The following is a 57671-nucleotide window of genomic DNA, read 5'->3' on the forward strand; positions in this document are numbered from 1 at the left end:
CCACGCGTGCCTCGGATCGTCGGAGAAGGCCATGGACCGCTTGTCCGCCGGGCCAGCGAGGACGTTCAGGTAGTAGAGGTCGTAGCCGGGCGCGGCCATCGACGGGCCGTGGTAGCCGTGCGGGACGAGCACCACGTCGCCCGCCGACACCTCGGCCAGCGTCTCGTGGGTGCCGTACACCCGCTGGTAGCCGGGGCCGCCCTCGAAGTAGTAGATCTCCTCCAGCACCGCCTCGTGCTCCGACGGCGTGTCGTGTTTGTGCGGCGGATAGGACGACCAGTTGCCGCCCGGTGTGATCACCTCGACCGCCATCAGCTTGTCGCAGTCGAACGCCTCGGGGGAGCAGAAGTTGTCGACCCGCCGGGTCGCCTGCCCCGCGCCCCTGATCTCCACCGGCACGGCGTCGGCCGGGCCGTATCTGATGGGGAAGCGGCGGGTGGCCCGGGCGGCAGGGAGCGCGATCCTGCCCCTGCCGGTGATCGTGACCCGGGCGTCGATCGGCAGGTACGCGAAGTCGGTCGGCCCGGAGAACACCGAGGGGCGTCCGGTGAGCGACAGCCGCAGGCCGTCGGCGACGACGTCGCACGCGCCCGCCAGCGGCAGGACGAGCATCTCCTCCTCGCCGGTGGACAGCTCTACCGGCCGGTCCGTCAGGTCCACGACCCGCAGCCCGGCGTACGTCCAGCCCGCGGCCTCGGGAGTGATCACGACGTCCCAGGGGCCGGAGGCGGCCGTGCCGTGGGGAATGTAGGTCATGTGGTCTCCAGCAGGTTGACCGCGGCGTCCACGGCCGCCACGACGTCGTCGTCCGGTGGATAGAGCAGCGCCCGACCGGCGACCAGGCCGCGCACGCCCGGCAGGCGCAGGGCCTTGCTCCAGGAGTCCCAGATCTCGTCGGAACCGGGCTCGCCGCCGAGCAGCAGCACGGGCAGCGTCGTGGCATCCAGGACGCGTTCCATGTCCTCGGTCACCGGGAGCTTGAGCCAGGTGTGGGCGGAGGTCGCCCCCAGCCCCTGGCCGACGCTGATGGCGCGGATCATCGCCTCAGGCGACAGGTCGTGCCGCACCACGCCCCCGACGCGCCGGGACCAGAACGGCTCGATCATCGCCATCAGGCCGTGCCGCGCGAGCTGGGTGACGGCCTGCCCGCAGCTCGCCAGCGTGGCGGCGGTGGCGTGGTCCTCCACCCCGATACGGCAGAGCATCTTGCCGCCGTCGAAGCCCATCGCCGCGAGCGAGTCGGCGTCGTAGGCGGTGAAGCGGTCGTCGAACTCGAACGCCGCGCCCTGGACGCCGCCCCGGTTCATCGAACCGATCACGATCTTGTCGTCGAGGGCGCCGAGCAGCAGCAGGTCCTCCACGATGTCGGGGGTGGCGAGCAGCCCGTCCACGCCGGGCCGGGCCAGGGCGGTCGTCAGCCGGTCGAGCAGGCTGATCCTGCTCTCCATCGCCATCGGGCGTCCGGCCACGCCGAGCGCGCCCCGGGCCGGGTGGTCGGCCGCGATGATCAGCAGTCGGCCGCGCCCGCTCAGCAACGGCCTGCGCCTGCGGACCGCGGCCGCCTGGACCACCCGCTCCGGGTGCCAGGCCCGGTCGTCCAGCAGGCGGTGGTAGTCCTCCTCACGCATGCCTGGCGTCCCCCCTTCCTGCTCGCCCATGAGGGACGTCCTCCTGGATGAGGTTCCCCGGGTCGGGGGAAAGCCCCCGCGCGGAACCCCGTGTCACGACGGTCTCGATCTCGCGGAGGGTCGGCATCGCCGGAGCGCAGGCCAGCCGGCCGGCGACGATCGCGCCCGCGGCGTTGGCGAACCGCAGCGTCCGCTCCAGGGGCCAGCCCGCGAGCAGCGCGTGGCACAGCGCTCCGCCGAAGGCGTCCCCGGCGCCCAGCCCGTTGACGACCTCGACGTCGACGGGCGGCACCACCGCCGTCTCGCCGGCCGTCATGCCCAGCACCCCGGCCGATCCCTGCTTGACGATCGCGAGTTCGGCCCCGGCGTCGAGCAGGGCCCGGCCGGCTGCCTCGGGATCGCGCAGGCCGGTGGCCACCTCGGCCTCGTCGAGGTTGCCGACCGCGACCGTCACGTGTTCGAGCGCCTCGCGCACATGCCGCCGGGCCGTACGCGGGTCGGGCCAGAACATCGGCCGGTAGTCGAGGTCGAGCACGGTGTGCGGGGCGCGTCCCCGGGCCTTCAGCGCCGTCAGGTGCGCGCCGCGCGACGGCTCGTCCGAGAGGCCGGTGACGGTCGTCCACAGCAGCGCGGCGCCGGTGATGGCGGCCAGGTCGAGCTCGGCGGGGAGGATCTCCAGGTCGGGCGCCTTGGGCCAGCGGTAGAAGAACAGGGGGAAGTCCTCCGGCGGCCGGATCTCGCAGAACGTCACGGGGGTCGGCAGGCCGGGCACCGCGGTGACGTAGCGGTCGTCCACGCCGTACTCGCGCAGCGCGTCGTGCACGAACCACCCGAACGGGTCCGCGCCGGTGCGGGTGATCACGGCGCTGCGGCGGCCCAGGCGGGCGGCGGCCACGGCCACGTTGGTCGGGCTGCCGCCCAGGTATTTGCCGAAGGTCGTGACCTGCCGCAGGGAGACCCCGACCTCCAGCGGGTAGAGGTCGACCCCGACCCGCCCCATGGTCAGCACCTCAGGCGCCGCCGCATCGGTGCCGGTCACGCGTCCTCCGGGGAGGCCAGGCCCGTGAGGTAGGCCAGGCTCGCGCGCACGTCCTCCACGGGATCGGCGTCGGCCGACGTGAGGATCACGTCCTGCTCCATGACATACCAGCCGCTGTACCCCGCGGCCGTCAGGCCGGAGACGATGCCCGCCACGTCCACGTCGCCGCGGCCGAGCGGACGGTACATCCCGGCCCGCACCGCCTCGGTGTAGGTGAGCTCGCCCGCCCTGACCCGCCGGGCGAGGGCCGCATCGACGTCTTTGAGATGCGCGTGGGCGATGCGCTCGGGGGCCTTCCTGACGACGTCCAGCGGGTCGGCGCCGCCCGCCAGCAGGTGCCCGGTGTCCAGGCAGAGCGAGACGGCCGCGCCCTCGAGGACCCGCTCCACCTCCTCCCCGGTCTCGACCATGGTGCCCACGTGGGGGTGCAGGGTGACCAGGTGGGAGATCTCCCGGTCGATCCGGTCGAGGTTGGACAGCAGCGTCCGCCAGCCCTCGTCGTCCAGGGCGGGGCGTCCGTCGTAGCCGTCCACCCCGGTCGCGGCGGCCAGCACGACCACCGCGTCCGCCTCCAAGGCGGCCACCGTGTCCCGCAGGGCGGGCAGCGGGTCGTGCGCCGGGTCGTGCAGGACGACCGGGACGAAACCGCCGACGGCGCGCAGGCCGTAGCCGTCGAGCAGGGCGGCGCGGCGGTCCGGCTCCGGCGGCAGGAACCCGTCCGGGCCCAGCTCGGTCGCGGTCAGCCCGAGCGCGGCCATCTCGGCCAGCACGCGCTCAGGGGCGAGCTGGTGGCCCCAGCCGGGCACCTCGCAGACACCCCAGGAGATGGGGGCGGCGGCGATCCTCACTTGGTCACCTCCACGACGCGGACGGGACGGTCGGTCCGGCGGGACAGGTCCGCGGCCTCGGCCACGTACAGCGCGGCCAGGGCGTCGCGGACCGAGCAGGGGCTCTCCCGCTCGCCCCGCGCCGCCTCCAGGAAGGCGGTCATCTCCGTGACGTACGCCTGCTCGAACCTGGCCTGGAAGTCCGGCCAGGGGTCGCCGTCCGGCGTGAAGCCCTCGGCCGAGCGCAGCGGGGTGCGCCCGCCGAGCCCCGCGGCCCAGGCGCCGCGGGTGCCGGCGAGTTCCATCCGCACGTCGTAGCCCGCGCCGTTGTAACGCGAGCCCTGCAGCGTGGCCAGCGTGCCGTCGTCCATCGTCAGAATCGCGGCGCTGGTGTCCACGTCGCCCGCCTCGGCGAAGAAATCCTCGCCGCGGTTGGCGCCGGCCGCGTAGACGGTGTCCACCTCGCGCCCCGTGACCCAGCGCAGGATGTCGAAGTCGTGGATGTGACAGTCGCGGAAGATGCCGCCGGACAAGGGGATGTAGCCGGCGGGGGGAGGCGCGGGATCGGCGGTGACCAGGTGGACGCGGTGCAGCACGCCCAGGTCTCCGGAGCGCAGCGCGTCGCGGGCGGCCAGGTACCCCGCGTCGAAGCGGCGCTGGAAGCCGATGTGCACGACGGCGCCGGTGCGCTCGACGGTCTCGGCGACCCGCAGTGTCTCCTCCACCGTGGGCGCGGCCGGCTTCTCACAGAACACCGGGACGCCCAGCTCGCAGGCGTTTTCGATGGCCTGCGCGTGGGTGGACGTCGGGGTCGCGATCACCACCGCGTCCGTGTCGAAGGGATCGCCGACCGTCGCGGAAAGCCGGGCCGCCACCTCCTCCGTCCGGCTCCGGTCCACGTCGGAGACCACCAGCTCGTCCACGAGACCGGCAAGGGTGGCGGCATGGAAGACGCCTATACGGCCAAGGCCCAGTAAACCCACACGCATGTGTCAGCTCCTCGTCCAGGGGCCTCCAGTTCTAGATGAGCGGAAGGTAAATTTCAAGACTTTGTCCTGACATACGGATGAACTATCATCCCGAGCAAGGAAAGTGTGACTCAGCGCTCCACGAGGGTGACCTCGAGGGAGTAATGCGAAGCGCGGTACACGTGTGACCCGTGCTCGACCGCCCGGCCCTGGTCGTCGTAGGTCGTGCGGACCATCGTGAGCAGCGGGCAGCCGCGCCGCTCCTCCAGTAGCCGGGCCTCCGCCGGGGTGGCGGCGCGGGCGCCGATCCGCTGGTGGGCCACCCGCATCCGGATGCCGGTCTGGCGCAGCATCTCGTACAGGCCGCGCTCCTGCAGGGACTCGGCGGTGAGCGGGGCCAGCCCGACCGGCAGCCAGTTGTGCAACAGGGCGAGCGGCTCTCCCATGGCGAACCTGATCCGCTCCAGCCGCAGCACCTCCGTTCCCGGTTCGAGCCCCAGAGTCGCGGCGACCTCCTCGTCGGCCGGTACGGTGTCCAGGGACAGTACCCGGGTCTCCGGCTCCTGCCCGGCCCTGCGGAGGTCGTCGTACAGGCTGGTGAGTTCGACCGCGCGCTTCACCTGGCCGTGCACGACCTGGGTGCCGACGCCGCGTTTGCGGACGACCAGGCCCTTGTCCACGAGGAACTGGATCGCCTGGCGGATGGTGGGGCGGGAGAGGCCGAGTTGCTCGGCGAGCTGGATCTCGTTGTCCAGCCGGGAGCCGGGGGGCAGCTTGCCGGCCTGGATGGCCTCCGTGATCCGCTCGGCCACCTGGAAGTAGAGGGGCACGGGGCTCGACCTGTCGAGGTCGATGTCCAATTTGGTGACTGTCACGACTCGACGGTAGCTGACATCAGAATGTCTTGACCAATGCCGCCGCGGCCCGATCGACGGAAGATGTCCAGTTCGCAACGGAGGTCATTATGTCTTGACAAACTATTCACGTGACGTTCATCGTGGAGCACACCGCGGCGCCGGATCGGGGCTCTGGGCGGCGCCCGACGACCCCCGAGAGGCAAGAGGAGTGACGCCACCTTGAGGCGTACCCGGAAGATCGTTCCCCTGGCACTGCTCGCGCTCGCCGTCGCCGCCTGCGCGCCCTCCACCGGCCCGGACGCGCCGTCCTCCGCGACGCGCGCCGAGCAGCCGCTGCCCGGCCCCTCGATCGACGCGTCCCTCGACCTGGACGCGCTGGTCGCCGCCGCGAAGAAGGAGGGCGGCCTGCTCGTCTACGACTCCAGCGGCGACATCGAAGAGGTGGCCAAGGCCTTCACCGCCAAGTACGGCATCCCCATGGAGGGGGTGAAGTCCGACACTCCGCAGACCGCCGAGAAGATGACGCGGGAGCACGCGGCCGGCAACGTCACCATCGACGCGGCCATGTACGAGGACGGCGGGGTGCTGGTCGGCCAGCTCATCCCGCAGGGCGTCGCCCAGACGTGGGTGCCCGCCGACCTGAAGGACCAGATCCCGGCCGAGAACCAGAACCCGCTGCTCGCGCTGTCGAAGGCCACGGTCTTCGCGTACAACACCAAGCTCTCGCCCGGCGGATGCCCGATCAAGAACGTGTGGGACCTGACCGAGCCGCAGTGGGCGGGCAAGCTCGTCATGCAGGACCCGCTCGGCAAGCCTACGGTGCTGTCGTTCTTCACCCAGCTCGACGCGCACGGCAACCAGGCGCTGGAGCAGGCCTACCAGGCGAAGTACGGCAAGCCGCTGCAGACCGAGGAGAAGAGCGCCGCCTACGAGTGGGTCAAGCGCATCTCGGCCAACAAGCCCGTGCTGACCGGCTCCGACGAGGACATCTCGGCCGCGGTGGGCGCGCCGAACGCCACCGACAAGAAGATCGGCTTCATGTCGATCTCGAAGTTCCGCAACAACGAGGACAAGGGATACGCGCAGGCGACCTGCGAGGGGATGACGCCGTTCGTCGGCTTCAGCTACCCCAAGTACGTCGCGATCGCCGCCAAGAGCAAGCACCCCAACGCGGCCAAGCTGTACGTCCACTTCATCATGACCGAGGAGGGCGTGAAGCACGAGATCGGCGAGGGCGGCGTCTCCGGCAACAGCACGGTGAAGCCGCTGGTCACCCCGGAGGGCCTGAGCGACTGGAAGGGACAGCTCTTCCACACCGACCCCGCCGGGCTGCTGGGCGACCTGCGCAACCGGCAGACGGTCTCGGACTTCTGGCGCGTCAACCACGGTTGACCCGGTGAACGGAAAGGCCCCCGGGAACACCCGGGGGCCTTCTGATGTGCCCGCGTCAGTCGCGCGGGTCCCAGCCGTCGGTGTCCACGTCGAGGTCGAGCTTGTCCGCGATGTCGTCCCACTTCGTGAACTTGAAGTTCGTGATCTCCCGGTCGGGCTCGGCGGGGGTGTTCTCCCCGTCGTGCGCGACGAACAGGCCTTCGTCGAAGTCGCCGAGCGGGACGTTCAGCACAGTCGAGCCGTCGCTGTGCTCGACGCCGTCGCGGCCGTTCTTCTCGCTCACGCGGAATTGGCCGAGGTAGGAGTTGGACCCCTCCCTGCGGTAGACGGCGAAGGTGCTGTCGCCCTGGCTGGAGGCCAGCAGGTAGCCCTTGCCGTCCTCGCGGTAGTAGATCGTCAGGCCCTCGGCGTCCGCCGCCAGATGTCTGCCGCCGTAGCCGGGGTCGGCGCCGGGCGTGCACTCGTCGGTCGCGGCGTCGTACGTGCCGGGCACGCCGAACTCCTTGGTCTTGTCCACCAGCACCGGCGTGCCGGTGAGGTCGGCCCGGATCCGCCAGATGCCGACGTCCTCCTGGGCGGCGTAGAGGACGTCCTTCTCCTGGTCCACGACCATGCCCTCGACCTGCGGCTGCACTCCGGGCTCGTCGCACGGGGCCCAGGTCTGGCCGTTGGGCAGGGCGAACGACGCGGGCAGGTCGAGCGTCCTGACCAACTGGTAGCCGATCTTCCCGCCCGGCTTGGGCAGCAGCCTCACCAGCCCGACCGAGGTCCGGTGCCGCCGGCTGACCAGCGCGTACGTCCCGGTGGAGTCCGTCCACGTGGCCAGGCCGTACGCCGTCTCCTTGTCGTTGACCTGCTCCTGGGTGGAGTTGAAGACGAACGGCGCGGCCGGGTCGGTCACGTCGGTGAGCCGCCCGTGGGAGATGGCGTAGATCCTGAGCTGGTCGCGGCCCCGGTCGGAGACCACAGCGAGGTCCCGGCCGCCGAAACCGTAGGCCACGTCGACGTTGTTGAACCTGCCGACCTCGTCGTCGGGGCCCGGCGCCGCGGGCGCGGGCAGGTGCTGGACCTGCCGTCCGTCGAGATCGTAGACGAAGAGCCCGGCCTCTTTGGCGGTGCCGATGACCACGCTGTCGTCCGAGTCGTGGGGGTCCACCCAGATGGCGGGGTCGTCGCCGTTGGCGTTGCCGCCGGCCTCGTCGTCGTACAGGGCGGGGGTCTCCACCTGCGGGTACACGGTGGCGACGCCCTGGCTCGACGCGGGGACCGCCGCCCCGCCTATCAGGGAGATCGTCAGGGTGGCAAGGAACAGCCCGGACAGGGGACGCATCGCGCCTCCTCGGTTGGGGGATGATGTCGCCTTGACCGTAATGACGAATTAACGCTTATGCAATAGGTCATTCTTATGTCAGGACATAAGCACAGATGGGAGATCGGTTGCGTGTTCCCGGACTCGGTGGCACAGTCGCACGCCGGAGGGGAAGGAGCCGCGCGTGGGACCTGCGCAGGGACTGTTCACCGAGGCCATGGGCCAGGTGGCCGCCGGCGTGGCGGTGCTGACGGTCAAGGACGACCGGGACGACCTCGGCACGACGGTCACGACCCTGATGTCGGTGTCGCTCGACCCGCCGCTCGTGCTGGTCAGCCTCGACTCGGCCGGATACCTCGCCGAGGTGCTGCTGCGCCGGGACCGCTGGGCCGCGAGCGTGCTGGCGGACGGCCAGCAGGCGGTCGCCTCCCGGTTCGCCGCCGCCGGGCGGCCCAGCGCCCGGCTCCTGCTGGCCGGGGTCGCCCACCATCGCGGCGCGCACAGTGAGGCGCTGGTCGTGGAGCGCGGGGTGGCGGCGATCGAGGCCGAGACGACGCAGGTCGTCCCGGCCGGTGATCACACGCTGTTCGTCGGGGAGGTCCTCGGCGTCGGCTACGTCGACGCCTCCAAGTCCCCGCTCGTACGGCTCCGCTCGCGCTACCGCGCGATCACCTGATCGTCCAGTGGCCCGGCAGCACCAGGGGGCCGTACGCCGGAAGGCCGAGCTGCCCGGCCATCCGCGCCAGCGGTCCCCACGCCTCGAGACGCACCCGGGCGAGCGCGGCCGACCTGTCCTCGCTGGACTCCGGCGGGCGCAGCCGCTCCAGGGGGTGCATGCGCGGATAGGTCCGTACGGGGGCGTCGTCGGCGAGCCCGGCCCTGCGGCGGGCCAGGGCGAGGGCGTCCTCGAGGCCGCCGAGCTCGTCGGCGAGGCCGGCCGCCTTGGCGTCGGCGCCGGTCCACACGCGGCCCCTGGCCAGCTCGTGGGCACGCTCCCTGGTGAGGCCGCGGCCCTGTGCCACCTTCCCCACGAAGTCGTCGTAGATGCGGTCGAGCCAGGCGTTCACCCGCTCCCACTGGGTCTCGGAGAACGCGGTGGACGGCGAGAACATCCCGGCGTTGGCGCCCTCGGCGACCGTTTCGGTCACCACGCCGAGCTTGCCGAGCAGTTCGCCCACGACGGGCTTGCCGCCGAACACGCCGATCGAACCGGTCAGCGTGCCCGGCTGGGCCACGATCACGTCGGCGGCCATCGACACGAAGTAGCCGCCGGAGGCCGCCAGGTCGCCCATCGACACGATGACCGGCTTGCCCGCCTCGCGCGCCAGCACGACCTCGCGCCAGATCGCGTCGGAGGCGACGTACGACCCGCCGGGGCTGTCCACGCGGAACACGATGGCCTTGACCTTCTCGTCCCGCCGGGCCGAGCGCAGGGCGGCGCAGATGGTGTCGGAGCCCATGGCGCCCCCGCCGCCGAGGGGCGAGCGGCCGCTGCGGCCGAGGCGGATCATGCCGTTGCCGTGGACCAGGGCGACCGTGTCGGCCCCCGGGTGGGGGAGCTTGCCGGACAGCGTGCTCTTGGCGTACCGCGACACGTAGAGCAGGTGCGCGCCGTCCTCGACGGTCTCGCCGTAGACCTCGTCGCGATACTTCAGCCCGTCCACCAGCCCGGCCTCGACGGCCTCCGCCCCGATGAACGGGCCCTGGTCGATCAGCTCGCGCACACGCTTCGGATCGAGGCCGCGCGCGTCGGCGATGCCGGCGACCACCTGCTCGGTGATCGACTCGGCGATGCGCCCGGCCGACTCGCGGTGGGCGTCGGTCATGTGGTTCTGGGTGAACGTGTTGGCCGCGGTCTTGTACTCGTGCCGCTGGCCGATCTGATACTCCACCCCGGCCTTGGCGAGCGCGTCGCGCAGGAACCGCTGCTCCAGCGCCACCCCGGTCAGGCCGACGTCGCCGGAGGGCTGGAGGTAGACCCGCTCGAAGGCGCTGGCCAGGTAGTAGGGGACGGTGCCCGCGCCGAACTCGCCGAACGTCTCGGCGAACGCGACGGTCCGCTTGCCCGCGGCGCGCAGCTTGACCACGGCGGTGCGCAGCTCCTGCACCATGCCGAGACCGAGGGGATAGCCGCCGATCTTGACGATCAGCGCGGTGACACGGGGGTCCTTGCGGGCGCGGCGCAGGCCCGACAGCACGTCGGTGAGGCGCGCCTTGCGCATGGACAGCAGGGCGGAGACAGGGTCGGCGGGCGGGCCTTCCGACAGTCCCTCGGTCAGGTCCAGCTCCAACACGAGCGGCGCGGTACGCCGCTGCCGCAGCTTGCCCACCGTCTCAACGATCGTCCTCGTCGCGTCCATAAATGCCACCATAAGCGACGGTTTCGCCGGGATGGCCGGATGATATTGCCCATGCGACGGCCCCCGCGCGGTGTGCGCGGGGGCCGCCGGACCAGCCGGACTACTTGAGGCCGTTGGACATCGAGGTGATCAGCTCGCCGTTGGCGGTGTCACCGCTGAACTCCCAGAAGAAGGCCCCGCCGAGACCCTGGTTCTTGGCGTAGGTCATCTTTCCGCCGATGGTGGCGGGGGTGTCGTAGCTCCACCAGTTCGAGCCGCACTTGGCGTAGGCCGTGCCGGCGACGGTGCCGGTGGCCGGGCAGCTGTTCTTGAGGACCTTGTAGTCCTCGATGCCCGCCTCGTACGTGCCGGGCGCCGCACCGGTGGCGGTGCCGCCGGGAGCGGCCTGGGTGACGCCGGTCCAGCCGCGGCCGTAGAAGCCGATGCCCAGCAGGAGCTTGCTCGCCGGCACGCCCTTGCTCTTGAGCTTCTGGATGGCCGCGTCGGAGTAGAACCCGGCGGTGGGGATGCCGGAGTAGGAGGTGAGCGCCGAGTGCGGGGCCGTCGGGCCCTGCGCGGCCCAGGCGCCGAAGTAGTCGTAGGTCATCACGTTGTACCAGTCGACGTACTGGGCGGCGCCGCCGTAGTCGGCGGCGTCGATCTTGCCGCCGTTCGTGCCGTCCGCGGTGATCGCGGCGGTGACGAGGTAGTTGGAGCCGAACTTGGCCCGCAGGGCCGCCATAAGGTTCTTGAACGCCGCCGCACCGCTGGAGTCACAGCTCAGGCCGCAGGCGTTCGGGTACTCCCAGTCGATGTCGATGCCGTCGAACACGTCGGCCCAGCGCGGGTCCTTCAGCAGGTTGTAGCAGGAGTTGGCGAAGGCGGCGGGGTTGGCGGCCGCCTGGCCGAACCCGCCGGACCAGGTCCAGCCGCCGAAGGAGTAGAGCACCTTGATGTGCGGATACTGCGCCTTCAGCTTCCGCAACTGGTTGAACGCGCCGCGCAGGGCGCCGTTGTCCCAGGTGTCGGCCTTGCCGTCCACGCTGTTGGCCGCCGTGTAGGCCATGTCGTAGTCGGCGTAGGAGTCGCCGATCGCGCACTGGCCGTTGGTCACGTTGCCGAAGGCGTAGTTGATGTGGGTGAGCTTGGCGGCCGAGCCGCTGGTCACGATGTTCTTCACGAAGTACTGGCGGCCGTACACGCCCCAGTCGGCGAAGTAGCCGAGCACCTTCTTGCCCCCGGGCGGCGGGGGCGTCGGGCTCGTGGTGGGCGACGCGGACGGGGACGCGGAAGGCGATGCCGAGGGCGATGCGGACGGTGATGCGGAGGGCGACGCGGAGGGCGACGTGCTCGGGCTGGCCGAGGGGGAACTGCCCGACAGGAGCCTCCACAACGCCGGGACGTTCGGCGGCTCCCAGCCGGTCAGGGACGTATGTGCCTGGATGGCCTCGTAGTCCTTGCCGGAGTACGTGACCCGGGCGCCCACGGCGTACCAGGTGTTGGGGGCCCAGGCCGTGTACGCCAGGACGGCGGACTGGCTCTGGGGGACGGCGGCGGGGGCCGCGGCGGAGGCGGTCCCGATCGCGAGCGGCGCGAGGAGCGCGGCACCGGCGATCACGGACCCGAGGAGGATCTTGCGCAACGGAGCTCCTGCTCTTGGGGGGTAAAGGACAGGAAAGTTTCCTATTAATTTGCGAGCGTAAGCATTCCGCGCCGGATGGTCAACGCCCTTCCGGCTTCCTAAACGTCGCTTAAGCCTTCGCTAAGGTCACCGGCCGTACGCCGGTCCCGGTGCGAAGGCGACACAGGAGTCTCCGTCCTGGCCGTTTCCCGCCGGCCCGGCTTCCGTACGATGAAGCCGTGCCCGGCCTCATCCGCTCCGTGTGGTGCGAGCCCCGTCCCCCCGATCCGCCCCGGCGCGTATGGCGCGACTGGGTGCTCGCCGGGGTGCTCGCGCCCCTCGCGGTGCTCGAAGGGGTGCTGCGGCCGGACCTCCCGATGCGGCCGTTCGCGGTGGTCGTCACCGTCGGGCTGGTGCCGACCCTGCTGTGGCGGCGGACCCGGCCCCTGGCGATGTTCACGCTCTGCTTCGTCGCCACGAGTGTGATCCCGATCCTCGTCGGCGGCACGACGCTCGACATGTACACGCTGGGATACATGCTGATCCTGCCGTACGCGGTGTTCCGGTGGGGATCGGGCAGGGAGATCGTGATCGCCCTGGGGATCATGCTCCCCGCCGCCGGTCTGTCCGTGCTCGTCGACCACGCCGGTCTCCCCGACGTGGTCGGGCCGTTCGCCGTCATGCTCGCGACCACCAGCCTGGGCGGCGCGTTCCGGTACCGCGCCGGGGTGCGGATGCGCGAGCTGGACCAGGTCAAGCTGCTGATGCGCGAGCAGCTCGCCCGCGACCTGCACGACACGGTCGCGCACCACGTCTCCGCGATGGCCATCCGCGCGCAGGCGGGGCTCGCCACGTCGGCGACGCGCCCGGACGCCGCGGCCGAGGCCCTCCGCGTGATCGAGGCCGAGGCGGCGCGGGCCCTGGACGAGATGCGTGCCATCGTCCGCGTCCTGCGCCGGGATCAGCCGGCGGAGCTGACACCCGGCCGGCGCATCACCGACATCCAACTCCTCGCGAGCCGGGGCGGCTCCCATCATCCGGCGGTCGAGGTGGAGATCTCCGGTGACCTGGACGGCCTGCCCCCGTCGGTCGAGTCCGCGGTCTACCGCATCGCCCAGGAGTCGGTGACCAACGCCCTGCGGCACGCGCGGCACGCCACCCGGGTCGAGGTGCGCGTCGCCGCCGACGACGCGGCGGTCCGCCTGCGCGTACGCGACGACGGCGACGGCGGCCCCGCGCGTACGGAGGAGCCGGGATACGGGATCGTCGGCATGAGCGAGCGCGCGAACCTGCTGGGCGGCACGTGCGTGGCCGGCCCGGACCGCGATCGGGGGTGGACCGTGACCGCGGTGCTCCCCCGGGACGGGGCCGCCACATGAGCATCCGCGTGCTGGTCGCCGACGACCAGGAGATCGTGCGCACCGGCCTCGCGATGATCCTCGACGCTCAATCGGACATCGAGGTGGTCGCCACGGCCGCCGACGGGCGGCGGGCCGTCGAGCTCGCCCGGCGCCTGCGTCCCGACGTGTGCCTGTTCGACATCCGCATGCCCGGCGTCGACGGGATCGAGGCGACCAGGTCCCTCGCCGGGCCGGACGTCGCCGATCCCCTCGCCGTCGTCGTCATCACCACGTTCGACCTCGACGAGTACGTCTACGCCGCCCTGAAGGCCGGTGCCCGGGGCTTCCTGCTCAAGAACGCCGGCGCCGAGATGCTCTCCCAGGCCGTCCACGCCGCCGCCGAAGGCGACGCGCTCATCGCCCCGAGCGTCACCGCCCGGCTGCTCGGGACCTTCGCCCGCACCGGTCCCGCCTCGTCCCTCCCGCAGCCCGTCGAGGCGCTCACCTACCGGGAGGAGGAGATTCTCGCCGCCGTGGCACGCGGCCGGACCAACGGCGAGATCTCCGCCGAGCTGCACATCTCGCTCAGCACGGTCAAGACCCACATCGCCAGCCTGATGGCCAAGCTCGGCGCCCGCAACCGCGTGGAGATCGCCATCTGGGCCCACCAGACCGGCCGCGTCAGGAGCTGACCGGGGTTCCGGCGGCGCTCAGCGCCGGACCGCCCAGCCCGGCGCCCAGGTTCCGGCCGCGTCGAGGCCGGTCGCCGCGGCGGCGAGGTGGGCGCGGAGGGTGGCCAGCGCGGGGTGGGGGTTGTCGCGGTGCCACAGGAGCGAGTGCGGGTAGACGGGCGTGGGAGCGGTCACCGGGATGCGCCGCAGGCCGTGGCCCGCGGGCCAGACGAGGCGGGTGTTCCCGCCCATGAAGGTGGCCAGGGCCGGGGTGTCGGCGACGGTGTCGAGGAGCGCGTCGGAGCCGAAGTTGGGGCCGGTCGCCTCGATGGTGAGGCCGAACTCGGCGACGAGGTCGTCGTAGTAGGCCGCCCACTCGCTGCCGGGGACGATGCCGGGCATCCAGACCCGGTGCCCGGCCAGCTGGGCGATGGTCACCGACCGGGCGCCCGCCAGCGCGTGGGCGGGACCGGTGAGGAGCTGGAGCGGCTCGTCGAGCACCCGGACGGACGCGATGTCCTCGGGAAGCGGACGGCCGGGCATGGCGACGGCGCGGAAGGACGCGTCGATCGCGCCGGATCGGATGGCGGCGACGGCCCGCTCGATGTCGAGCAGCATCACCACGTCGAGCTCGATCTCGGGGTGCACGCGATGGAAGCCGCGCATCAGGCCCGACCCCGCGCCACGCGAGCTGAGCACGTCGACGCGCAGCGGACGACTGCCCGCGCGCACGGACGCCACGGCCCGGTCGGCGGCGCGCAGCAGCTCCCGGGCGTGGGGCAGGAACGCCTGCCCGTCGATGGTGAGTTCGGCGCCGCGCGGCGTGCGGAGGAACAGCCGTACGCCGAGGTCGCGCTCCAGCGCGGCGATGCGTTTGGAGACGGCCTGCTGTGTGACCGCCAGCTCGGCGGCGGCCTCCTGGAACTGCCCCGCGTCGGCGGCGGCGACGAACGTCCGGACGGTGTCGAGGTCCATGCGGACACCCTATGGATACAACCGTTCGTTGTGGCTGAGTGGCCTTCTGGTTGTTTGATCTCCGGTCATGGTGCTCGATTTGATGTCTCCGATCGCGGATCGGTTGTGCAGGTGAGTGGCGAGGGGCGTCGGACATGCGGAACGGGCACCGGTTGGGGCGGCGGTTCGGGTGGCTCTGGGCGGCGTACGGAACCAGCGCGCTCGGCACCTGGCTCGCCTTCGGCGCGTTCCCGCTGATCGCGGTCCGGGTGTTGCACGCCGGGCCGGCGGAGGTCGCGGCGCTGTCCTCGGTGGGGGCCGCGGTGGGCGCGGCCGTGGTGGTGCCGCTCGGCCCGTGGGTGGAGTTCCGCCGCAAGCGGCCGGTGCTGATCGGGATGGATTCGGTGCGGTGCGCGGCGCTGCTGACGATCCCCGCCGCGTTCGCGCTCGGCGTGCTCTCCTTCGTGCAGCTCCTGCTGGTCTCCGTGGTCGTCGCGGCGGCCGACATCGGCTTCCGCGCCGCCTCCGGCGCGTACCTGAAGACGCTGGTGCCGGCCGAGCACCTGCTCGTCGCCAACGCCCGGTTCGAGTCCACGTCCTGGACGACCACGATCATCGGGCCGCCGCTGGGCGGCGCCGCGATCGGGCTCCTCGGCCCGGTGGCGACGGTTGTGGCCGACGCGGTCAGCTACCTGCTCTCGGCCCTGGGCATCCGCGCGACGGGCGGCCCGGAGCCGCGCCCCGAGCGCCGGGAGGCCGCGCGCATGCGGGCCGGGGACCTGCTGGACGGCTGGCGGTACATCCTCGCCGACGCGACGCTGCGCCCGCTGTTCCTCAACACCGCCGTGTTCAACGGCCTGGTGATGGCCGCCGACGCGCTGCTGGCCGTCCTGATGCTCGGCCGGCTCGGGTTCGAGCCGTGGCAGTACGGCCTCGCCTTCGCCGCGCCCTCCGTCGGCGGGCTGCTCGGTTCGCGGCTGGCCCGGCCGCTCGTCACCCGGTTCGGGCAGCACCGGGTCCTGGTCGTGTCCGGGGCGCTGCGCGCGCTCTGGCTCGTCGGCCTGGCCTTCGTGGGGCCGGGCACCGGAGGGCTCCTGCTGGTGATGGGCGTCGAGCTCGGGCTCATCTTCTGCTGCGGGGTCTTCAACCCCGTCTGCGCCACCTACCGCCTCGAGCGCACCGCGACCGACCGGATCGCCCGCACGTTGTCCGCCTGGACGGTGACGACCAAGGCCTCGACCGCGCTGCTGACGGCCGTCTGGGGTGTGCTGGGCGGCCTGCTCGGCCCGCGTACGGCCATCGGCCTGGCCGGTGTGCTCCTGCTGGCGACCCCGCTGCTGCTCCCCCGGCGTGCCGTGCCCCTCGCCGAGCCCCTCGCCGAGACGGAGCCCGCACCAGGCCGCGCCTGACGGGCCGCCACGGCCGTCACTGACCCCGATCCTCATCACCCAAGGAGAGAAGATGACCGTCACGACTCCGGCGCTGGACCCCCGGATGACCGCGCTGCTCGTCATGGACTACCAGCAGGCGATCCTGGCCTCGCTCCCCGAGTCGGAGTCATTGCTGTCACGGGTGGCCGGTGCCATCGCCGGCATGCGCGCGCACGGCGCCACCGTCGCCCACGTGCGAGTCGGCTTCACCGAGGCCGATTGGGCGGCGATCCCACCGGCCAACAAGGCCTTCTCCTTCGTCGGCCGGCAGCGCCTCATGCACCACGCGGATCCCGCCACAGCCGTCGACCCTCGACTCGCTCCCGAGCCGGGTGACATCACCGTCCGCAAGACCCGCTACGGCGCGTTCTCCACGACGGACCTGGACCGGCGACTGCGCGATCGCGGGATCAGCACACTGGTCGTCGCCGGCATCACCACCAGCGGCGTCGTGCTGTCCACCGTCACCGACGCCGCCGATCGCGACTACCGGCTCTACGTCCTGTCGGACGGCGTCGCCGACCCGGACCCGCACGTCCATCAGGCCCTGATGACCGGTGTCTTCCCGAGACTGGCCCACGTCATCGACACCGCCCGGCTGCGCTCGCTCCTGCACGACGGCCACCGCGCCGAGAGCGAGCCCGCGGGCTGAGACCTCACTCACGGCTGCTTCACTCTCCGGGACGGGGCCGGGACTTTGGGGCCCTGCGGATGGCCCATTCGGCGACGGCGAGGTTGATCACCCACCCGGCGCCCATCAGCAGCGCCCGGGGGAGCGGGCCGGGTTCGCCGGCCAGCGCCATCCACGGCCCGACCGTCAGCAACTGCGTGCCCGCGCCCATGCCGATCGCGTAGCCCCGGGTCATCCAGGCCCGGTGACCGGTGACGTCCCGCCGCCGGATGGCCGCGAAGCCGAGGACGAGGGAAACGATCATCAAGGTGCCGAACGCGAGCCGCAGGCCCACGAGGAGGGCGCTGTCGTTCTGCAGTGGGGGATAGAACAGCGTCATCCACAGACCCGAGAACGCGCTGACGAGCCCGGCCGGAACCACGAGCCGTCCGGCGGCGCGGTGCCAGGCGGGCCTGCGGCGGCGCAACCCGTGGGCGAACTGGAGGGCCCCCAGGAGGCTGAAGAGGGTGACGGCCACGATGTGCGCGACGACGGGCGCGGGCGTCGCGAAATACCGGGCGCTGTCCTGCGTGACCGGCCCGCCGCCGGTCAGCTGCCCCAGCCGGGTGGCGCCGGCGATCACGGGCACGGTGCTGAGCGCGATCAGCGCGGCGGGCACGAGCCATCCCGTCCTGCGGTTCCTGCCCGACGAGCCGCTCCGCGCGGGTGTGGGCCGTTCCGTCGATATTCCTTCGGTCATGACTCCGATGGTGATCCGCGGGGCCGGTGCGGCTCATCGGCGAATCGGCCGGATTCGCGCCGCCCGATCGGCTGCCGATCGGGCGTACTTTCGGCTGATACGCCCTGCGCGCGGCGCTTCCTACGCTGAAGCTCCCCACCGCCGAAGCGACGAGGAGAAAGCGATGAAGGCCTTCGTCTTACGCTCGTACGGCCCGCCCGACGTCCTGGAGCTCACCGACGTCGCCACACCCGTGCCCGGTCCCGGCGAGGTGCTGGTCCGGGTGCGCGCCACCTCCGTCCAGCCGTACGACTGGCACCACATGAGAGGCGAGCCGTACGTCGCGCGCCTGATGGGCGGCACGCTCGGCCCGTGCCGGCCGCGGATCGGCATCCTGGGCGCCGACGTGGCCGGACAGGTCGAGGCGGCCGGCGCGGGCGTCACCGGGTTCCGTCCCGGCGACGAGGTGTTCGCGCTGCTCACGCAGGGCGGCTTCGCCGAGTACGTGTGCGTGCCGGAGAGCGCGCTGGCCCGCAAACCGGAGAACCTGTCGTTCGAGCAGGCGGCCGCCGTGCCGATGGCGGCCGTCACCGCGCTGATCGCGCTCGATCAGGGACGGGTCCGGGCGGGGAGCGCCGTCCTCGTGAACGGGGCCTCGGGCGGCGTGGGAACCTTCGCCGTGCAGCTCGCCAAGGCGTTCGGCGCCGAGGTCACCGGCGTGTGCAGCGGCCGGAACGCGGATCTGGTGCGGTCGCTCGGCGCGGACGAGGTCGTCGACTACACGAAGGAGGACTTCACCCGGCGCGGGCGGCGCCACGACGTGCTGCTCGACATCGCGGGCACCCGCGGGCCGCGGGCCTGCGCGCGAGCGCTGAAGCCCCGGGGGACGCACCTCGTCGTCGGCGGGCCCGCCGGACGGTGGCTGCAGCCGGTCGGCCACATCGCCGCGACGCTCGCGGCGTCGCCGTTCGTGTCCCAGCGCGTGGTCGTGACCCAGGTGGCCTACGGCGAGAAGGTCAGGGGCGACCTGATGCGGCTGACCGACCTCATCGAGGACGGCGAGGTCACCCCGGTGATCGACCGCGTCTATCCGTTCGACGAGATCCCGGCGGCCGTCGAGTACGTGGAACAGGGGCACGCCCGCGGAAAGGTCGTCATCGCACTCTGACCGGCCGCACTCCGACCGGCCGCACTCTGACCGGCCGCACTCCGATCAGCGGCACCGTGACCCGCCCCGTCCGCATCGCCGAAGGGCCGCGGGAAAGCGGGGACAGGGCGTCGGCGGTGGCCAGGCTTCGGCCGTCACGCGCAGCCGGTCGGCCAGGTCGCGCAGGACCATCGGCCAGGTCGCGCAGGACCGGGATCGCACACCGGCACCGCGGGTTCGGACCGAGTTCGCCCGGGGCGGTCACTTCCCCGCCCCGGAGGCGCCCGACCGGGGCCCGCGCCGCGGACCCCCGGTCGTAAGAGCTCAGGATTCGGCGATCGGGCCCTCGGGCTCGGCCTCCGCCGGTTCCTCCGCCTCGGCGCGCTCGTCCATCTCCGGGCTCACGGCCGTGGGGCTCTCCACCGGCCGCAGCCACACGACGCCGAGCGGCGGCACGCGCAGCCGGGCCGAGCAGGGCAGCCCGTGCCGCGGCACCTCGACCGACTCGACCGCGCCCATGTTGCCGACACCGCTGCCGGCGTACTCGTACGCGTCGGTGTTGAGGACCTCCTCCCACCGGCCGGGGGTCGGCAGGCCGAGGTGGTAGTCCTCGTGCGGGGCGCCGGAGAAGTTGGCGACGCAGGCGATCACCGAGCCGTCCGCGCCGTACCGCAGGAACGACAGCACGTTGCCCGAGGCGTCGTCGGCGTCGATCCAGCGGAAGCCCTCATGGGTGGTGTCGCGGGAGTACAACGCCGGCGACTCGCGGTAGACGCGGTTGAGGTCCCGCACCAGGCGGCGTACGCCCTGGTGGAAGTCGAAGTCGAGCACCCACCAGTCGAGGCCGCCCGCCTCCGACCACTCGGCCCCCTGACCGAACTCGCCGCCCATGAACAGCAGTTGCTTGCCGGGGTGGGCCCACATGAAGCCGTACAACGCCCGCAGGTTGGCGAAGCGCTGCCACTCGTCGCCGGGCATCTTGCCCAGCAGCGACCCCTTGAGGTGGACGACCTCGTCGTGCGAGAGCGGCAGCACGAAGTTCTCCGAGAAGGCGTACATCAGGGAGAACGTCATCTGGTGGTGGTGATACTGCCGGTAGACCGGCTCGCGGGACATGTAGCTGAGCGTGTCGTGCATCCAGCCCATGTTCCACTTGAAGCCGAAGCCGAGCCCGCCGAGGTACGCCGGTCGCGACACGCCGGGCCACGCGGTCGACTCCTCCGCGATCGTCACGATTCCCGGCTCCTCGCGGTAGACGACCGCGTTCATCTCCTTGAGGAACTCGATCGCGTCGAGGTTCTCCCTGCCGCCGTACTCGTTGGGCGTCCACTCGCCCTCGCGGCGGGAGTAGTCGAGGTAGAGCATCGAGGCCACCGCGTCCACCCGCAGGCCGTCGACGTGGAACTCCTTGAGCCAGTAGAGCGCGTTGGCGACCAGGAAGTTGCGCACCTCGTTGCGGCCGAAGTCGAAGACGTACGTGCCCCAGTCGGGGTGGGTGCCGCGGGCGGGGTCGGCGTGCTCGTAGAGCGGCGTGCCGTCGAAGCGGGCCAGCGCCCACTCGTCCATCGGGAAGTGCGCGGGAACCCAGTCCACGATCACGCCGATGCCGGCCCGGTGGAGCTCGTCCACGAGGTGGCGGAAGTCGTCGGGGGAGCCGAACCGCGACGTCGGGGCGTAGTAGGACGTCACCTGGTAGCCCCACGAGCCGCCGAACGGATGCTCGGCGACCGGCAGGAACTCCACGTGCGTGAACCCCATGTCCTTGACGTACTCGACCAGCTCGCGGGCGAGGTCGCGGTAGGACAGGCCGGGCCGCCACGAGCCGAGGTGCACCTCGTAGGTGCTCATCGGCTCGGCGAGGGCGTCACGTGCCGCCCGGGCGGTCATCCACTCCTGATCGCGCCACTCGTACGCGGACCTCTCCACGATGCTGGCGGTCGCCGGCGGGATCTCGGTGCGGCGGGCCATCGGGTCGGCCTTCTCCCGCCAGATGCCGTCGAGGCCGAGGATCTGGAACTTGTACCGCGTGCCCTCGCCGATCTCCGGGAGGAACAGCTCCCACACCCCCGTCCGGCCGAGGGAGCGCATCGGGTGGGCGGCGCCGTTCCAGTGGTTGAAGTCGCCGATCACCCGCACGCCCTGCGCGTTCGGCGCCCACACCGAGAAGGCCGTGCCGTCCACGTCCTCGTGGCGCATCACCCGCGCCCCGAGCACCTCCCACAGCCGTTCGTGCCGTCCCTCACCGATCAGGTGCAGGTCGAGCTCGCCCAGCGTCGGCCAGTGCCGGTACGGATCGTCCGTCTCGTACGGCGGGGCGTCGGGGTAGGTGATGCGCAGGCGGTAGTCCGGGATCTTGTCGACGCCGGGCAGCGTCACCTCGAAGACCCCGAAGGCGACGTGGCCCATCTCGTGCGCCGAGCCGTCGGCCAGCACCTCGACCTTCTCCGCGAACGGGCGCAGGGCCCTGATCGTGACGCCGTCGGGCCCGGGATGGGCCCCCAATATGGAGTGGGGGTCGTGGTGCGCGCCCCCCGCCAGCCGGTCCAAATCCATGTCGCCAACCTGCCCTAGATGTTTCCCTCCGAACACCCTGATCTTGTCAGCGGAACGCCGCGATTGGGATGGGCAGCCACGAGGGGCGGTTACGCGACTCGTAGACGACCTCGTACACCGCCTTGCTCAGCTCCAGGGCGCGCAGCAGCACCGCGTCGTCGCCGCGGATGCGGCCGCCGCCCTCGGAGTAGCCGGCCAGGAACGCGGCGCGGTTGCGCTCCGACCACTCCCGGGCCCGGCTCTCCAGCCCGTCGGCGTTCGGGTGCCCGGCCAGCAGGTGCCGTGCGGCGTAGTCGAACGAGCGCAGCATGCCCGCCACGTCCCGCAGCGGCGAGTCGAGCGCCCGCCGCTCGGCCAGCGGCTGGCCCGGCTCGCCCTCGAAGTCGAGCACCACCCAGTCGGTCATGGTGCGCATGACCTGCCCGAGGTGGTAGTCGCCGTGCACGCGCTGCACCGGGATCTCGTGGCCGAGGTCGGCCAGCCGGTCGAACGCCTCGGCGGCCACCGCGGCGTGCTCGCCGAGGCTCGGCACCTCGGCGACCGCCTTCTCCAGGCGGCGGCGGAACCGTTCGGTCATCCGCTTGATCTCCGGCGGCTCGATCGTCCCCGTGGGGAAGGCCCGCGCGAGTTCGCGGTGCACCTGCGCGGTGGCCAGCCCGAGACGCTGCGCCTCACCGGCGAAGTCGCCTCCGGCGTCCTCCGCCGGCATGCCCTCCGGGCACGCGTAGAGGTCGCGCACGCTGGTCAGAGCCATCGACCAGCCCTCGTTGGCGTTCTGCAGGTACTCCTGCATGATCGCCAGGGTGGTCGGCTCGCCCTGGAGCTCGGTCTCGATCCAGCCGTACGGCCTGGCCACGTGGGCCGAGCCCGCCTCGGCGAGTGCCGTGATGATCTCCAGCTCGGGGTTGACCCCCGGGTTGAGCTGGCGGAACAGCTTGAATATGTACTTGTCGCCGTACACCAGTGAGGTGTTCGACTGCTCGGCGGTCAGCACGAGGCTGCGCAGCGAAGTGTCGATCTCCGCCCCATGGGTGCGGTGGAAGCCGAGGCCGTCGAACCGGCGGTCCCCGGCCATCCCCTCCAGCAGGTGGCCCGTCAGGGCGGAGTCGTGCAGCGCGTCGTAGACGCCGACCTCGCGGCCGTCGCGGCGGCAGGTGCCGATCCGCACGTGGTCGAGCCGGTCGGGCAGGTGCTCGCGCAGCCCGACCGGGATCTGGTAGCGCGTGCGGCGCTCCCCCTGCCGCACGCACACGATCAGATGCAGCAGCGCCGGATCACCGGCGGCGACCTCGATCTCGGATTCGATGGACAGGTCGTCGATGGTGCGCCCCTTGCCGGCGAACCACCGTTGTCCGGTGATCCAGCCGGCCAGGAGTCCCTGAAGTGAAGTCGTCACTCCTCCTTCGTGCCGGCCGTCCTGTGCGTGACGGGCAGTGTGAACCAATAGAACCCATGCCCAGGGAGCGTCAAAAGATACGGAAGCTCGCCGATCGGGGGAAAAGGAACTCCGCCCATGCACTCGACCGGCGTGGATCCCTCGAACCTGCGCAGGTCGAGCTCGACCGGCTGGGGGAAGCGCGACAGGTTGTTGACGCACAGCACACGGTCGTCGCCCAGCTCGCGTACGAACGCGAGCACGCTCGGGTTGGACGAGTTCAGCTCGGTGAACTCGCCGAGGCCGAACACCGGGTGACGCTTGCGGATCTCGATCATCCGCTTGGTGAAGTGGAGCAGTGAGCTGGCGCTCTTCTGCTGCGCCTCGACGTTGATCGCCTGGTACCCGTAGATCGGGTCCATGATCACCGGCAGGTAGAGCCGGCCGGGGTCGCAGTTCGAGAAGCCCGCGTTGCGGTCGGGCGTCCACTGCATCGGCGTGCGGACGCCGTCCCGGTCGCCGAGCCAGATGTTGTCGCCCATGCCGATCTCGTCGCCGTAGTAGAGCACGGGCGAGCCGGGCAGGCTGAGCAGCAGCGCGGTGAACAGCTCGATCTGGTTGCGGTCGTTGTCCAGCAGCGGCGCCAGCCGGCGGCGGATGCCGACGTTCGCCCGCATCCGGGGGTCCTTGGCGTACTCGGAGTACATGTAGTCGCGCTCTTCGTCGGTGACCATCTCGAGCGTGAGCTCGTCGTGGTTGCGCAGGAAGATGCCCCACTGGCAGTTCTCGGGGATCTTCGGCGTCTGGGCCATGATCTCCGAGATCGGGTAGCGCGACTCCCGCCGCACCGCCATGAAGATGCGCGGCATCAGCGGGAAGTGGAAGGCCATGTGGCACTCGTCGCCGCCGGTGACCGGGTCGCCGAAGTACTCCACCACGTCGGCCGGCCACTGGTTGGCCTCGGCCAGCAGCACCCGGTCGGGGTAGATGCGGTCCACCTCGGCCCGCACCCGCTTCAGGTACGCGTGGGTCGCCGGCAGGTTCTCGCAGTTGGTGTCCTCCTGCTCGAACAGGTACGGGATCGCGTCGAGCCGGAAGCCGTCGATGCCGAGGTCGAGCCAGAAGCGGATGACCTCCATCATCGCGTCCTGCACCGCCGGGTTCTCGAAGTTGAGGTCCGGCTGGTGGTGGAAGAACCGGTGCCAGTAGTACTGCCCCCGGACGGGGTCGAAGGTCCAGTTGGACGCCTCGGTGTCGATGAAGATGATCCGGGCGTCCTTGTACCTCTCGTCCGTGTCGCTCCAGACGTAGAAGTCGCCGTACGGGCCGTCGGGGTCGTGCCGGGACGCCTGGAACCACGGGTGCTGGTCGCTGGTGTGGTTCATGACCAGGTCGGCGATGACGCGGATGCCGCGCTTGTGCGCCTCGTCGACCAGCCGGATGAAGTCTCCCAGGTCACCGAAGTCCGGGAGGATCTTCATGTAGTCCGAGATGTCGTACCCGCCGTCCTTGAGAGGGGACTCGTACAGCGGGAGCAGCCAGAGGCAGTCGATGCCCAGCCACTGGAGGTAGTCCAGCTTCTCGATGAGGCCGCGGATGTCGCCGGTGCCGTCGCCGTTCGAGTCGGCGAAGCCCCGGATCAGCACCTCGTAGAAGACAGCCCGTTTGTACCAGCGCTGATCCCGCGGTTCCTCCTCGTTGAAGGTGTTCGGGATGGGCTGCGTGTGACTGGGCTGTGTGTGACTGGGCGGAGGTGTCGTCGAGCTCACCTGTTGACTCCCCGGATGTGCAGAGCTGCGCTCACGGACGGTGCGCTGACCCGTGGCGGAGCGTGAGGATGTGTGCGGGATGGACGTGCGGATCGAGGCGCACGTAGTTCGCCTGCCCCCAGCGGTACGACTCGCCCGACAGTTGGTCGTCCACGACGAACTCGGCATGCCAGTCGAGACCGAGGGCCGGCATGTCGAGCCGGACCGTCGCCTCGTGTGTGTTGTGTGGATCCAGATTGACGACGGCCAGCACGACATCGCCTAGTCCGTGCCGTCGTGTGGCCGTGTCGTAGGCGCCGGGCAGCCGCTTGGAGAAGCAGATCACGTCCGGCTGGTCGACGTTGTGAAACCGTAGGTTACGCAATTCCTGGAGTGCCGGGTGTGCTCTTCTCAACAAATTGAGCTGGGTAATGAACGGGGCAAGGCTGCGGCCCTCACGCTCCGCCTCCGCCCAGTCACGCGGCCTGTACTGGTACTTCTCGCTGTCGAGGTACTCCTCGCTGCCCGGCCGTACCGGGACGTTCTCGGCCAGCTCGTACCCCGAGTACACACCCCACGTAGGAGCCATCAACGCGGCCAGAACGGCCCGGATCTTGAACGCCGGGACGCCTCCGTGCTGGAGGTACTCGTGCAGGATGTCGGGCGTGTTGACGAACAGGTTCGGCCGCAGGTAGTGCGAGGTCTCGTGGGCCAGCTCCCGCAGGTAGTCCTCGACCTCCGGCTTGGAGTTGCGCCAGGTGAAGTAGGTGTACGACTGGTGGTAGCCGACCTTCGCCAGCGTGCGCAGCATCGGGGGCCGGGTGAACGCCTCGGCGAGGAACAGCACGTCGGGGTCGGTCGAGTTGATGTCCGACAGCAGCCGCTCCCAGAACCGGACCGGCTTGGTGTGCGGGTTGTCCACCCGGAAGATCCGCACGCCGTGGTCCATCCAGTGGCGGACCACCCGCTTGATCTCCGCGTAGATCCCCTCGGGGTCCTTGTCGAAGTTCAGGGGGTAGATGTCCTGGTACTTCTTCGGCGGGTTCTCGGCGTACGCGATCGAGCCGTCGGCCCGGATGTTGAACCACTCCGGGTGCTCCTTGACCCAGGGATGGTCGGGGGAGCACTGGAGCGCGAGGTCGAGGGCGACCTCCATGCCCAGCTCGCGGGCCTTCGCGACGAAGGCGTCGAAGTCCTCGATCGTGCCCAGGTCGGGGTGGATCGCGTCGTGTCCGCCCTCCTGGGCGCCGATGGCCCAGGGCGACCCGGGGTCGTACTGGTCGGGGGTCAGGGTGTTGTTGCGGCCCTTGCGGAACTGCGTGCCGATCGGGTGGATCGGCGGCAGGTAGACCACGTCGAAGCCCATCTGGGCGATCGCCGGGAGCCGCTTGGCCGCCGTCCTGAACGTCCCCGACTTGGGCGCGACGCCCTCCTGCCCGACCACGGCCCCCTCGGAGCGGGGGAAGAACTCGTACCACGAGCCGAACAGCGCCCGCCGCCGGTCCACCCTGATGCGGTTGCGGCCGGAGCGGGTGAGCAGGTCGCGCAGCGGATGCGCGGCGATCAACGCGGCCGTCTCGGGCAGCTGGGTCACCGCGAAGCGCGCCCTGGGATCCACCGCCTCGTCCCGCAGGCGGGCCGCGAGGGCCAGCAGCGCGGCGCGGTGCCCGCAGGTGCCGCCCGCCTCCGTCGCCGCGCAGTCCGCCGCCCGCACGCCCTTGGCCGCCCGCTCGAACAGCCGGGCGCCCTCCTCGCACATGAGGTCGGCGTCGAGGTTGCGGGGGATCTTGATCCCCGCGTCGTGCATCCAGGTGGCGATCGGGTCGCTCCAGGCCTCGACCCGGAACTGCCACAGGCCCTCGGCGGGGAGCGTCACCTCCACGCTCCACCGGTCGGTGCCCGGCGCGATCTCGCGCATGGGCGTCATCCGTCCCGGCGTGCCGCTCGGGTCGATCAGCACGACGCCGGCGGCGACCGCGTCGTGTCCCTCGCGGAACACGGTCGCGCTGATCTCGAAGGTCTCTCCCGCGGCGGCCTTGGCGGGCCACTGGCCGCAGTCGACGACGGGCTGGATGTCCTGGATGGGAATGCGTCCGATCATCGTCACTTCGTATCCGGGGGCGGCACACCGGGTGCCGCCGGGGCTTGCGGGGCAGGAACTGCTCGTGGTCGGGCGGGCAGCACGGAAGGCGGGGACCCGCTGGCCGCGGTCCCTTCCTCGTTCATACAGGGGTTGCCCTAATAGTCCACTCTTACCCCTGCCGAACGAAAGACCGCTCGCCGTGTTTGGGACGGTCTTCCCGGGAGATCGATCATTGCGTGCCGCGGGAGATCGTCCGGCGCGCACATCACCAGGTCAAAGGTACTTTGGTGAGGTTTGAACCGGTTTGATGGTGGTGAGAGCGTTCGAGAACTGGCATCGCAGTACGACAAGTTTGATTCGGTCGCGCGTCGTGGCGCTGAGTAACTAGGGTCTGGCCCCGTGAGAGCTATCCGCAGGTTCACTGTCCGAACCGTTCTTCCCTCACAGCTCGCACCTCTGGGCGAGTTGGTCCAAAATCTTCGATGGTCGTGGCACCCCGAGACCATGGACCTGTTCGCCGAGGTCGATCCCGAGGTCTGGGAGCGTGTCGATCACGACCCCGTCGCGCTGCTCGGCGCGGTGGAGGCCGGCAGGCTGCGCGAGCTCGCCCAGGACCGGCGTTTCCTGCGCCGGCTGGCCGATGCCGCCGACGACCTGCGCGAGTACATGACCGCCCCCCGGTGGTACCAGTCGCTGGAGGGCGCGCCGAAGGCGATCGGCTACTTCTCCCCCGAGTACGGCATCTCCGCCGCCCTGCCGCAGTACTCCGGCGGCCTCGGCATCCTCGCCGGCGACCACCTCAAGGCCGCCAGCGACCTCGGTGTTCCCATCCTCGGCGTCGGCCTGCTCTACCGGCACGGCTACTTCACCCAGTCGCTGTCCGCCGAGGGCTGGCAGCTGGAGCACTACCCGTCCCTCGACCCGGGCGGCCTGCCGCTCACGCTGCTCAAGGAGCAGGACGGCACGCCGGCCCGCATCAAGATCGGCCTGCCGGAGGGGCGCGTCCTGCACGCCCAGATCTGGGTGGCCCAGGTCGGCCGGGTGCCGCTGCTCCTGCTCGACTCCGACGTCGCCGAGAACGACGCGGTCGCCAGGGACGTGACCGACCGTCTGTACGGCGGGGGCGGCGACCACCGGCTGATGCAGGAACTGCTGCTCGGCGTCGGCGGCGTCCGGGCCATCCGGGCCTACTGCCGGATCACCGGCCACCCGGAGCCCGAGGTGTTCCACACCAACGAGGGCCACGCGGGCTTCCTCGGCCTCGAGCGCATCCGCGAGCTCACCGAGGCCCGTCTGTCGTTCGAGGAGGCCCTGGAGGCCGTACGCGCCGGGACGGTGTTCACCACGCACACGCCGGTCCCCGCGGGCATCGACCGGTTCCCCGCCGAGATGATCGCCCGGCAGTTCGGCGGCTCGAACGCCTGGCCGACGGTGTCGGTCGACCGCATCCTGGCGCTCGGCGCGGAGCCCGAGGGCCCCGACGCCGACCCGTCGGTGTTCAACATGGCGGTCATGGGCATGCGGCTGGCCCAGCGGGTCAACGGCGTGTCCGAGCTGCACGGCCAGGTCAGCCGGGAGATGTTCCAGGGCCTGTGGCCGGGCTTCGACGTGGACGAGGTGCCGATCGGCTCGATCACCAACGGCGTCCACGCCCCGACCTGGGTCGGCCGGGAGATGATGGAGCTCGCCGGCAAGGAGCTGCCCTCGCTGATCGACAAGGCACAGGGCTGGGAGGGCGTGCACAAGCTCTCCGAGGCCGACATCTGGGGCATCCGGGGCACGCTGCGGGCCCGCCTGGTCGAGGAGGCGCGGCGGCGGCTGCGCAAGTCGTGGCGGCAGCGCGGCGCCAGCGAGGCCGAGCTCGGCTGGGTGGACGAGGCGCTCGACCCGGACGTGCTGACGATCGGCTTCGCCCGGCGAGTGCCCTCCTACAAGCGGCTGACCCTCATGCTCAGCCAGCCCGACCGGCTCCGCAGGCTGCTGCTGGATCCGGACAAGCCGGTGCAGATCGTCATCGCCGGCAAGGCGCACCCGGCCGACGAGGGCGGCAAGAAGCTCATCCAGCAGATCGTCCGCTTCGCCGACTCCGAGGACGTGCGGCACCGCATCGTCTTCCTGCCCGACTACGACATGGCGCTCGGGCAGCTCATGGTGACGGGCGCCGACGTGTGGATGAACAACCCGCTGCGCCCGCTGGAGGCGTGCGGCACGTCCGGCATGAAGGCGGCGCTCAACGGCGGGCTCAACCTGTCCATCCGCGACGGATGGTGGGACGAGTGGTACGACGGCAACAACGGCTGGGCCATCCCCAGCGCCGACGGCGTGGACGACCCCGATCGCCGCGACGAGCTGGAGGCCACGGCGCTGTACGACCTCATCGAGCGTGAGGTCGCCGACCGCTTCTACGACCGGGCCGCCGACGGCCTGCCGCGGCGCTGGCTGGAGATGGTCAAGCACACGCTGAGCTCGCTCGGGCCGAAGGTGCTGGCCGGGCGCATGCTGCGCGACTACGTCACCGACCTGTACGCCCCGGCGGCGGCCTCCGCCCGCGCGCTCGCGGCCGACGGCTACGGCGACGCCCGGCTGTTCGCGGCCTGGAAGCTGCGTGTGGCCAAGGCCTGGCCGGGCGTACGGGTCGAGCACGTCGAGGCGACCGGCGTGGGGGACACCCCCGAGCTGGGGGCCCGGCTGGAGCTGAGGGCCACGATCGCCCTCGGCGAGCTGTCGCCCGAGGACGTGCAGGTCCAGGCCGCCTACGGACGGGTGGGCGCGCACGACGAGCTGCTGTCACCCGGCTACGTCACGCTCAAGGCGGACTCGGCGGGCGACGACGGCCGGGCGCACTACACCGGCGTCGTGCCGCTGGACCGCACGGGAGCCTTCGGCTACAGCGTGCGCGTGGTCCCGTCCCACCCGCTGATGGCGTCGGTCGCCGAGCTCGGCCTCGTCGCCGTCCCGGAGGAGCCGGTCGGCATGACCAACGGCACCCTGCGCTGATCGGTCACCCCCTCTCGCCTCGCTTCCGCCGCAGGTGAGAGGGGTAGACCAGCACCATGACACGGGCCCTGCGCGTCGCGATGGTCGCACCGCCGTGGTACGACGTCCCGCCCCGCACGTACGGCGGCATCGAGGCGGTGATCGCCGGCCTGGCCGGCGGCCTGCGGGCGCGCGGGCACCGGGTCACCGTCGTCGGGGCCGGCCGCGGCGTGGACCTGCGGACCTACGAGGAGCCGCCCTCGGCGCGGATCGGCGAGCCGTACCCGGAGGTGGTGCACGCGGCCCGGGCGGCCCGCCTCCTGCGGGGCCTGGTCGTGGACGTCGTGCACGACCACTCGCTGGCCGGGCCGCTCACCGCCGCCGGGCGGCTCGTGCCTACGGTCGTCACCTGCCACAACGACGTGAGCGGGGAACTCGGCGACTACTACCGGGGCCTCGGCGCGGACGTGTCCCTGGTGGCCGTCTCCTCGGCGCAGCGGGCCCACGCGGCCGACCTGAACTGGGTGGGGCGGGTGCACAACGCGGTGGACGTCTCCGCGTGGCCGTTCCGCGAGCGCAAGGACGACTGGGTGCTGTGGCTGGGGCGGCTCAGCCCCGACAAGGGCGCGCACCTCGCGGTCGAGGCGGCGCGGGCGGCCGGGCGGCGCATCGTGCTGGTCGGCAGGCGGGCGGAGCGGGCCGAGCAGGCCTACTTCCGCGAGCGGGTGGAGCCGCTGCTCGGACCCGGCGTCGAATACCTGGGGGAGGCGGACGGCACGCTCAAGAGCGAGCTGTTCTCCCGGGCCCGGTGCCTGGTGTTCCCGCTGTCGTGGGACGAGCCGTTCGGCATGGTCATGATCGAGGCGATGGCCTGCGGCACGCCGGTGGTGGCGCTGCGGCGGGGCGCGGTGCCCGAGGTCGTGGCGGACGGGGTGACCGGCTACGTCCGCGACGCGCCCGCCGAGCTCCCGGCCGCGATCGAGGCGGTCTCCGCGCTGGACCCGCACGCCGTGCGGGCCCATGTGGTCCGGCACTTCGACGTGCCCGTCATGGTCGAGGGCTACGAGCGGGTCTACCGCGAGGTGACGGCCGCCGCGCCGGCCGGCCCCCGGCGGCCCCTCCCGCTCGGGCGCTGATCACCCCTCTATGGTGGGGGCCATGGGTGAATTCGTCAGGGTGGAGATCTCCGGGCACATCGCCACGATCCGGCTCGACCGGCCGAAGATGAACGCGCTGAACCGGCAGGTCCAGGAGGAGATCGCGGAGGCCGCGCGGCTCGTGGACGCCGATCCGGAGACGCACGCGGTCATCGTCTACGGCGGCGAGCGCGTCTTCGCGGCCGGAGCCGACATCAAGGAGATGGCGGTCATGTCCTACGCCGACATGGCCGTGCACTCGCGCACCTTGCAGGACTGCTTCACCGCCGTCGCGCGGATCGGCAAGCCGGTGATCGCGGCGATCACCGGGTACGCCCTGGGCGGCGGCTGCGAACTCGCGCTCTGCGCCGACTTCCGGGTGGCCGGGGAGAGCGCCAAGCTCGGCCAGCCGGAGATCACCCTCGGGATCATCCCCGGCGCGGGCGGCACGCAGCGCCTGCCCCGGCTCGTCGGGCCCGCCCGGGCCAAGGACCTGATCTTCACCGGGCGGCACGTGGACGCCGCCGAGGCCCTCGCCATCGGCCTGGTCGACCGCGTGGTGCCCGACGGCGAGGTCTACACGGCGGCGCTCGAACTCGCCGCGACGTTCGCCGAGGGGCCGGTCGCCGCGGTCCGGGCGGCCAAGCTCGCGATCGACCACGGCCTCGAGTCCGACCTCGACACCGGCCTGGAGATCGAGCGGCTCCAGTTCTCCGGCCTGTTCGCCACTCAGGACGCCCGGGAGGGCATGACGGCCTTCGCCGAGAAGCGCCGCCCCAAGTTCACCGGACAGTGACATCGGCCGTGTGGGCGAGGACGGCGCCGGCCAGTTCCTCGTGCACCTCGGGCGGCAGGGTGTGGCCCATGCCATTGATCGTCATCAGCCGGGCGCCGGGGATCCGCTCGGCGATGAAGGTGCCGTGGCCCGGCTTGGCCGGCTCGTGCGTGCCCTCGACGACCAGGGTGGGCGCCGTGATCCGGTCCAGGACGCCCACCGGCTCGAAGTCCGGCTTGGCCGCCGCCGCCAGCCGGTGGTTGGCCGCCGCGTCGAGGTCCCGCGCCCGGTCGTAGAGGCGTTCGGCCAGCCTGCGCGAGGCGTCCTCGTCGAACGGCAGCCCGCCGCCGTGCAGCACGCGGTCCTCCGCGATCATGCGCTCGATCCGCTCGCGCCGGTCGCGCGGCGGCGGCGCGGCGATCAGCTCGCGGTAGAACGCGACGAACTCCGGCGTCGGCTCGGGCAGGCTGCCCTCGGGCTGCGGCTCGCCCATCAGCGCCCGCATGATCACCGCGCCCTCACCGCCGCCGAGCGGCGACGAGCCGATGACGGTGAGCGTCCGCACGCGCTCCGGCCGCTCCACCGCGATCAGCTGCCCGAGCAGCCCGCCCGCCGAGTGGCAGACCAGATGCGCGCTGTCCAGCCCGTGCGCGTCCATCACCCGCAGCACGTCGTCCTTGATGTCGTCCCATGTGTACGGATCCCTCTCGAAGTCGATGACGTCGGACATCCCGGTGTCGCGGTGGTCGTAGCGGATCACGCGCCGGCCGCCGGCGGCGAGCCGGCCCACGAACTCGTCCGGCCACAGGATCCCCTGCGACATCGAACCCATCACCAGCACGATCGGCGCGTCGGCCGCGGCCCCGAACTCTTCACTCCAGATGTTTGGCATGGGCTAAAGCATGCTGTGCGGGGCCGCCGGTGCCTTCCGTAGAACTACTGGGCCTTCCGCAGAACCACCAGCCGCGCCAGCTCAGTACGTGAGGTGATGCCGAGCTTCGGATAGATCTTGTACAGGTGGTATTCGACCGTGCGCGGGCTGAGGAACAGCCGGGCGGCGATCTCCTTGCTGGTCGCGCCCTCCGCCACCAGGGTGGCGATGCGCAGTTCCTGCGGGGTGAGCGCGTCCAGCGCCGTGCCCCGCACGTCCGGCGCCACCTCGGGAGCCGGCGGCGCGTCCTTCTCCTGCCGGAGGCTCTCGCCCGCCGCGCGCAGCTCGTCGTGGGCGCGCCGCGCCCACGGGGCGGCTCCCGCCCGCCGGAACGTCTCGTACGCCGCGCGCAGGTGCGCCCTGGCCTCTCCCGGCCGGTGCGTACGGCGCAGCCGCTCGCCCAGCAGCAGTCCCGTCCTGGCCGCCTCGAACGGGTTGGCGTGCAGCCGCGACGCCTCGCCGAGCGCGTCGACGGCCCGGTCGTCGGGCAGGACCAGCCCGCGGCACCGGGCCAGCAGCGCCCGGGACTCGGCCGTCCCCGCGTGGGCCGACCAGCGCTCGTACGCCTCCAGCGCCGCCCGGGCGGCGTCCGCGTCGCCCGCGCCGACGGCGGCCTCGATCCGGTCCGGCGTGCTCCGCCAGACCACGGTCGGATGACCGGCGCCGGGGCCCGCGGCGGCGATCGCGGTGAACCGGTCGTGCGCGGCGGCGAACCGGCCCAGGCACAGGTCGAGCATGGCCAGGGCGTAGGCCGCGAGCCCGGCGCGCAGGCCCACCCGGTGCGGGACGGCGATGGCCAGCGCCTCCCCGGCGTACCGGGCGCAGGGCTTCTCCTCGCCGCGCAGGGCCGCCACGGCCGCGAGGTTGGCCAGGTGCGCGGCCACCGTGTTGACGTATCCGGCCTCGCGGGCCAGCTCCAGGCCCTCCTCCGAGACGGCGCGGCTGTCCGCCAGGCGCCCGGCCAGCCGGTCGGCGGTGGCGACGAACTCCAGCACCACGGGCAGCTGGCCCGTCATCCCGGAGACCCTGGCGACCCGACCGGCCCGCTCGGCCAGCTCGGCGGACAGGTCCACCTCGCCCAGATGGCTGGCCGCCGCCGACGCCCACAGGAACTCGGCCGCCTCGCGCAGCTCACCCGTACGGCCGAGCGCCCGCCTGAGCAGGTCGTGCCCGTCGCCGCCGGCGAGCGTCGCGCCGATGCCGGCGAGCACGTCGCGCAGGAACCCCTCGGGGAAGGCCGCCGCCCGCCGCCCGATGTCGACGATCGCGGCCGTGTCGCCGGCGTACGACGCGGCCTCCGCGGCGTCGGCCAGCATGTCCAGGCTGTCGCCCGCCGACAGGATCCGCACGGCCTCGGCGGCGTCGCCGGAGTTCAGCTCGAACCGCCCCCGCAGCTGGGCGATCTCCATGGTCAGCGCGGCGTCCGTCCCGGCGAACTCACGGGCCTCGGCCAGCAGGGACTCCGCCTGGCCGGGACGCCCGCCGAGCCAGGCGGCCACGGCGGCGTCCTTGAGCCGCCCGGCGCGCACGAGCGGTTCGGGGGTGAGCTCGGCGGCTCTGGTCAGGGCGGTGGCGGCGGCGCCGTATCCGCCCCGGTCCCGGTCACGCTCCGCGGCGAGCGCGAGCGCGGCGGCGACCGGCTCGTCCTGACCGAGCGCGGCCCCGGCCAGGTGCCAGGCCCGCCGGTCCCCGCCGGACAGCTCGGCCAGCGCCGCGTGCGCCTCGCGGCGTCCGGCGGGGGACGCCGTCTCGTGCACCGCCGACCGGATCAGCGGGTGGCGGAACCGCACGTGCGTCCCGGACACGGCGACGAGCCCGGCGGACTCGAGCTCGGGCAGCGCGGCCTCGCCCGCGCCCAGCCGGGCGGCGGCCCGCAGCACCAGGTCGACGTCGCTCTCGACCGCCGCGAGCAGGGCGGTCAGCCGTGCCCCCGCCGACAGTGCGGCCACCCGGTCGCCGAAGAGCTGGGCGCCGCCGGGCAGGGGATCGGGCAGCGGCTCCCGGCCCGCCCGCTGGGCGGGGGTGAGCAGCCGGGCGGTCTCGCGCAGCGCCAGCGGGTTGCCCCCGGTCAGCGCCACGAGGTCGCGCCGGACCTGCGCCGCGAGGGTGAAACCGGCGTCGAGCAGTTCGGCGGCGGCGGGTCCGGCCAGCCCGGCGATCTCCAGCGAGGGCAGGCCCTTCACCGGCATGTCGCCGCGTACGGCCAGGGGCATCGCGATCGGCTCGGTGCCGAGCCGCCTGGCGGCGAACAGCAGGGCGTCGGCCGACGGCCGGTCCAGCCACTGGAAGTCGTCGACGACGCAGATCAGCCCGTCCGGTGCGGCGGCCTCGGCCAGCAGCGACAGCACCCCGGCCGCGAGCAGGAACCGATCGCCGGAACCGGCCGGGGCCAGCCCGAGCGCGCCGCGCACGGCCTCGGCCTGTGGTTCGGGCAGCGCGTCGAGCAGCCCGGTCACCGGCAGCAGCAACTGGTGCAGGGCGGCGAACGCCAGATCGGCCTCCGCCTCCACTCCCGTGGTCCGCAGCACGCGCATGGGGCCGCCCCTGGAGGCCGCCTGGTCGAGCAGCGCCGTCTTGCCGGCGCCCGCCTCGCCGCGCAGCACCAGCGCGCCTCCGGAGCCCTTCCGCGCCCGATCGATCAGGTCGTCGATCGCGGCCGTTTCCACCGATCTGCCGTACAGCACAACCGCAGACTGTATTGCGCGGCGGAGGACGGCCGATTCCCAGCCACCTCTGAGCAACTCTGCACGGGGTATCCAGAAACGATCCAAAATGCCGCTATCGTGGCGGCCCATGATGCGGTTGCGAGTGCTGGGCCTGTCGCGGCTGCGGCGGGCGCTGCTGTCCCGGCTCGACTCCCGGTACGTCTCCAAGCCCGACCACCGGCAGGACCTCAAGGACGCCCTGTGGGAGGTCCAGATGCTCCGCCGGGAGGTCGTGGCGCTGCGCGACGAGGTCGACCGGCTGCGGCGGGCCGCCGTGACGCCCGCGAAGCCGGCCGCGGCGCCCAAGGCGGCCGCCGACCCGAAGGCCGCCGAGGCGCACCGGCTGGCCACCGAGACCGCCGAGGCGGTGGACACGCTGCTGCAGAACGAGATGCGCATCTGGCAGGCGATCGACGACCTGTCGGCGCGGGTGGGCGCTCCCGGACGGGCGGGGTAGCCGGTCGTGCGGGTGCGATGGACACGTGACGCGGAGGTCTGGCGCCTGGTCTTCCTGCTCGACGCGGAGGACGAGACCACGGGAGCCTGCACCGACGGTCACCCGATCGAGCTGCGGACCAACTCCTGCCACGTGCGGACCGGCGCCGCCGGCGCGTCCCCGCATCCCGACCTGCTCGCGGTCGCCGCGTGGACCGTCGTCGCGCCGTGGACGAGGCGGCGGGTGACCTTCGACCGGCCGATCTCCCCGGGGCTCGCCGAGGCGCTGCGTACGGGGTGGGGCGTGGACGCCGGGCCGGTCGGGGCGGATCCGCGGACGGGAGGCCGGCTGGCGATCTCCTACAGCGGGGGCGCGGACTCGATGGCGGTGGCCACGATGTTCCCCGACGCGCCGTTCGTGCACTTCCAGCGGGTGAGCCACCCCCGGGTGCCCAACCGGTGGACGCACTACCGCTCGGAGGTGCTGGCGCAGCTCGTCCACAAGACCGGGCGGGAGGCGCACGTCGTCCAGTCGGACCTCGAGTTCGTGCTGAGCCGGCCCCGGCCCGGGTTCCCCGAGCACCAGGCGGTGACGGCGGGCGCGCTGCTGCTGGCCGACGACCTCGACCTCGGCGGTGTCGCCTTCGGCCACGAACTGGGGTCGCGCTGGCTGGGCGGTGAGCGGTACACCCACCGCTACAGCCCGGACAACCCCATGTGGGCGGCCGACGGCCCGTGGGGCCGGCTGTACGCCGCGGCCGGGCTCGCGATGGTCCTCCCGGCCGGCGGCCTCAGCGAGCCCGTGACCATGCGGATGGCGATGGAGTCCGACCTCGCGCATCTGGTCCGCTGGTGCCTGCGCGGCGACCTGGACGGTCCCTGCGCCACGTGCTCCAAGTGCCTGCGCAAGGAGCTGATCCTGGCGGCCGTGGAGCGGCGGCCGCTGAACACGCCGATCACGTCCGCGATGCCCGCCGCGCGCAAGTGGCAGGAGCCGCCGCCGTACGGTGGCCAGGAGACCATCGAATACGGGTGCGCGCACGTCCCGGGCATCGAGGAGACCCCCTTCGCCAGGGCGGCGGAGTTCCTCGGGGCGACCCCGGAGTCCGTACGGTGGCTGGAGCACTGTTATCCGCCCGCGCTCCGGGAGATCCCGGAGCCCTGGCGCGCCCGGGTCGAGGCGTACGTCGGTGAGCACATCGGGCTGATGACGGAGGACGAGGCGCGCCGGGTGGAGACGTGGGGGGAACGATGAAGATCTACCTGTCGGTGGACATGGAGGGGGTCACCGGGCTGACCGACCCCGAGGAGATGCACCTCGGGGGCCGGGGGTACGAGCGGGGCTGCGAGCTGATGACCGGGGACGCCAACGCGGTCGTCCAGGGCGCCTTCGACGCGGGCGCCGCGTCCGTGCTGGTGAACGACGCGCACGGATCCACCAAGAACCTCAGGATCGACCTGCTGGACGAGCGGGCCACCCTGGTCAGGGGCCCGGGCAAGCCGCACCGCATGGGGCAGGGCCTGGCGCCCGACATGGCCGCCGCCTGCTTCGCGGGCTACCACGCGCGCGCGGGCGTGCCGCACGGGGTGCTCAACCACACGTGGATGGGCAAGGAGATCCACAACGTCTACCTGAACGGCGAGATCTGCGGCGAGACCCGGCTCGTGGCGGGCTTCGCGGGCTCGATGGGCGTGCCGGTCGCGCTCGTCACCGGCGACGAGGCGGTGTGCGAGGAGGCCGGGGAACTGCTCGGCGACGTCGAGACGGTGGCCGTGAAGAAGGGCATCGACAAGTTCTCCGCCGAGCTGCTGCCCCCGGCGGTCGCCTGGCGGCGCATCCGCGAGGCCACGGCGCGCGCCCTGGGCCGGCTGCCGGACTTCCGGCCCTACGTGGTCGAGCCGCCGTACACGCTGGGCGTGGAGTGGAACTCCACCGCCATCGCCGCGGCCTGCTCGATCGTGCCCGGCGTGCGGCTCGCCGGGCCCCGGCACACCGAGTTCAGCACGGACGACTACCACGAGATCATGGCGTTGTTCGGTATCTTTTCCATGATCGGCGGTCAGGTGGCCTGCGGCAGCGGCCGGTACGGCTGACGCCGGATTTCCCCCGGATCCGGTTTCCCCCGAGAAGAAAGAGCAGGCAGGGTGGGCAGTGACGGCGTGACCCGTGACCGTACGGGGGCGCTGACACGGCGCGCCTTCCTGGTGGGGGTCGGCGCGGCCGGAGGCGCCGGGGCGATGTACGCCGCCATGGGCGCCCTCGGGCTCGCGCCGGACCATCAGCCGAAGGACTACACGCCGCCGAGCCGCTCCGACTTCGCGCTGAGCGGCAGGGGCGCCGGGTCGGTGGTGATCCTCGGCGCGGGGATCGCCGGCCTGGCCACCGCCTACGAGCTCGGCAAGGCGGGGTACGACTGCACGATCCTGGAGGCCAGGGACCGGGTCGGCGGGCGCAGTGTCACGCTGCGCGGCGGCGACCGGCTGCCCGAGCTGTCCGGTGAGACGCAGGAGGCGAGGTTCGGGGAGGGCGTCTACTTCAACGCCGGGCCGGCCCGGATCGCCCAGTGGATGGTCACCCTCGACTACTGCCGCGAGCTGGGCGTCCCCATCGAGTTGTTCGTCAACGAGAACTCCGGCGCCTACGTCTACAACCACGGGATGAAGGCTCCGGTGCGGGCCCGCACCGCGCGTGCCGACACCTACGGCTACATCAGCGAGCTGCTGGCCAAGGCCACGAGGACCGGCGCGCTGGACCGGCGGCTGTCGGCGGCGGACAAGGACCGCCTGCTCCACTTCCTGTCGGAGTTCGGCGACATCGGCAAGCGCTACGTCTACGCGGGGTCGGAGCGCAGGGGCTTCGCGACCTACCCCGGCGCCGGCGCGGGGGTGCCGCTCGGCGGCCCGCCGGCCCTGTCGGAGGTGCTCGGCTACGGACTCGGCCGCTCGATCGCGTTCCCGTTCGGCTTCGAGCAGGCCATGCCGATGTTCCAGCCGGTCGGCGGCATGGACGCCATCGCGGTCGCGCTGGCCGGCGCCGTCGGCCGCGACCGCATCCGCACCTCGGTCGAGGTGAAGAAGGTCACCAACCTGCCCGACGGCGTGGAGGTCGAGCACACGGGCGGTCGCACCCGCGCGGACTACTGCGTCGCGGCCCTGCCGCCGCACGTGCTCGCGCGGATCCCCGGCAACCTGGACGCCCGCGTCGTCGCCGCCCTGCGCACGCCCACCCCCGTGTCGGCCGGGAAGATCGGGCTGGAGTACCGCCGCCGCTGGTGGGAGACCGACGACCGCATCTACGGCGGCATCACCGAGACCGACCTGGACATCGCTCACATCTGGTACCCCTCGTACGGTTTCCACGGCACGCGCGGGCTGGTGGTCGGCTACTACAACCTCGACGAGGACGCCGACGCGTACGGCCGCCTCACCCACGCCGAGCGGCAGCGGCGGGCGCTCACGCAGGGCAAGAAGATCCACGGCGAGAAGTACCGGTCGGAGCTGCTGTCCAGCGTCTCGATCGCCTGGCAGCGGCAGCCGTACATCGAGGGCGCGTGGGTCGCCTGGCCCTCCTACGAGGGCGCCTTCGCACTCCTGCAGGAACCGGCCGGCCGGGTGTACTTCGCGGGCGACTGGCTCACCCATCTCATCGCCTGGCAGGCGGGGGCACTGGAGTCGGCCCGTAAGGTGGTCACCCGACTGCACGAGCGCGCCGTCAAGGAGGGCTGAATGCCGCTCGAATGGGTTCCCGCGTCCGACCGGCCGGACCTGCTCGCCGAGCCGGTCGCCAAGGCCGTCGCCTCTCTCGGCGTGAAGGTGGAGGTCGCCGGGATCGATCCCGCGCTCTCCGACACCGCCGCCTTCTGCGAGCGGTACGGCGTGGCGATGGAGGACTCGGCCAACTGCGTCATCGTCGCCGCGAAGCGGGGCGGGGAGACGCGGTACGCCGCCGTCATGGTGCTCGCCACCGGGCGGGCCGACATCAACGGGATCGTGCGCCGTCATCTGGACGCGCGGAAGGCGTCGTTCGCCCCGCAGGCGGAGGCCGTCGAGCTGACCGGGATGGAGTACGGCGGCATCACCCCGATCGGGCTGCCCGAGGGCTGGCCGGTGCTCGTTGACGAAAACGTGACCCGGCGGCCGTTCGTCGTGATCGGCAGCGGCGTCCGCCGCTCCAAGCTGGCGCTTTCCGGCGAGGCGCTGGTCGCGGCGACCCGGGGGGAGGTCCTCGCGCTCACCGTTTGACCGTCCGGTTGGAACCCCTTTGCGTCCCTCCTCCGTTGTGCGGAGCGGAGATGTGGCGCGATGGTTCACTCATGGGCGTTCTTTTAGTCGGTATGGTGCTTAGGCGATGAATCAGGACGACCGACTGGGCCCGTACCGGCTGCTGAGGCGGCTCGGTGAGGGCGGCATGGGCGTGGTTCACCTCGCCCTCGACCCGCAGGGCAGGCAGGTGGCCGTCAAGGTCCTGCGCTCGGAGGTGGCGGGCGACGACGTCGCGCGCAGACGTCTGTCGCGCGAGGTCGAGACCATGCGGCGGGTGCGCGGGCCGAACATCGCGGAGGTCGTGGACGCCGACGTCACCGGGCGCAGGCCGTACATCGTCACCCGCTACGTGCCGGGACGGCCGCTCGACGAGGTCGTCAAGAACGACGGGCCGCTGCCCCTCGGCGCCCTGCTCAAGGTGGCCGTCGGGGTGGCTCAGGCCCTCGCCGCCGTGCACGCCGCGGGGGTCATCCACCGCGACCTGAAGCCGGGCAACGTGCTGATGCTGGACGGCCAGCCGGTGCTGATCGACTTCGGCATCGCCCAGGCGGTCGACGCCACCCGGCTCACCCAGACCGGCATGTTCATCGGCACGCCCGGCTACCTCGCCCCGGAGATCATCGAGGGCCACGAGGCCGGGCCGCAGGTGGACGTGCACGCGTGGGCGGGCACCGTGCTCTACGCCGCCACCGGCCAGCCGCCGTTCGGCAAGGGCACGCTGGAGATGATCTTCTTCAACATCACCTCCGGCCGGGCCAACGTCGATGCGGCCCCCGCGCCGATCCAGCCGATGCTGCGCGCCGCGTTCAACCGCGACCCGGCCAGGCGGCCGACGGCGGCCGAGCTCGTGCGGCAGCTCGCGCGGCTCATGCCTCAGACTCCGGGCGGCAGGCCCCGGGTGCCCGACGAGATCACCACGGTGCCCAACGTCGACGACACGAGCGGCCAGCAGGTGCCCGGCTTCGGCTCTCCGGGCGGTCCGCCCACCGGTGGCGCACCGGTGGCGGGCCCGAACGTCCCGGGCCGGCCCGTCGCCGGCGGGCCGTCCACCGGGTCGCCGGTGCCGCCGGTCACTCCGCCGGTGGCCCCCGTGGCGACGCCGCCGGTCACCCCGTCCCCGGCGGGCGGCCGGGCCGAGGAGTTCGTCTCGCTGCTGCGCGAGACGCCCCAGGGCGGCCAGCCCGGCGACCCTTTCCCGACCGTACGGGTGACCGGAGAGGACCTGCGCAGGGCGGGCCTCGGGCCGTCCGCGCCGCCCGAGAGCCCGGCACAGGGCCAGGTGCATGGCCAGGCACATGGTCCGGCTCAGGGCCCCGCGGAGGGCGACATCCCGACCCGGATGCCCCCGCCCCGCACCACCGGCCCGTCCGCGTTCCCGGGCGCTCCCGGCGCCGGCCCGGCTCCCGGCACCGGCCCCGGCGGGCCGCCCGGGCCGCCGCGCGCCCAGCCGGACGAGTGGCCGACGCCGATGCTGCGCCCGGAGGGTGACATCCCCACGCGCCGGGTGACCTCCGAGGAGGTGCGCCAGGCCGTCACCGGCGAGGCGATGGGACCGCGCGGCACGGCGTCCCCTCAGCAGGGGGCCGGCGAGCACGGGGACGCGGCGGCGCGTGAGCGGGCCCTGTTCGGGAGCGTGCCGGAGATCTACGAGCGGACGCCGCACATCCACCAGCCGAACCCCGCGCCGTTCATGCCGACGGTGCGGGTGCCGCCGCCGACCGTGCCGCCCATGCCGTTCCCGTCCGGGGGCCTGCTGCAGCGCTCGAAGGCGTACGGCGTGACGAGCGCGCTGCTGCTCGTCGTGATGACGTCTGCCGCGGTCATTGCGCCGCTGCTGGTGTGCCTGGTGGCCGTGCCGGTCGCTGTGCTGCTGCGGGCCGCCGACATGGCCCAGCCGCACCTCAACTCCCGCCGCCCGGCCGGTGCCGCGGCGGCCGACGTGCTGCGCGTGCTGAGCCGGCCCGCGGAGCTCGTCAAGTCGATCGGCGTCACGATCGCGCTCGTGCCGTACGCGCTGGTCCTCGGGCTGCCGGTGACGCTGCTGCTCACCGTCCTGCTCGGCGGCACGCCCACGCTCCGGATCGCGGCGCTGAGCTGGGGGACCGCGACGGCGCTGTGGACGATTTGCGCCGGGCCCGGAGTGGTCGGCCCGGGCAGGCAGATGCGGCGGACGCTCGCCTCGCTGGTGCCCGGCGCGGGAGCGGCCAAGGGCCTCGCCTGGGGGATCGGCGCACTCGCGGCGCTGACGGCGGCGATCGCACTCTCCAGCCTCCTGGGTAAACAGACAGCAGGGCACTTCTGGGGCCCGATCGACGTTTGGTCAATACAGGAACGGCTGGAAGACCTGCGTAACCAGGCGGGGAATGGGTGACGGGGGACGACATGTCGGCTACTGAGGCTCCCGAGAGGATCGGGCCCTACCGGCTGCTGCGGCAGCTCGGCGAGGGCGGCATGGGGGTGGTCCATCTCGGCCTGGACACGGAGGGGCGCGAGGTCGCGGTCAAGGTCCTGCACCCGCACGTCGCGACCGACCTCAAGGCCCGTGACCGGCTCACCCGCGAGGTCGAGACCATGCGGCGGGTGCGCAGCAAGCGCGTCGCCGAGGTGCTCGACGCCGACCTGACCGGCGCCGCGCCGTACATCGTGACGCGGTACGCCCCCGGGCGGACGTTGGAGCAGACGGTGCTGGAGGACGGGCCGCTCTCCGACGACGGCGTGATCCGGCTCGCGGTGGGCCTGTGCGAGGCCCTGGTCGCCATCCACGCGGCCGAGGTCATCCACCGCGACCTCAAGCCGGCCAACGTGATGCTCGTGGACGGCGAGCCGCTGGTGATCGACTTCGGCATCGCCCATCTGGTCAACGCCACGCGGCTGACCCAGACCGGGATGTTCGTCGGCACGCCCGGCTACCTCGCCCCGGAGATCATCCGGGACACCGAGATCACCCAGGCCGCCGACGTGCACGCGCTGGCGGCCACGGTCTTCTTCGCGGCCACCGGCAAGGCGCCGTTCGGCTCGGGCACGTTCGAGTCGGTCTGTTACAACATCCTCGAAGGCAAGGCGCAGGTGGACCTCGCGCCGGCCTGGCTGCGGGGCTGGCTGCGCCTCGCCCTGGCGCCCGACGCCTCGTCGCGTCCCGGCGCCGCGTCGCTGCTGCGGCACAGTCGCTCGCTCGACCCCTCGGTCACCGTGCTGCAGGAAAGCGCCCAGACGCCGCGTGACGGCGGGACGCGCATCCTCGACGGCACGCGGGTGCTCGACGATGCGGCGCGGACGGACGCGGGCGGCCGGGTGAACGGAGGCGGCGCGAGCCGGACCGGCAGGCTGCCGGCCAACGAGGACAGCTACTCCGACCTACTGCCGCCGGTGAACTACGTGGAGCCGGAACGGCCCCGCCGGGAGCCCCGGGCGCCCAGGCAGCGCCGCCCGGTGTCCGCGCCGCCGCCGGCGCATCCACAGGCCCCGCCGTACGGGCAGGGGGGCCCGCCCCCGCCGCCGTACCAGCCCGCGGTGTATCCGCCGCCGCCGTATCCCGACCAGCGGGTGGCCGGCTATCCGGAGCCCCGGGTCGCGCCGCCGGCGGCTCCCGCCGCGCCGTACGAACCCGAGCGGAAGCGGGCCCCCTACCGGGCGCCGCATCCGGTGCTCGCGGCCCTGCTGCTGGCCACGCTCGTGGCGCTGGCCTGCCTGCTGCCGGTCGTGGTGGGCCTGTTCGCCGTCGTGGCGGCGCTGTGCCTGCGGGTGGGGCAGTACCTGCTCGGCGACCTCGCCGACCGCCGGGCCGCGCGGGGCGCGAGCGGGACCGACCCGCTCCTCGCGGTGCTCGGCACGCCGTGGGCGCTGATCAAGGCCGGACTGGCGACGGTGGTCCAGGTGCCGCTGGCCGCGATGTTCGCGATGTGCGTGTGGGGCGGCTTCCACTACCTCGGCGGCGTCAGGCCCGACCCCGCCGCCGCGTACGCCGCGGGAGCCTTCGTGGCAGGGCTGTTCCTCCTGCCCGGGGGGAAGGCTCCCCGCAAGGCCGTGTCCCGGACGCTGAGCACGGTGATCCGGAGCCCCGGAGCGGGAATGATCGTGACGATCGCGGTCGGCACGGTCGCGCTGTTCGCGGTCATGACGGCGCTGTCCGCGGACGCCTCCTGGGTCCCCTGGCGGCCGCCGTCCGTGGCGGTGGACCACATCGTCGCGGATCTCAAGCAGAGGGGCCAGGACACGGTCGTCAACCTGATCGGCGGCGTGGTCGGGGACTTCATGGACAGGATCGGCCTGCGTTTCCTGACCTTCTGGACCTGACCTGCCCCGATCCCGACAGCGACGCGGGGGAGACACAACTTGGGTACTCAGGAACGGCTTGGTCCCTATCGTCTGGTCTCCGCGCTCGGCGCCGGGGGGTTCGGCGAGGTCCATCTCGCGCTCGACCCCGACGGGCGTACGGTCGCCGTGAAGGTCCTGCATCCCCATGTCGCCTCGGACGGCTTCGCGATCGCCCGTCTCGCCCGCGAGGTGGAGACGATGCGGCGGGTCCGCGGGGCGCACGTCGCCGAGGTGCTGGACGCCTCGCTGTCGGGGGAGCGGCCCTACATCGTCACGCGGTACGTGCAGGGCAGGCCGCTCAGCACGGTCGTGGCCAAGGACGGTCCCGTCGCCGGGGCCGGCCTGCTGCGGCTCGCGCTGGGGCTGGCGGAGGCACTGGAGTCCATCCACGCGGCCGGTGTCGTGCACCGCGACCTCAAGCCGGCCAACGTGATCGTCTCCGAGGGCGAGCCGTACGTGATCGACTTCGGCATCGCCTGCGCGCTGGAGTCGGCCTCGGTCACCGCGTCGGGCGCGGTCGCCGGGACGCCCGGCTACCTGGCCCCCGAGGTGCTGGAGGGCCGGGACGCCGGGCCGGAGGCCGACGTGTTCGCCTGGGGGGCGACGCTGGCCTTCGCCGCGTCGGGGCGGCAGCCGTACGGGACGGGGCCGGCCGCGGCGATCGCCTACCGGGTCGTCCACCGCGAGCCCGACCTGTCGGGCGTGCCGTCCTGGCTCGTCCCGATCCTGGAGCGGTGCCTGAGCACCGGCCCGGCGGACCGGCCGGCGACGGAGGAGCTGACCGGGCTCCTCAAGGAGGCGGCGCCGGAGCTGGACGGGATCGAGCCGGCGCGTCCCGCGCTGTCCGAGGCGCCGACCCAGGAGTGGCGGCCGGGTGACCGGCGGCCCGGTGGTGAGCGGCAGGGTGATCGCGGGCCTTCCCGGCGTCCCCGGCGGGGAGAGGTGGACGACGCGCGTGCCGCGCGGCGGGAGAGGCTGCACCGCCGCTGGGTGATCGGCTCCGCGGTGGTCGTCGGTCTTTTCGCCGCCGCCGCCCGCGCCAACCTGCCCGAGGTGTCGCTTCTCCTGCTGGTGCTCTACGGCATCGGCCTGCTGGTGGACGCGGGGTTCGGGCTGATGGGGAACTCCCGGCGGCGGCTCGTGGTGGACCTCGCGGGCGGCGCCGGGGCCGTCGCGGTGTGGGCGCTGCTGTCCGCGTTGTTCAGCACGGCGACGCTCCTCATGGCCGTCGGGACCGTCCTGTTCCTGCTCGTCATGCTCGTGTTCGCGAGTTGAACCCCGCTGACGCCCTTTCCGTCCCGGGACGCGACCGAGATCCTTGATGTCCGCGTCGTGCGAAGATGTCGAAATGCTGTCCCGAGTAGCGCTCGCCGCGGCGACGGCCGCCGCGGCGTTCCTGACCATCCCCCAGGCCGAGGCCGCCGCGGCCACGCCGGTGATCCGTTACGCGGGTCTCGGGTCCTGCCTTCAGCCGGACGGCGGCCGGCAGCCGTGCGGCCCGTTGAAGCTCTGGCTGAGCGACGGCCGCGTCGTCGCGCTCCCCGGCGCGCGCAGGACCGTGGCGCCCGGCGAGTACACCGTCGCCGCCGTCGTCGCGGTCTCCCAGGACGGCGCCCGGGCCGCGTACTTCGCGGGCAAGGACGGCGTGCTCACGATCTGGGAGGCGGCCACCGGCAGGGCGCGCGAGATCCCCGCGGTGACGTGGCCGGACGACCTCCGGATGAACGCGCTGACCCTCGCCCCGGGCGGCCGGTTCGTCGGCATGCGCGGCGTGAACGCCGCCGAGTGGGAGATCGAGCGGGTCGTGGACACGGCCGGCGGAAAGGTCTTCACGCTGCCGAGGGGATACCAGTCCTGGGATTTCAGCCCGGACGGGAAGCGCATGATGGCCGGTGACAACCGGACGGCCGTGCTCTACGCCACCGGCACGTGGTCGGTGAAGTTGCGGCGCTCCGTCTACATGCGGGGCGACCTCGCCCGTGACGGCGTCACGGTGGCCTCGCCGAAGTGGACGAAGACCGGCGGCACCGTCAAGAACGTAATCCTCACCCGCAACCTGGCCACGGCGAAGAAGAGCAGCATCCCCATCCGGCTTCACACGGGCGAGGAGGCCCTGAAGGCACGCTGGGACAGGGCGGGCCACCTCGACGTCCTGACCCGGTCCGACCGCACCGTGCACGGTGACCTGCGCAGGACGCACACCTGGTATCGGGTGGACCGCGCCACGCACCAGTTGCGCCGGCTCGACTCCTTCGTCATCCCGTCCTCGGTGGGGGGCTACGTCCTCGCCGGCTGACGGCTCGGCCGGCCGGAGGGGTACACCCGTCCGTCACCGGGGCCGGGTGAGCGGCGTGGTGCCCAGTTGGGCGTGGATCCGGGCGGCCTCCTCGGTCTCGCCCAGGATTTCGAGCGACCTGGCCTCGTCGAAGGCGATGCCCAGACGGCGAGCGGCGGCCAGAGCGCGTCCGGCGGCCCGCCGGGCCCTCCGCCGCCGCCCCGCCGCCTCGTGCGTCAGCGCCGCGGCCCAGCCCATGCGGGGCGCGGCCGACGGGGTACGGCGAGCCAGCCGGGACATGTGACGCAGCACCCTCCGGACGGCCGGGTCGTCCGCCTCCAGCGCCCAGAGCACCTCGGCCAGCCCCGCCCACGCCTCGAGGGTGCCCCTGAGCGGCATGTCCGGCCGGTCCGCCGTACGCAGTGCGTCGTCCAGGGCCGGGCGGGCGGCGGGCGCGTCGTCGCCGAGCAGGTGGAACCGGGCCTGCGCGACGCCGAGCCGCAGCCGCTGGATCGCCGGGATCTTGGCCCCGGCCCGGGCGAAGTGGTCCTCGCCGAGCACGGGCAACGCCCGTGTCGCCTCCTCGGCGGCCTTGAGGACCGCGCTCACGTCGGCGGGGTCACGGTCGGCGAGCCGCAGCAGGGCCTCCGCCTGCCCGGTCAGGCCCCAGTAACCGGACAGGGTCTCGCCCATCCGCGCGACCGACGTCTCGGCCACCGCCGCCATCAGCGGCGCGGCGGCCGCGTAGCACCCCCGCTGGATCTCCAGATCGGCGAGCAGCCCGAGGCAGTGCTCCGCGAGGCGGGGATCGGCGGGGTGCCGTCGGGCCAGCGTGAGGGCCCGCCGCGCGGCGGTGAACCGTCCCTCGGCCGTGAGCCGCAGTCCGCGCGCGAGACGGGCGCGGGAGACCGCCACCGGGTCCGGCACCGCGGCGATCTGCTCGTCGGCCAGGCGGCCGTAGTGCCGGGCCGCCGCCTCGGACCCGGCGAGGGCGGCCACGACGGCGAAGTTGGCGTACGCCTCGGCGCGTTCGACCGGACCGCCCGCCCGCTCCGCCGCGTCGAGGTGACGCACCACGCTGAGCAGCATCGTGTCCTGCTCCTGCCGGTGATAGCCGAGCTCGGCGAGGACGGACAGGGTGTGCGCGGCCTCGGCGGCGAGTTCGCGCGCCGGTCTCCGCCGGGCGCGTCCGCTGAGCGGAGTGGTGCGGCGGACCGCCTGCCGCGCCAGTCCTCCGGCCACCGCGCTCGACTTTCCGGGCAAGGACGACGGCAGCGGCCGGTCGGCGACCGACAGCGCTCTCCTGAAGGCCGCCAGGCTCTCCGCGCCGCGCTCGAACTGGAAGTGCGCCGTCCCCGCGAGCCGGTGCCACCGTGCCGACGCCGCCCGGTCCTCCGGCCGTACGGCCGCGATCATGTCGGAGGCCACGGACAACGCCTCGGCGTAGCGGTGCCTGCGCAGGCACAGCGTCCAGTAGCTCTCCGCGAAGGCCGCCCGATCCGGGTCGGTCAGCCGGTGGACCGCATGACGCCAGGCCTGCCGGATGTCGTCGATCTCCGATTCGAGCTCGTGGAGCACGGACGGGTCGGCGTGATCGCGGAGCCTGGCCGCCCGGTCCCGGAGAAAGCGGGCGTACCAGGCGGCGTGGCGGGCCCGGGGCGACTCGTCGGCGAGGTGTGCGACCGCGTACTGCCGTACGAGCTCGTGGACGCGGTGCCGGCCGTCGTGGTCGCGGCGCACCAGTGAGTGATCGACGAGCCTCGCGATGACCAGGGCGGTGGTGTCCGCGACCTCGATCCCGGCGGGAAGCGTGAACCCGCCGGCGAACACCGAGACGGCGGCCAGGACCCGCTGCTCCACGGCGGTGAGAAGCCGCCAGGAGGTGTCGAAGACCTGTCTCATGCTGGCATGCCGGGTGGCGGCCGCCGGTTGCGGATGCACCAGGAGATCCGCCGGGGCATGGGCGGTGCGGGGCGCGGGACCGGCAGGGTCGAGGTGCTCCGCGATCTCCTCGCAGGTCATCGCCCGGGTCAGCGTCGCGGCCAGCTCGACGGCGAGGGGCAGCCCGCCGACCGCCCGGCAGACGCGGTCGAGTGAGTGCGTGTCCGGGGCGATGTCCGGCACCAGGGTTCTGGCACGTTCCAGCAACAGCGCTCGCGCCGGGGCGCCGCACAGCGCGGGCACCTCGTGGACGTGCTCGGCGCAGATGCCCATCCTGCGCCGTGAGGTCGCCAGGATCCGTACGGCGGGCGCGGCCGCCAGGATCGCCCCGGCCAGCGGCGCCACGCTGGGCAGGTGCTCCAGGTTGTCCAGCACCAGGACCAGGTTGCGGCGGCGTACGGCGGCGAGCAGCAGATCGCGGGCGGGTCTCGGCGGCGTCAGGTCGACGCCGGCGGCCTCCGCCAGGGTCGTCGCGACGACGTCCACCTCGCCGTCCATCTCGCCGTCCATCTCGCCGTCCGCTTCGCCTGCGGCCGCCCGCGCCGTGGAATGGTGCGGCCGCACCGAGGCGAACGAGACGAACAGCACCTCCTCGTCGAGTCGTTCGGCGACGGCGATGGCGAGCCGCGTCTTGCCCACGCCGCCCGGGCCGGTCAGCGTGAGCAGCCGCACCTTCCGGTCCCGCAGCTTCGCGCAGACGTTCTCGATCTCGGCCTCGCGGCCGATCAACCGGGTCAGCGGCCGGGGCAGCCGCCGCGTGGCCGTACCACCACCCGGCGGACCCTCGCGGGGCGGCGCGGCGGCCCGCGCGCCGCGAGCCGGGGGAGCCGGGCGAGCCGGGGAAGCCGGCGGCCCGCCGAGCGCGATCCGCTGCCGGAGCGCCTGGGTGCGGGGATCGGGCGCGACGCCGAGTTCGCGGTCCAGACTCCGGCGGCATGCCTCGTACTGCGCCAGGGCGCCCGCCCGGTTGCCCGTGGCCGACATGACCTCGATGATCAGCTGGTGGGCGCTCTCGTCCAGCCCGTCGACGGCGAGGACCCGGCGCGCCAGCCGTACGGCGCCGTCGCGGTCCCCCCGGTTCCAGGCCGCCCGTGCCCGCTCGCCGAGCGCCTGCGCCGCGGCGTGCCCGGCCTGCCGCCGGCGTTCGGCGACCCAGTCGTCGAAGGCGGGGGCGTCCGCGACCACGAGGTCGTCCAGGAAGCCGCCGCGGTAGTCCGTGGGCACCGATCCTTTCTCGACCAGGTCCTCCCAATCCAGCGAGTACGGACGGTCGCGGTCGAAGGCGACGTGGGTCCGGTCGACGACCAGGTGGCTCCCCGCGGCCCGGCGCAGTTCCACCAGGGCGAGCCGGAGGCTTGCGCGTGCGTTCGCCTCCGCGCGGTCTCCCCACAGCAGCCCGGCGAGGGCCGATCTCGTCCGCGATGTGCCCTCCACCGCCAGGTAGAACAACAGGGCCTTCGCCTTCGCCGATCGCACGGGCACGGCGGAGCCGTCCCCGGCTGTCAGAGACGGGGTTTTGAGCACGCGCACATGCAACTCGTCCATCCCACGACCCCCGTCGGCGTGACCCCGTGCGAGTGGCCTGATCGTATATGCGTTTCAAGGTCACTTATAGGGACCAATACCGAAAAAGGCGGCTGATTCGCATCGCGAGTGAACGGCGAGTGCGGAAAGCGGCGATGTATTTCACCGCAATCCATCGAGTAACAGCTAGGAGAACCAGTTGGCGCCGAGCTCCTGAATCGTCCTGCCCCCCCCTTGGGCACCAGCAGCGCCTCGCTCAGCACCTGGTTGACGTGCTTGGGGTGGTTGACCATACCGAACAGGAAAAACGAGCCGCCGTCCGCGGTGCGGAAACCGAAGACCGACCCGTGGCCGGCGAACGCGACGTACGCGCCCTTGTACACCTTCGGGAACACCTTGCGGCTGTAGCTGTCCCCGGCCAGGCGGTAGCCGGAGGCCCCCTCCTTCTTCTCGTTGTTCCAGAAGTTCAGGTATTCCTCGGTCACCGCGTGCGCCACCGGTTGCGTTCGAGCACGGCCTCGTGCATCGCCGCCTCGACGAACAGCGCGTCGACACGGTCGTTCCGCCGCCACCACTTGCGCGCGCGGAGCGTCGCGTTGTACCTGCGCACCCACTCCCGCAGCGCCCGCCTCGCCTCGGGGGCGGTGAGACCCGCCGCCGCGGCGGAAGGAGTGGGCGAGGCGTCCGGCGAAGCGGGCGGCGACGTGACCACGGCAGGCGTCGGCGCGCCGGCCGTCCGGGCGACCGGCCGGGGGACCACACCACAGCCGGACACGCTTGCTACGAGAGCGACGATCAGCAGCGTTGCGCGCACTCGCGCGGGACTCCCGGGGCCGGCGGTCAAACGACCATGAACATATCGGACATCCGAGCACGGCTTCACGGTCTCCGGCGTCGCCGGGCGGAGCTAGGGACGCAGTTCCAGCGAGATGTGCGGGGACAGCGCGCGGAGGAAGTCGGCGGCATCGAAGATCTCGCCGGCGGCGGCGACGCCGTCGGTCCTGGTCCGTCCGGTGAGGATGCGGCCGACCGCCTCCACCGCGAGCGGCGCGGTGACGGCGTAGATGTCCTGCCCGCTCGCCACGGCGCGCCGTTCGGCCCCGCCGCGGCGCACGACGACGTCGACGAGGAAGGTCTGCGCGGACCGCCCGTGCCGGTCGACGGGGGCGGGCGCGGGTGTGTCCGGGGCCGACAAATCCCTGGCCGCCTCGACCGTCATGTAGGTGCGCACGTCGGGGATGGACAGGTGGCTGGGAATGGTGACGACGTCGGCCATCGTGAACTCCCCGATGACGGCCCGAGGCCCCATCGGGCCGGGGAAGGGCCACTCCAGGGTCGGCAGGTCGTCCTGGTGATACTCCAACCGGCCGTTCCGGTAACGGACGCGCCGGCCGGCGCGCCGCTGCCCGGAGACCGTGCCCGAGGCGCGTGTCCCGGCGGTGGGGTGCCAACTGCTCAGCCCGTACGCGACGTGCGCCTCGTCGGCCGTGCTCCAGTCGCCCATCGCGGCGGTCGCCAGCAGGTCGCCGAGGCCGCCGTAGAACGCCATCGCGGGGACGACCACCGCTCCCGCGGCACGGGCGCGGTCCGTGAAGTGCCGGAAGGTGTCGGCGTTGGCCTCGATCTCGGCCGCCACGTCCACGTACGGGATCCCCGCGCGCAGTGCCGCCTCGATGACGGGCGCGGCCGTCGTGGCGAAGGGGCCGGCACAGTTGATCACCGCCGCCGCGCCGGCCAGCGCGCGGTCGAGCGAGGCGGGGTCGTCGACCGACGCCGGGCGGGCCTCCAGCCCGAATTCGGCCGCCGGCTTCGTCAGCTTGTCGGCGTCGCGCCCGGACGGAACCGGCACGAACCCGCGCTCGATCAGCTCTGCCACCACGAACCGCCCGGTGTGCCCGTACGCGCCGAACACCGCCACCGTGAGCCCCGATTCCATGGGGTTCTCCTTCTGTCCCGATCGTCTGCCGCGATCTGTTGTGAACATCCTGGCGATCACCGGCATCCGACCGTGAGTGTCCGGAACGCCATCACCCGTACAATTTCGGACGTGATCACTGTCGCGCTGGCCGTCACCGACGGAATGCTGCATTTCGAGCTGTCCTTGGCGTACGAGGTCTTCGGGACCGATCCCGGCTTGGCCGATCCCTGGTACGGCCTCGTCGTCTGCGGGCCGGGCGCCGTGCGGGCCGGGCGGTTCCTGCTGGAGCCCGACCACGGTCTCGACCGGCTGCGGCAGGCCCACACCGTGATCGTCCCGGGGTGGGCGGACGTCGACGTCGCTCCGCCCGCCGATCTGGTCGACGCGGTGCGCGCGGCCCACGAGGCGGGCGCACGTGTGGCCTCCCTCTGCACGGGCGCGTTCGTGCTGGCCGCCGCCGGCCTGCTGGACGGAAAGCGGGCGACCACGCACTGGGCGCACACCCGCGATCTGGCCACCCGCTATCCCCACGTGCAGGTGGACCCGGACGTCCTGTACGTGGATTGCGGCAGCGTGCTCACCTCCGCCGGCAAGGCCGCGGCCATGGACCTGTGCCTGCACCTCGTCCGCCTCGACCACGGTTCGTCGGTCGCCAACGCGGTCGCCCGCCGCCTGGTCGTGCCGCCGCACCGGGACGGCGGCCAGTCGCAGTTCGTCACCACGCCGGTGCCGGCTCCGGGCAACCACCCGCTCGCCGACCTTCTCCCCTGGGTGATCGAACGGCTGGACCGGCCGCTGACCGTCGAGGACCTGGCCCGCCGGGCGCGGATGAGCTCGCGCAACCTCAACCGCCACTTCAGGTCGGTGACCGGCACCACCCCGCTGCAGTGGCTGCTTACCCAGCGGATCCGTCACGCCCAGGAGTTGCTGGAGACCACGGACGACGGCATCGACACCATCGCGGCGGCCACCGGCATGGGCACCGCCACGACGCTGCGCCGGCACTTCAACCGCACGGTGGGCGTGCCTCCGGACACCTACCGCCGTACCTTCCGCTCGCGGACCCGCCCCTGACGTCCCGGCCACAGGGACCTCCCCGGGGCCTCCGGAACATAGTTCGGTAGGGTGGGACGTGGGCGTGACCGGGTTCTGGGAATTCCTCAACCGAAGGACGCGGCCGTAAAAACCTGGAGGTTTGCACCTAAGCTACCGACGGGTAACATACCGCCTGAGGGGAACAGGGTCATCTCGACACCCGGGCCACCTGCACAGGCGCGCCCGCGAGCACCTGGCAGTCTTGCATCACGTGCGCGTACCCCGCGACACGTACCGAGAACCGCGGCGTCAGCCGTACGGAAAGGGGAGGTCGGCCACCGGCCATGAACATCGTCGTCTGCGTGAAGCAGGTCCCCGACACGGCGACCGAGCGCAAGCTGAGGTCCGATGACAAGACGCTCGACCGCGACGCCGCCGACGGCGTCGTGAACGAGCTCGACGAGTACGCGGTCGAGGAGGCGCTGCGGCTCAAGGAGGCCCATGGAGGCGAGGTCACCGTCCTCAGCATGGGCCCCGCCAAGGCCACCGAGACCATCCGCAAGGCCCTGGCGATGGGCGCCGACAAGGCGGTGCACCTGCACGACGACGCGCTGCACGGCTCGGACGCCCTCGGCACCTCCTACGCCATCTCCCAGGCCCTGAAGAAGATCGGCTACGACCTGGTCATCCTGGGTTCCGAGTCGACCGACGCCCGCACCGGCATGCTCGCCGCGATGCTGGCCGAGCGGCTCGGCGCCCCGCAGCTCACGCTCGCCGGCAAGGTCGAGGTCGAGGGCACCTCGATCCGGGTCGAGCGGATCACCGACTACGGCTACGACAAGGTCGAGGCGTCGCTGCCCGCCGTCGTGTCCGTGGTCGAGAAGATCAACGAGCCGCGCTACCCGTCGTTCAAGGGCATCATGGCGGCCAAGAAGAAGCCCGTCGAGACGCTCGGCGTCGCCGACGCGGAGATCGCGGCCGACCAGGTCGGCCTGGCGAACTCCTGGAGCGAGGTCGTCGAGTTCGCCGCCGCCCCGCCGCGTGCCGCGGGCACCGTGATCAAGGACGAGGGCGACGGCGGGGCCAAGGCCGCCGAGTTCCTCGCGTCGAAGAAGTTCATCTGAGGGGCCCCGTGATGAGTGAGATTCTGGTTCTCGTCGAGCACGTCGACGGTGACGTCAAGAAGGTCACCCTCGAACTGCTGACCCTGGCCCGGACGCTGGGCACGCCGGCCGCCGTATGGGCCGGCCCCGGCTACTCCGACGCCGCGAAGGCCAGGCTGGCCGAGTACGGCGCGGAGAAGATCTACGTGGCGGCGGCCGACGAGATCGGCGACTACGTGGCGGCGCCCAAGGCCGAGGTGCTGGCGCACCTGGTGGCACAGCGCTCCCCGGCCGCGGTCTTCGTCGCCGCGACCGGCGAGGGCAAGGAGATCGCCGGCCGCCTCGCGATCAAGACGGACTCCGGTGTGATCTCGGACGCGGTGGGCGTCGGCGAGGGCTTCGTCGCCGAGCAGTCCATCTTCGGCGGCGGCGTGAACGTCCGCAGCCGCGTGACCAAGGGCACGCCGATCATCACGGTCCGCCCGAACAGCACCGCCCCCGTCGCCGCCGCCGCGGCCGGCGCCGAGGAGAAGGTGGAGGTCGCGCTGTCGGACGCCGCCCGCGCGGCCAGGATCGTCGAGCGGGTCGTCCAGGAGAAGGGCGCCCGTCCCGAGCTCACCGAGGCCGCGATCGTGGTCTCCGGCGGCCGGGGCGTGGGTTCGGGCGAGAACTTCGCGATCATCGAGAAGCTCGCCGACGCGCTCGGCGCGGCCGTGGGCGCCTCGCGGGCCGCGACCGACGCCGGTTGGTACCCCCACCAGTTCCAGGTCGGGCAGACGGGCAAGACCGTGTCTCCGCAGCTCTACATCGCGGCAGGCATCTCCGGCGCCATCCAGCACCGGGCCGGCATGCAGACCTCCAAGACCATCGTCGTGATCAACAAGGACGCCGAGGCGCCCCTGTTCGAGATCGCCGACTTCGGTGTCGTGGGCGACCTGTTCCAGGTCGTGCCGCAGCTCACCGAGGAGATCGACAAGCGCAAGTGACACGTCCGGCCCGTGCCATGGGTCCACACGGCACGGGCCGCAGGCTCGTCGTCGGCGCCCGCCGGATCACCCGGCGGGCGCCGACGCGTCTCGTTCGCTCCCGGCCGGTGAAAGAGCCGGGGAGCCAGGCCGCCGCCGACCCCGGCGGTCCCCGGCGGGCCAGGCCTGAGCACCGCCCACGCGTCAGGCGGCCGCGCGGAGGTGAACCTCCTCGTCTCCCGGCCGGACCGGCAGCGGGACGATCTCCGTACGGGACGCGGGCAGCAGCCGTGCGGCCACGGCGATGACGACGCCGAGGACGACGGCCACGCCCATCGCGGCCCGCAGCGACGCCGCGCTGGACAGGAAACCGATGACCACGGGACCGAGCAGCAGGCCCGCGTAGCCCATGGCGCTCGCCTGCGCGATCGCCGGGCCGGGCTCGGGCGTCGCGGTTCCCGCCAGCGACAGCGCCATCGGCGAGATGGTCGCCACCGACAGCCCGATGAAGAACAGCCCGGCCACGGCCGCCACGGTCACCGGCGCGGCGATGACCACGAGGAACGTGAACGCGGTGGCGGCGCCCGAGAACATGACCAGCCCGCGGGCGCCGTAGCGGCCGCGCAGCCGGTCGCCGGCCAGCCGGGCGAGCAGCATGCCCGCCTCGAACACCGGGTAGCCGAGCGCGGCGACCGCCTCGGAGGCGTGCAGCGTGCCGATCAGGTACAGGCCGTTCCAGTCGGCGACCACGCCCTCGACCATGAACGCGGCGAAGGTGATCGCACCGAGCAGGTAGACGACCCCGGGCAGCCTGCGCCGGGGGCGGGCGGACGATGCGGCGCCGGCCGTCCGCTGCGCGGCGTCGGGCAGGTGCATGCGGCTGAGGGCCAGCGCGGCGGGCACCGACACCAGGGCGACGACCAGGATGTGGGCGGTGAGGGACAGCCCCGAAGCGATGGCCGCCGTGCCGAGCAGGCCCGCCGAGATCGCGCCGACGCACCATCCCGCGTGCATGCCGCTCATGACCGGCCGGCCGTACGCGCGCTCGACGGCCGAGCCCTGGGCGTTCATGCCGACGTCGACCGCGCCGAAGGCCATGCCGAACAACGCGGCGGCCACGGCCAGCACGGGGAAGGACGGCGCGAACGCGACGAGGACCAGTGACGCCGCGCACAGAGGGGCGGCCGCGCGCAGGACGCCGCGGCTGCCGAACCTGGCCAGGACGACGCGCATGAGCTGCATGGTGAGCAGCGCGCCGAGCCCCCAGCTGAGCAGGGTGAGCCCGACCGACGACTCCGGCAGGCGGAGCCGGTCGGCCAGCGCCGGGAGGCGCACGGTGAAGGTTCCACACATCAGGCCGGCCAGGACGAAGGTGAGGACTGCCCCGTGACGGGCCTTCCTCAAAGCGCGGGTCATCACAGCTTCCTTTCCAGGTGTGTCAAGTGGGTTTCCGAGCCCGGATTTACGGGCAGACACCAGCAGGTCGCCCTTTCACGGCAAGGCCGGAAGGAAGGGCGACCACCAAGTGGGTGCTCAGGGGTTACAAGAGGCGCGCTACAACAGGGCGAGCAGCCTGGCGCGGATGGCGGCGTAGTCGATGATCGCCGCACAGTGGGTGGCGACCTCCCAGACGCCCTCACAGGCCAGCCGTACGACCTGGGACGCCAGGGGGTCGGGCTCGTCGTCCAGGCCGTCCCGCATCCAGCGGGCCATCGCCCCGCGCAGCGGCGCGAGCAGTTCGGGATCGCCGGCCGCGCCCGTGACCACGGCCCATCGTCGCAGCCGGCCGGTCTCCACGGCCTCGAACGTCGCGGCGAGGTACGCCCGGGTGTAGGTGCTCTCCGACTGCGCCTCGATCAGCGCGTCGAAGTCGGCGATCAGGCGCTCGATCATCCCTTTGACGAGCGCTTCCTTGCTGGCGAAGTGGTAGAGGAGGCCGCCCTTGCTGACACCGGCGCGCTCGGCCACCGCCGCCAGGGTCAGGGCCTGGGCGCCCTGGTCCTGGAGCAGGCCCTCGGCCGCGTCCAGCAGTTCGTCCCTCCTCATGCCGTCTACTGTACCGTCTGGACGGTTCAGTCGCGACACGTTATCGGTGTCCTCCGTCACCCCGGATACGCTTGGTGGGCTGAATACGTGTCAGGGAGGGGTCATGGGAGCTGCGTATCTGGACCATGCCTCGACCACGCCGATGCTGCCCGAGGCGATCCAGGCGATGACGGCCCAGCTCGGGGAGGTCGGCAACCCCTCGTCCCTGCACGCGGCCGGCCGCCGCGCCCGGCGGGTCGTCGAGGAGTCGCGCGAGACCATCGCCTGCGCGCTCGGCGCCCGCCCGAGCGAGGTCGTGTTCACGGCCGGTGGCACCGAGGCCGACAACCTCGCCATCAAGGGCCTCTACTGGGCGAGGAAGCGGCCCAGGATCCTGATCAGCTCGGTCGAGCACCACGCCGCCCTCGATCCCGCCCACTGGCTCGGCGACCACCACGGCGCCCGCGTGGAGCTGCTGGAGGTCGACGAGCAGGGCCGGGTGCATCCGGAGACGCTGCGCGAGGCCATCGCCCGCGACCCGGACGACGTGGCGCTCGTGAGCGTCATGTGGGCCAACAACGAGGTGGGCACCGTGCAGCCGGTGCGCGTGCTGGCCGCCATCGCGCACGAGTACGGCATCCCCTTCCACACCGACGCCGTGCAGGCGGTGGGCCAGCTTCCGGTCTCGTTCGCCGAGTCCGGCGTGGACGCCATGACCGT

At 72.5% G+C, this 57671-nt stretch carries 46 protein-coding genes (2 of these 46 cut by a window edge); 23 read left to right on the forward strand and 23 right to left on the reverse strand.

Going from position 1 to position 57671, the window contains the following annotated elements; translation table 11 throughout:
• The 6 genes from iolB to AAH991_RS04785 all read right to left on the reverse strand — a co-directional run.
• Positions 1-756: the 5' portion of a 5-deoxy-glucuronate isomerase gene (gene iolB, locus AAH991_RS04760; RefSeq protein ID WP_346224509.1), read on the reverse strand. 57 nt of this gene lie to the left of the window's left edge; the window shows 756 of its 813 coding nt (coding positions 1-756); it begins with the start codon at positions 754-756; its stop codon lies beyond the left edge, outside the window.
• Positions 753-1628, reverse strand: coding sequence for a Cgl0159 family (beta/alpha)8-fold protein (locus AAH991_RS04765; protein WP_346224510.1), 876 nt, complete (start codon positions 1626-1628; stop codon positions 753-755). The genes iolB and AAH991_RS04765 overlap by 4 nt, the downstream gene beginning before the upstream one ends.
• Positions 1621-2628, reverse strand: coding sequence for a 5-dehydro-2-deoxygluconokinase (gene iolC, locus AAH991_RS04770; RefSeq protein ID WP_346224781.1), 1008 nt, complete (start codon positions 2626-2628; stop codon positions 1621-1623). The genes AAH991_RS04765 and iolC overlap by 8 nt, the downstream gene beginning before the upstream one ends.
• 35 nt (positions 2629-2663) lie before the next feature.
• Positions 2664-3515, reverse strand: a complete 852-nt coding sequence (locus AAH991_RS04775; protein WP_346224511.1) for a sugar phosphate isomerase/epimerase family protein — start codon at positions 3513-3515, stop codon at positions 2664-2666.
• A complete protein-coding gene (locus AAH991_RS04780; RefSeq protein WP_346224512.1) occupies positions 3512-4483 on the reverse strand; it encodes a Gfo/Idh/MocA family protein in 972 nt (323 codons plus the stop codon). Before AAH991_RS04780 ends, AAH991_RS04775 begins: the two co-directional genes overlap by 4 nt.
• A gap of 110 nt (positions 4484-4593) precedes the next feature.
• On the reverse strand, positions 4594-5337 hold the full coding sequence (locus AAH991_RS04785; RefSeq protein WP_346224513.1) for a GntR family transcriptional regulator: 744 nt from the start codon (positions 5335-5337) through the stop codon (positions 4594-4596).
• Between the two features lie 201 nt (positions 5338-5538).
• Between AAH991_RS04785 and AAH991_RS04790 the strand changes: the two genes are divergently transcribed.
• A complete protein-coding gene (locus AAH991_RS04790; RefSeq protein WP_346224514.1) occupies positions 5539-6711 on the forward strand; it encodes an ABC transporter substrate-binding protein in 1173 nt (390 codons plus the stop codon).
• Positions 6712-6766: 55 nt separating this feature from the next.
• Here AAH991_RS04790 and AAH991_RS04795 read toward each other — a convergent pair whose 3' ends face one another.
• Positions 6767-8041 (reverse strand): phytase, encoded by a 1275-nt coding sequence (locus AAH991_RS04795; RefSeq protein ID WP_346224515.1) that lies wholly within the window; start codon positions 8039-8041, stop codon positions 6767-6769.
• Between the two features lie 196 nt (positions 8042-8237).
• Here AAH991_RS04795 and AAH991_RS04800 point away from each other — a divergent pair, with 196 nt between their 5' ends.
• The gene (locus AAH991_RS04800; RefSeq protein ID WP_428833951.1) at positions 8238-8696 is read left to right on the forward strand and encodes a flavin reductase family protein; all 459 of its coding nucleotides are present in this window, start codon (positions 8238-8240) and stop codon (positions 8694-8696) included.
• Here AAH991_RS04800 and AAH991_RS04805 read toward each other — a convergent pair.
• Both AAH991_RS04805 and AAH991_RS04810 read right to left on the reverse strand, forming a co-directional pair.
• Positions 8689-10380 carry a S49 family peptidase gene (locus AAH991_RS04805; RefSeq protein WP_346224517.1) on the reverse strand — a complete coding sequence of 564 codons (1692 nt, stop codon included), beginning with the start codon at positions 10378-10380 and terminating at the stop codon, positions 8689-8691. The genes AAH991_RS04800 and AAH991_RS04805 overlap by 8 nt on opposite strands.
• A 100-nt stretch (positions 10381-10480) precedes the next feature.
• Positions 10481-12001, reverse strand: coding sequence for a glycosyl hydrolase family 18 protein (locus AAH991_RS04810; protein WP_346224518.1), 1521 nt, complete (start codon positions 11999-12001; stop codon positions 10481-10483).
• A gap of 218 nt (positions 12002-12219) precedes the next feature.
• Here AAH991_RS04810 and AAH991_RS04815 point away from each other — a divergent pair, with 218 nt between their 5' ends.
• Complete coding sequence (locus AAH991_RS04815; RefSeq protein ID WP_346224519.1) at positions 12220-13359, forward strand: sensor histidine kinase; 1140 nt, start codon at positions 12220-12222, stop codon at positions 13357-13359.
• Positions 13356-14012 (forward strand): response regulator, encoded by a 657-nt coding sequence (locus AAH991_RS04820; RefSeq protein WP_346224520.1) that lies wholly within the window; start codon positions 13356-13358, stop codon positions 14010-14012. The genes AAH991_RS04815 and AAH991_RS04820 overlap by 4 nt, the downstream gene beginning before the upstream one ends.
• An 18-nt stretch (positions 14013-14030) precedes the next feature.
• On the opposite strand, the gene AAH991_RS04825 is transcribed toward AAH991_RS04820, so the two are convergent.
• Positions 14031-14966: a LysR family transcriptional regulator gene (locus AAH991_RS04825; RefSeq protein WP_346224521.1), complete on the reverse strand. Its 936-nt coding sequence runs from the start codon at positions 14964-14966 to the stop codon at positions 14031-14033.
• 134 nt (positions 14967-15100) lie between these two features.
• Between AAH991_RS04825 and AAH991_RS04830 the strand changes: the two genes are divergently transcribed.
• Together AAH991_RS04830 and AAH991_RS04835 are read left to right on the forward strand one after the other, a co-directional pair.
• The gene (locus AAH991_RS04830; protein ID WP_346224522.1) at positions 15101-16354 is read left to right on the forward strand and encodes an MFS transporter; all 1254 of its coding nucleotides are present in this window, start codon (positions 15101-15103) and stop codon (positions 16352-16354) included.
• A gap of 52 nt (positions 16355-16406) precedes the next feature.
• Positions 16407-17027 (forward strand): cysteine hydrolase family protein, encoded by a 621-nt coding sequence (locus AAH991_RS04835; RefSeq protein WP_346224523.1) that lies wholly within the window; start codon positions 16407-16409, stop codon positions 17025-17027.
• 19 nt (positions 17028-17046) lie between these two features.
• Here the strand turns inward: AAH991_RS04835 and AAH991_RS04840 are convergent, their stop codons facing one another.
• Positions 17047-17745, reverse strand: a complete 699-nt coding sequence (locus AAH991_RS04840; RefSeq protein ID WP_346224524.1) for a DUF2306 domain-containing protein — start codon at positions 17743-17745, stop codon at positions 17047-17049.
• A gap of 163 nt (positions 17746-17908) precedes the next feature.
• Here AAH991_RS04840 and AAH991_RS04845 point away from each other — a divergent pair, with 163 nt between their 5' ends.
• Positions 17909-18892 (forward strand): NAD(P)-dependent alcohol dehydrogenase, encoded by a 984-nt coding sequence (locus tag AAH991_RS04845; protein WP_346224525.1) that lies wholly within the window; start codon positions 17909-17911, stop codon positions 18890-18892.
• Positions 18893-19195: 303 nt separating this feature from the next.
• On the opposite strand, the gene glgB is transcribed toward AAH991_RS04845, so the two are convergent.
• Genes glgB through AAH991_RS04865 form a run of 4 tightly spaced genes read right to left on the reverse strand, consistent with a single transcriptional unit; the run spans position 19196 to position 26648 of the window.
• A complete protein-coding gene (gene glgB, locus AAH991_RS04850) occupies positions 19196-21424 on the reverse strand; it encodes a 1,4-alpha-glucan branching protein GlgB (RefSeq protein WP_346224526.1) in 2229 nt (742 codons plus the stop codon).
• Positions 21425-21470: 46 nt separating this feature from the next.
• Positions 21471-22820, reverse strand: coding sequence for a maltokinase N-terminal cap-like domain-containing protein (locus AAH991_RS04855; protein ID WP_346224527.1), 1350 nt, complete (start codon positions 22818-22820; stop codon positions 21471-21473).
• Positions 22817-24568 (reverse strand): maltose alpha-D-glucosyltransferase, encoded by a 1752-nt coding sequence (treS, locus tag AAH991_RS04860; protein WP_346224528.1) that lies wholly within the window; start codon positions 24566-24568, stop codon positions 22817-22819. The genes AAH991_RS04855 and treS overlap by 4 nt, the downstream gene beginning before the upstream one ends.
• 31 nt (positions 24569-24599) lie before the next feature.
• Positions 24600-26648, reverse strand: coding sequence for an alpha-1,4-glucan--maltose-1-phosphate maltosyltransferase (locus tag AAH991_RS04865; RefSeq protein ID WP_346224529.1), 2049 nt, complete (start codon positions 26646-26648; stop codon positions 24600-24602).
• 381 nt (positions 26649-27029) lie between these two features.
• On the opposite strand from AAH991_RS04865, the gene glgP reads away from it, so the two are divergent.
• The 3 genes from glgP to AAH991_RS04880 are packed head-to-tail and all read left to right on the forward strand — an operon-like array spanning position 27030 to position 31538.
• Positions 27030-29627, forward strand: a complete 2598-nt coding sequence (glgP, locus tag AAH991_RS04870; protein ID WP_346224530.1) for an alpha-glucan family phosphorylase — start codon at positions 27030-27032, stop codon at positions 29625-29627.
• Between the two features lie 56 nt (positions 29628-29683).
• Positions 29684-30742, forward strand: a complete 1059-nt coding sequence (locus AAH991_RS04875) for a glycosyltransferase family 4 protein (protein WP_346224531.1) — start codon at positions 29684-29686, stop codon at positions 30740-30742.
• A gap of 22 nt (positions 30743-30764) precedes the next feature.
• Positions 30765-31538: an enoyl-CoA hydratase/isomerase family protein gene (locus tag AAH991_RS04880; RefSeq protein WP_346224532.1), complete on the forward strand. Its 774-nt coding sequence runs from the start codon at positions 30765-30767 to the stop codon at positions 31536-31538.
• Here the strand turns inward: AAH991_RS04880 and AAH991_RS04885 are convergent.
• Both AAH991_RS04885 and AAH991_RS04890 read right to left on the reverse strand, forming a co-directional pair.
• The gene (locus tag AAH991_RS04885) at positions 31525-32409 is read right to left on the reverse strand and encodes an alpha/beta fold hydrolase (protein ID WP_346224533.1); all 885 of its coding nucleotides are present in this window, start codon (positions 32407-32409) and stop codon (positions 31525-31527) included. The genes AAH991_RS04880 and AAH991_RS04885 overlap by 14 nt on opposite strands.
• A gap of 44 nt (positions 32410-32453) precedes the next feature.
• On the reverse strand, positions 32454-35132 hold the full coding sequence (locus tag AAH991_RS04890; protein WP_346224534.1) for a helix-turn-helix transcriptional regulator: 2679 nt from the start codon (positions 35130-35132) through the stop codon (positions 32454-32456).
• Between the two features lie 109 nt (positions 35133-35241).
• On the opposite strand from AAH991_RS04890, the gene AAH991_RS04895 reads away from it, so the two are divergent.
• The 9 genes from AAH991_RS04895 to AAH991_RS04935 all read left to right on the forward strand — a co-directional run bounded on the left by AAH991_RS04895 (position 35242) and on the right by AAH991_RS04935 (position 46461).
• Positions 35242-35610, forward strand: a complete 369-nt coding sequence (locus tag AAH991_RS04895; RefSeq protein WP_346224535.1) for a hypothetical protein — start codon at positions 35242-35244, stop codon at positions 35608-35610.
• 12 nt (positions 35611-35622) lie between these two features.
• Positions 35623-36843 carry a DUF6395 domain-containing protein gene (locus AAH991_RS04900; RefSeq protein WP_346224536.1) on the forward strand — a complete coding sequence of 407 codons (1221 nt, stop codon included), beginning with the start codon at positions 35623-35625 and terminating at the stop codon, positions 36841-36843.
• Complete coding sequence (locus AAH991_RS04905; protein WP_346224537.1) at positions 36828-37682, forward strand: M55 family metallopeptidase; 855 nt, start codon at positions 36828-36830, stop codon at positions 37680-37682. Before AAH991_RS04900 ends, AAH991_RS04905 begins: the two co-directional genes overlap by 16 nt.
• Positions 37683-37748: 66 nt before the next feature.
• Complete coding sequence (locus AAH991_RS04910; RefSeq protein ID WP_346224538.1) at positions 37749-39314, forward strand: flavin monoamine oxidase family protein; 1566 nt, start codon at positions 37749-37751, stop codon at positions 39312-39314.
• Positions 39315-39830, forward strand: coding sequence for a YbaK/EbsC family protein (locus AAH991_RS04915; RefSeq protein WP_346224539.1), 516 nt, complete (start codon positions 39315-39317; stop codon positions 39828-39830).
• A 106-nt stretch (positions 39831-39936) separates the two neighbouring features.
• Positions 39937-42222: a serine/threonine-protein kinase gene (locus AAH991_RS04920; RefSeq protein WP_346224540.1), complete on the forward strand. Its 2286-nt coding sequence runs from the start codon at positions 39937-39939 to the stop codon at positions 42220-42222.
• Between the two features lie 11 nt (positions 42223-42233).
• On the forward strand, positions 42234-44144 hold the full coding sequence (locus AAH991_RS04925) for a serine/threonine-protein kinase (protein ID WP_346224541.1): 1911 nt from the start codon (positions 42234-42236) through the stop codon (positions 44142-44144).
• A gap of 39 nt (positions 44145-44183) precedes the next feature.
• A complete protein-coding gene (locus AAH991_RS04930) occupies positions 44184-45440 on the forward strand; it encodes a serine/threonine-protein kinase (protein WP_346224542.1) in 1257 nt (418 codons plus the stop codon).
• A gap of 73 nt (positions 45441-45513) precedes the next feature.
• Complete coding sequence (locus AAH991_RS04935; RefSeq protein WP_346224543.1) at positions 45514-46461, forward strand: TolB family protein; 948 nt, start codon at positions 45514-45516, stop codon at positions 46459-46461.
• Between the two features lie 33 nt (positions 46462-46494).
• Here the strand turns inward: AAH991_RS04935 and AAH991_RS04940 are convergent, their stop codons facing one another.
• The 4 genes from AAH991_RS04940 to AAH991_RS04955 form a co-directional block, all read right to left on the reverse strand.
• Positions 46495-49926 carry an AfsR/SARP family transcriptional regulator gene (locus AAH991_RS04940; protein ID WP_346224544.1) on the reverse strand — a complete coding sequence of 1144 codons (3432 nt, stop codon included), beginning with the start codon at positions 49924-49926 and terminating at the stop codon, positions 46495-46497.
• A complete protein-coding gene (locus AAH991_RS04945) occupies positions 49884-50402 on the reverse strand; it encodes a hypothetical protein (RefSeq protein WP_346224545.1) in 519 nt (172 codons plus the stop codon). The genes AAH991_RS04940 and AAH991_RS04945 overlap by 43 nt, the downstream gene beginning before the upstream one ends.
• A complete protein-coding gene (locus tag AAH991_RS04950) occupies positions 50387-50719 on the reverse strand; it encodes a hypothetical protein (RefSeq protein ID WP_346224546.1) in 333 nt (110 codons plus the stop codon). Before AAH991_RS04950 ends, AAH991_RS04945 begins: the two co-directional genes overlap by 16 nt.
• 93 nt (positions 50720-50812) lie before the next feature.
• Positions 50813-51841 (reverse strand): saccharopine dehydrogenase family protein, encoded by a 1029-nt coding sequence (locus AAH991_RS04955; protein WP_346224547.1) that lies wholly within the window; start codon positions 51839-51841, stop codon positions 50813-50815.
• 111 nt (positions 51842-51952) lie between these two features.
• On the opposite strand from AAH991_RS04955, the gene AAH991_RS04960 reads away from it, so the two are divergent.
• The 3 genes from AAH991_RS04960 (at position 51953) to AAH991_RS04970 (ending at position 54947) form a co-directional block, all read left to right on the forward strand.
• Complete coding sequence (locus AAH991_RS04960) at positions 51953-52897, forward strand: helix-turn-helix domain-containing protein (RefSeq protein ID WP_346224548.1); 945 nt, start codon at positions 51953-51955, stop codon at positions 52895-52897.
• A 305-nt stretch (positions 52898-53202) separates the two neighbouring features.
• Positions 53203-53982, forward strand: coding sequence for an electron transfer flavoprotein subunit beta/FixA family protein (locus AAH991_RS04965; protein WP_346224549.1), 780 nt, complete (start codon positions 53203-53205; stop codon positions 53980-53982).
• A gap of 11 nt (positions 53983-53993) precedes the next feature.
• Positions 53994-54947: an electron transfer flavoprotein subunit alpha/FixB family protein gene (locus tag AAH991_RS04970; protein ID WP_346224550.1), complete on the forward strand. Its 954-nt coding sequence runs from the start codon at positions 53994-53996 to the stop codon at positions 54945-54947.
• Positions 54948-55130: 183 nt separating this feature from the next.
• On the opposite strand, the gene AAH991_RS04975 is transcribed toward AAH991_RS04970, so the two are convergent.
• A complete protein-coding gene (locus AAH991_RS04975) occupies positions 55131-56342 on the reverse strand; it encodes an MFS transporter (protein ID WP_346224551.1) in 1212 nt (403 codons plus the stop codon).
• Between the two features lie 138 nt (positions 56343-56480).
• The gene (locus AAH991_RS04980; protein ID WP_169984248.1) at positions 56481-56972 is read right to left on the reverse strand and encodes a TetR/AcrR family transcriptional regulator; all 492 of its coding nucleotides are present in this window, start codon (positions 56970-56972) and stop codon (positions 56481-56483) included.
• A gap of 103 nt (positions 56973-57075) precedes the next feature.
• Between AAH991_RS04980 and AAH991_RS04985 the strand changes: the two genes are divergently transcribed.
• Positions 57076-57671: the 5' portion of a cysteine desulfurase family protein gene (locus AAH991_RS04985; RefSeq protein ID WP_346224552.1), read on the forward strand. The gene runs 559 nt beyond the window's last position; the window shows 596 of its 1155 coding nt (coding positions 1-596); it begins with the start codon at positions 57076-57078; its stop codon lies beyond the right edge, outside the window.

Source organism: Microbispora sp. ZYX-F-249 (assembly GCF_039649665.1).
Taxonomy (GTDB): Bacteria; Actinomycetota; Actinomycetes; order Streptosporangiales; family Streptosporangiaceae; genus Microbispora; species Microbispora maris.

What these genes read in the sequence shown, in the direction of transcription:
- AAH991_RS04765 (WP_346224510.1), bottom strand. Translation starts at nt 1,628, where the DNA reads ATGCGTGAGGAGGACTACCACCGCCTGCTGGACGACCGGGCCTGGCAC.
- iolC (WP_346224781.1), bottom strand. Translation starts at nt 2,628, where the DNA reads ATGGGGCGGGTCGGGGTCGACCTCTACCCGCTGGAGGTCGGGGTCTCC.
- AAH991_RS04780 (WP_346224512.1), bottom strand. Translation starts at nt 4,483, where the DNA reads ATGCGTGTGGGTTTACTGGGCCTTGGCCGTATAGGCGTCTTCCATGCC.
- AAH991_RS04795 (WP_346224515.1), bottom strand. Translation starts at nt 8,041, where the DNA reads ATGCGTCCCCTGTCCGGGCTGTTCCTTGCCACCCTGACGATCTCCCTG.
- AAH991_RS04800 (WP_428833951.1), top strand. Translation starts at nt 8,238, where the DNA reads ATGGGCCAGGTGGCCGCCGGCGTGGCGGTGCTGACGGTCAAGGACGAC.
- AAH991_RS04805 (WP_346224517.1), bottom strand. Translation starts at nt 10,380, where the DNA reads ATGGACGCGACGAGGACGATCGTTGAGACGGTGGGCAAGCTGCGGCAG.
- AAH991_RS04820 (WP_346224520.1), top strand. Translation starts at nt 13,356, where the DNA reads ATGAGCATCCGCGTGCTGGTCGCCGACGACCAGGAGATCGTGCGCACC.
- AAH991_RS04825 (WP_346224521.1), bottom strand. Translation starts at nt 14,966, where the DNA reads ATGGACCTCGACACCGTCCGGACGTTCGTCGCCGCCGCCGACGCGGGG.
- AAH991_RS04830 (WP_346224522.1), top strand. Translation starts at nt 15,101, where the DNA reads ATGCGGAACGGGCACCGGTTGGGGCGGCGGTTCGGGTGGCTCTGGGCG.
- AAH991_RS04835 (WP_346224523.1), top strand. Translation starts at nt 16,407, where the DNA reads ATGACCGTCACGACTCCGGCGCTGGACCCCCGGATGACCGCGCTGCTC.
- AAH991_RS04840 (WP_346224524.1), bottom strand. Translation starts at nt 17,745, where the DNA reads ATGACCGAAGGAATATCGACGGAACGGCCCACACCCGCGCGGAGCGGC.
- AAH991_RS04845 (WP_346224525.1), top strand. Translation starts at nt 17,909, where the DNA reads ATGAAGGCCTTCGTCTTACGCTCGTACGGCCCGCCCGACGTCCTGGAG.
- glgB (WP_346224526.1), bottom strand. Translation starts at nt 21,424, where the DNA reads ATGGATTTGGACCGGCTGGCGGGGGGCGCGCACCACGACCCCCACTCC.
- AAH991_RS04865 (WP_346224529.1), bottom strand. Translation starts at nt 26,648, where the DNA reads ATGATCGGACGCATTCCCATCCAGGACATCCAGCCCGTCGTCGACTGC.
- AAH991_RS04875 (WP_346224531.1), top strand. Translation starts at nt 29,684, where the DNA reads ATGACACGGGCCCTGCGCGTCGCGATGGTCGCACCGCCGTGGTACGAC.
- AAH991_RS04880 (WP_346224532.1), top strand. Translation starts at nt 30,765, where the DNA reads ATGGGTGAATTCGTCAGGGTGGAGATCTCCGGGCACATCGCCACGATC.
- AAH991_RS04885 (WP_346224533.1), bottom strand. Translation starts at nt 32,409, where the DNA reads ATGCCAAACATCTGGAGTGAAGAGTTCGGGGCCGCGGCCGACGCGCCG.
- AAH991_RS04895 (WP_346224535.1), top strand. Translation starts at nt 35,242, where the DNA reads ATGATGCGGTTGCGAGTGCTGGGCCTGTCGCGGCTGCGGCGGGCGCTG.
- AAH991_RS04915 (WP_346224539.1), top strand. Translation starts at nt 39,315, where the DNA reads ATGCCGCTCGAATGGGTTCCCGCGTCCGACCGGCCGGACCTGCTCGCC.
- AAH991_RS04920 (WP_346224540.1), top strand. Translation starts at nt 39,937, where the DNA reads ATGAATCAGGACGACCGACTGGGCCCGTACCGGCTGCTGAGGCGGCTC.
- AAH991_RS04925 (WP_346224541.1), top strand. Translation starts at nt 42,234, where the DNA reads ATGTCGGCTACTGAGGCTCCCGAGAGGATCGGGCCCTACCGGCTGCTG.
- AAH991_RS04935 (WP_346224543.1), top strand. Translation starts at nt 45,514, where the DNA reads ATGCTGTCCCGAGTAGCGCTCGCCGCGGCGACGGCCGCCGCGGCGTTC.
- AAH991_RS04940 (WP_346224544.1), bottom strand. Translation starts at nt 49,926, where the DNA reads ATGGACGAGTTGCATGTGCGCGTGCTCAAAACCCCGTCTCTGACAGCC.
- AAH991_RS04955 (WP_346224547.1), bottom strand. Translation starts at nt 51,841, where the DNA reads ATGGAATCGGGGCTCACGGTGGCGGTGTTCGGCGCGTACGGGCACACC.
- AAH991_RS04965 (WP_346224549.1), top strand. Translation starts at nt 53,203, where the DNA reads ATGAACATCGTCGTCTGCGTGAAGCAGGTCCCCGACACGGCGACCGAG.
- AAH991_RS04970 (WP_346224550.1), top strand. Translation starts at nt 53,994, where the DNA reads ATGAGTGAGATTCTGGTTCTCGTCGAGCACGTCGACGGTGACGTCAAG.
- AAH991_RS04975 (WP_346224551.1), bottom strand. Translation starts at nt 56,342, where the DNA reads ATGACCCGCGCTTTGAGGAAGGCCCGTCACGGGGCAGTCCTCACCTTC.
- AAH991_RS04980 (WP_169984248.1), bottom strand. Translation starts at nt 56,972, where the DNA reads ATGAGGAGGGACGAACTGCTGGACGCGGCCGAGGGCCTGCTCCAGGAC.